A 57,671-nucleotide genomic window follows, 5' to 3' on the forward strand; every position below is an offset into this window, starting at 1 on the left:
CAATTGCTTTTTTAATCATCAGCTTCTCCACTATTGTGAATTTAAGTGTACTATACCTTATACCAATCAGTATAAACATTTAGTCACTCAGCGAGAGTTTAGCGGTACTGAGGTAAGGTCCTTAAATGCTCCTGCATTAATGACATTCACCACATCCATGTGGCTTGCAACGAGTGAAGAGCATAGTTGTTCTACGGTTAAGCTCGTTAACTCAGCATCAGAACCGCTAAAACTCGCCATTGTGGCGCGTTTTTGGCTACCTACTTCTGCGTTGAATAATTTCGCAAGGGAACAACCATTGTTTCAATTATTCGCCTTGAATTAGTTTGCCAAAAGCGCGCTGAGTTGATCAAATTCTTATACTGATTGGTATTACATCACCAAATAACGCCCAATCCTACAAGTAAAACTATGATTAAAGGGTCCCAAGGCGTTAAATAATAAGAGTGAACCGATATGATACAAGCTCTATGTAAAATGCTGCTGACCGCAATAGGTTGGCAGGTAGAAGGCGCCATGCCAAAACAAGACAAGTACCTAGCGATAGTAGGACCACACACCAGCAATTGGGACTTTATCATCGGCGTGATAGCCCGTGGTGCCATTGGCGAGAAGATTAATTTCTTAGGTAAGCACCAGCTATTTATTGCCCCTTGGGGTTGGTTTTTTCGCGCCATTGGTGGCACACCGGTAGACAGGCGCAAAAGTAATAATCTCGTCGATGCTGTAGCGAAACTGTTTTCCAGCAACGCCCAGTTCAAACTCGCGTTGGCCCCAGAAGGAACCCGTAGCCCAGTCACTCGCTGGAAAACCGGCTTTTACCACATCGCCAGCCAAGCACAGGTGCCCATTGTGACCGTAGGCTTAGATTTTGGCCGCAAAGCCGTGGTTATTGCTCCCGCGATGACTGTGAGCGGCGACATTGAACACGATATGGCCGCGATTCTCGGCTTTTTCCGCACGATCAAAGGCCGCCACCCTAAAAATATTCCGGATTATTCCGCCTCTGACCCTAAGTGATCGCGACTCGATCAGCATATAAAGTCGCTGATGCTTGGGGCTTTAACAGCTAACCATGCATCCTGGGCCGTATACAGTTTGCTAAATCCGCCATCACTGGTTATAGTCCGCGTCACCACTCATTTTGTATACAATCCATATGAGCATTGAGACTTGGCTACTTTATCTGATGGCAATTCTATTAATTGCCATCTCTCCTGGCACCATCGCGGTATTATCCATGAGCCATGGTATTCACTTTGGTAAAGTTCGCAGCCTAGCCACCGCCTTTGGCAGTGTTAGCTCTGCTTTGTTGTTAATGTTTGCTTCTGCCGCTGGCTTAGGGGCATTGCTAAGCGCATCGGAGTATGGCTTTACCATCCTTAAATACTGTGGCGCGGCATATCTGCTTTACCTCGGTATTCGCCTGCTATTAACCAAAGCTAGCGGTCACGGCTTAGACTTACAGCATATTAAGGGGAAAGGGTCTGCCAAACAGATGTTTAAAGAAGCATTTTTGGTTGGGATCAGTAACCCCAAAGATCTGCTTTTTTTTGGCGCTTTATTCCCACAATTTATTGATATGACCGCCCCGCAAGGACCACAACTCGCGATATTGGCCGTCACTTGGGCAGTAGTCGATTTTAGTTTTGTGATGCTATACGCCAGTATGGCAAATGTATTGGCGCCTAGCCTAAAGACCAGTAATAAACTGCATTGGTTTGATCGTGCCAGCGGCGGAGTATTTATTGGCCTGGCAGCCATTTTGATCAGCAAGCAAAATTAATAAACCAGCCCGATGGGTTCACCACACCGGGCTGTTGCTACAAAAATACGTTAACCTTGCTGCAAGCTACGTAAATCAGCGCCACTCGGCGCTTGGAAGGCTTTTAAATTAAACTCTGGCAATATCGCGAAAATATGGTCGAAGATATCTGCTTGAATGTCTTCATAAACCGCCCAGCGAGTGTCATTGGTGAAAATATAAATCTCTATTGGCACCCCTTCTTTGCTCGACTCTAGCTGCCTGACCAGCAACGTCATCTCTTGATGTATTTGTGGGTGCTGCTTGAGGTACGCCAACATGTACGCACGAAACGTCCCAATATTGGTGAGCTTACGCCGATTTACCGGCGACTCCGCATCAATGACAGCGGCATTGTGCTGGTCTAGCTCCGACTGCTTCTGCGACAGGTAGCTCTTGAGGTGATTAATCTTACCTAAGCGCTGCTGATCTTCTTCAGTTAAAAAGCCTACCGTATCAATATCAATTACCACTGAACGTTTAATTCGTCTGCCGCCAGACTCAGACATACCACGCCAGTTCTTAAACGCATCAGACACTAAAGCATAAGCTGGGATCATGGTGATGGTTTTATCCCAGTTTTGCACTTTCACTGTGGTAAGTGACACTTCCTCAACCGAGCCATCAGCACCGTACTTGTCCATCTGAATCCAGTCACCTGGACTAACCATGCGATTGGCAGCAAGTTGAATGCCGGCGACAAAGCCCAAAATGGTATCGCGAAACACCAACATCACTAAACCGGTTGCCACCCCTAAACCACTGAGGAAGATTAACGGAGATTGATTGGCCAGTACCGAGATAGAGATAATAATGGCAACGAAAAATAGGAACAGTTTAAACAGCTGCACAAAGCTCTTGATTGGCAAGCGGCGACTAACCAAATTGACATCGGCTATCTCGTTAACGGCATCAAAGGCACTGAAAATAGCCCTTACAAGCAAGATCACTATGGTCACGCTCAATAAGCGGCTAGTTAAACTGCTTAGCAGATGGTATTCGGCCAGCGCCATCGGCACTAACAAGCTGAGCACCAATGCAGGGACGACATAGGCTAACTTTTCCAGCACTCGATAGCGCATGAAAATATCATCCCAAGAAACCCGAGAGCGCTGAATGACCACATTCATCGCCCGTACGACACCACGGCGAACAAACATGTAGGCCAATAATGCCAAGACTAAGCTGGCCAATAACATGATAGAAGTTGAAGCGCCGTCACTTGGCACACTATTAATGCCCCATTGCGATAGCCAGTCGCTCAGCTGAAGTCGTATCTCTTGATCTAAGGGTTGCTTTTCCATGTTGATTTTCCGTTGCCCACTAGCGATAAAATCCATTGCGTAAAAAATGACACCTACCTCAACCAGTCTACACCCGACCAACCAAAATGCTACAATTAATACACAAGTCTTTATTTTAAAATGAATTTTAGCACTTAAATTTGACTGGTAGAATCAGATTTACCACAATCGTTCGACTCGTTCAAATTGGGGGAATAGAGTAATGATTCGTACACTAATTGGCCTGAGTGCCATCGCCTGTTCGCTGCCAGCTTTGGCAAACACCTATACTGATGATGAAGATGTGCTTAAACGTAAGCCCATCATGAGCGTCAGTGTCGACTATGTGCCCGCAGCAAACAACATGTACGGCGTTACATTCGCCCCTTATCATTATGACCCTGACTACAGCAACTGGGGTTATTATATTGGTTATGCCCGCAGCAAAGATGAAGATCTGGTCGTTGAAGAACCTGGCGAAGCATACAGCCGAGAAACCCTATGGCGTTTTGGCCTGAGCTATACCTTGGTCGACAATTTCAGTGTGTATGGCGGTGCCACTGCGTACATTTATGAATTGCACTCAACTAACAATATCACGCCTTTGTGTACCGACTGTAAACCAGTATGGGAAAAAGAGGATGATAAGACCTGGGGTGCCGAAGTGGGCTTTCGCTACATGATGGATATGGGTCTGATGATCGGCGCGGGGTATAATTCCGCCACAGAATCGGCAGTGATTAGCGTCGGTTTTGCCATGTAATACCGCCAATAAAAAAGGGCCTGACGGCCCTTTTTTGTTGCTTTAAGCAATCCACTTACAAGCTAGGTAACATGCCTGCTGGTAAATACACATTGTAGCTTGCGGTGAGCAACAACTCAGTAGCCGCTTCAATGTCTGGCCCAAAGAAACGATCTTTATCATAGTAAGCTACGCGCTCACGTAACTCAGCTTTAGCATGTGCGATTGCGGTAGCTGGTTGCAACGGCGCACGAAAATCTAAGCCCTGTGCCGCGGCTAATAACTCAACGGCCAACACGCCACGGGTGTTTTCTGACATATCTCGTAAACGGCGCGCTGCAAATGTTGCCATCGACACATGGTCTTCTTGGTTAGCCGATGTAGGTAAACTATCTACTGACGCAGGGTGGGCATAGGTTTTGTTCTCTGATGCTAGCGCTGCTGCAGTCACCTGAGCAATCATAAAGCCTGAGTTAACCCCACCATTTTCAACCAAAAATGGCGGCAATTTAGATAAATTAGAGTCGATCAATAGCGCGATACGACGCTCGGCAATAGAACCTAACTCAGCAATCGCGATTGCCAGATTATCTGCGGCCATCGCAACAGGCTCAGCGTGGAAGTTGCCGCCCGAAATAATATCGCCGGTATCTTGGAATACTAACGGGTTATCGGTTACACCATTGGCTTCGGTTTCAAGTACTTCTGCAGCATGGCGGATTTGAGTTAAACACGCCCCTAAAACCTGTGGCTGACAACGCAATGAGTATGGGTCTTGCACCTTCTCACAATTAACATGATCTAAGCTAATCTCTGATTCTTCAGCCAATAAATGACGGAATATCGCAGCCGAATCTATTTGGCCTTTTTGACCACGGGCAGCATGAATACGTGGATCAAATGGGCTGCGACTGCCCATGGCAGCTTCAACACTCATGGCGCCAATAACAGAACTCGCGGCGAATAGATCTTCTGCGTTAAATAGGCCTTCAAGTGCCAGCGCCGTTGATGCTTGGGTGCCGTTAAGCAGAGCCAAACCTTCTTTGGCGGCCAGTTCAATAGGCTTAAGTCCGGCAATGGCTAAACCTTCAGCCGCGGTAATAATCTCACCTTTATGGCTCATCTCACCTTCACCAAGCAGTGGTAAGCACATATGCGACAGCGGCGCTAAATCGCCTGATGCCCCAACAGATCCTTTCTCTGGCACACAAGGATAAACTTCGGCATTAACCAAGGCGATGAGGAAGTTAATGACTTCGAGGCGAATGCCAGAGAATCCACGGCTTAATGAATTGATTTTTAATACCATCATTAGACGCACGGTGGCATCTTGCATATACATGCCTGTACCAGCCGCGTGGGAAAGTACAATGGAGCGCTGCAATAATTGCAGGTCATCTGCGGCGATCTTAGTGTTTGCCAGCAAACCAAAACCGGTATTGATACCGTACACTGTGCGGCCTTCATCAAGCACTTGCTGCACTAAACCCGCACTGGTATTGATATCACCAATGGCACTTTGAGCCAACTCAAGGCTAACTTTACCACGGCTAATATCACGGATTTGTTTCAGGGTTAAGCTACCTGGGGTTAATACTAAATGGCTCATGATTACTTCTCCTCATTTAGCATTGGCAGATCTAGCCCCTGCTCTTTGGCACAATTTTTGGCAATATCATAGCCTGCATCAGCATGACGCATAACGCCTGTCGCAGGGTCATTCCACAATACGCGACCTAAGCGCGCTGCGGCGTCATCGGTACCATCGGCAACAATCACAACACCAGAGTGCTGACTAAAGCCCATACCAACACCACCACCGTGATGCAGTGATACCCATGTCGCACCGCTTGCGGTGTTAAGTAGCGCATTCATCAGTGGCCAATCTGATACGGCATCTGAGCCATCTAACATCGACTCTGTTTCGCGGTTAGGGCTGGCTACTGAGCCTGAATCTAAATGGTCGCGGCCGATAACAACTGGGGCTGAAAGCTCGCCATTCTTAACCATTTCGTTAAAGGCTAACGCCAAACGCGCACGATCTTTTAGTCCTACCCAGCAAATACGAGAAGGCAAACCTTGGAATGCGATACGCTCACGCGCCATATCCAACCAGTTGTGCAGGTGCGGGTTATCAGGAATAAGCTCTTTAACTTTGGCATCGGTCTTATAAATATCTTCTGGGTCACCAGAAAGCGCCGCCCAGCGGAACGGACCAATACCTTCACAGAATAACGGACGTACATAAGCTGGCACAAAACCAGGGAAGTCGAATGCGTTTTCAACCCCCTCTTCAAATGCCATCTGACGAATGTTGTTACCATAGTCGGTGGTGGCTGCGCCAGCCGCTTGCAGCGCTAACATCGCCTTCACCTGCACGGCCATCGACTGCTTAGCCGCTTTAACAACGGCAGCTTCATCAGTTTTACGCATCTCGATAGCTTGCGCTAACGTCCAGCCTTGTGGCAGGTAACCGTCGAGTGGATCGTGCGCGGATGTTTGGTCAGTCACCACATCGGGGGTGATGCCGCGTTCAACGAGCTCGGCAAACACGTCTGCGGCGTTGGCAAGTAGACCAACCGAGACCGGCTTACCGCTGTTGTTAGCTTCATCAATCATCGCCAAAGCTTCATCAAGGCTGGTTGCCTTTTTGTCTACATAGCGGGTGCGAAGACGGAAATCGATACGGGTTTCATCCACTTCACAAGTGAGCACTGAATATCCTGCCATTGTCCCGGCAAGTGGCTGCGCGCCGCCCATACCACCAAGGCCACCGGTAAGAATCCACTTACCACTGGTATCACCATTAAAGTGCTGCTTGGCCATGGCAACAAAGGTCTCGTAGGTACCTTGAACAATGCCTTGCGAGCCGATGTAGATCCAAGAACCTGCTGTCATCTGGCCATACATGGCCAAGCCTTTCTTATCTAACTCATTAAAGTGTTCCCAGTTAGCCCAATGTGGCACTAGGTTTGAGTTAGCAATGATAACTCGTGGGGCATTGTTGTGAGTCTTAAACACGCCCACCGGCTTGCCCGACTGCACTAGCAAGGTTTCGTCATCTTCAAGACGTTGTAGCACTTCCACGATTTTGTCATAACACTGCCAATCACGGGCTGCACGGCCAATACCGCCATACACCACTAGATCTTCAGGTCGCTCAGCCACATCTGGGTGTAAGTTGTTCATCAACATACGCATTGGTGCTTCTGTTAACCAACTTTTACAACTCAGCTTACTGCCAGTTGGCGCGATAATGCGACGACTAGGATCGTGTCTGTTATCCATTGGAACTACCTCGTTCAATTTGTTTTTATTTGATTATTGTTTATTGCTGTCTTGCTTGTGTTTACGTGCTGTTTCGGGCCAATTAACTGAAGGTCAAATGGCCACCTAATCTAAAGCGACTGCCAGGGTGTATTAAGCGTGCAAAGCTGACGACACCTTGGCGAGACCAAGTACGGCGACTAATTTGCAAACAGGGTTCACCGGCCGGGATACCCAGCAAATCGAGCTGTTGCTTCACCGCAAGTTTGGCTTCAATGGTGTGCTTCGCTTCGGTTAGCGGCGCCACCATAGATAAATATTCATGGGGAGTTTGTTGGGTAAAATCCTGGGCTAGATAATCGGGTACTAAGGCTGGGTTAACGAAACGCCCTTCTAACTGCAACGGCACCCCTTGCTCGCAATGTACCAATAACGAATGATAAACCTCTGCACCTTCTTCAAGGCCTAAGGCAATGGCAATGGCTCCAGTGGCCTGTGTTGATATCAGCTGCACTTGTTCAACGCTATAGCCGTGGCCTCGATCTTTAATTTCATCGGCAATGTTGCGAATCGCCATCATTGATGACTGGCTTTTTAACCCCGCCACAAAGGTGCCTAACCCTTGCGAGCGCTCCAGCACCCCAGATTCAGTTAATTCGGTGAGTCCGCGCCGAGCAGTCATCCGGCTACAATTGAACTGTTCAGCTAACTGATTTTCCGATGGCACCCGCGTGTTCTCTGCCCAAGCGCCAGACTCGACCTGAGTTAAGATATATTGCTTAATTGCTGCAAATTTTGGCGTCGCCATCGGTGTTCCCTTTTTAAGCTACTGTCCCAACCCCGCATAACAACCGGTGAACAGCAGTGATTTACCCTGATCAAAAACTTGGCTACAATCCTAGCTTGTATATACAAGTAAATACAAGCTAGCGATGTATTTATTTTCGATGCTAGTATTCAATGTCGCCAAAAATAATGAATAAGAGAGTGCACCATGTCGTGGGATCAGGTCTGGATTGATATCAATATCGCTACAATGTCACCATCAATATCAACGCCTTATGGCGCTATTACCGATGGGGCCATTGCTGTAAAAGACGGTAAAATAGCCTGGATTGGTGCGCGGACTGAATTGCCAGAGTTTGACGTACTCGCGACCCCAATCTACAAAGGCAAAGGTGGCTGGGTTACACCAGGTCTCATTGATGCTCATACTCACTTAGTATTTGCAGGCAACCGAGCTAACGAATTTGAATTACGTTTACAAGGTGCCAGCTATGAAGAGATTGCTCGCAGCGGTGGCGGTATCATTTCAACAGTTAAAGCCTGTCGCGAAGCCAGTGAAGCAGAGCTGTTTGAGCTCGGACGCCAACGCCTCAACGCTTTAGCCAAAGAAGGCGTCACTACGGTAGAGATCAAATCTGGCTACGGGCTCGATATTGAAACTGAATTAAAAATATTGCGCGTTGCCCGCGAATTAGGAAAACATCACCATGTCGACGTGAAAACCACCTTTTTGGGGGCCCATGCGATTCCCCCTGAGTTCAGTGGTGATAGCGATGCCTATGTTGACCTAGTGATCAATGAGATGTTGCCCAAAGTTGTCGCGGAAAATCTCGCCGATGCGGTGGATGTGTTTTGCGAAAATATCGCCTTTAATCTGGCGCAAACAGAACGTGTACTTCAGGCGGCGAAAAAGGCAGGACTGACGATAAAACTCCATGCTGAGCAGCTCTCGAACATGGGCGGTTCAGCCATGGCGGCAAAACTCGGCGCTAAATCCGTGGATCACATTGAATACCTCGATGAAGCCGATGTAAAAGCACTGAGTGAAAGCGGAACCTGTGCCACCTTACTACCTGGGGCGTTCTACTTTTTACGCGAAACCCAACACCCACCAATCGACCTACTGCGCCAATACCAAGTGCCAATGGTGGTGGCCAGCGACTACAACCCAGGTTCATCGCCATTGTGTTCTAGTCTATTGATGCTCAATATGGCCTGTACCTTGCTGCGCTTAACGCCAGAGGAAGCCCTAGCCGGTATGACACGTAATGCCGCCAAAGCACTGGATATTGAGCAACAGGTAGGCATATTAGCAGTCGGTATGCACGCTGATTTTTGCCTGTGGAATATTAGTACCCCTGCACAGCTAGCCTACACCTACGGCGTAAATGCCTGTGTCGACGTCGTTAAGAACGGTCAATTAGTGCATCAGTAATACCGACAAAAACTATATCAGGCTAGAAGTCACCTAGCTTGATATGGTTTTCATACAGAAATCTAATTAAAGAACTATTTAATAAGTAATCAAAAATAATGACATTACTCATACCTTCTTCCTATTAAAGTTATCTTTACGAATATTTAAAACCCAATTTAATTCATAATCCTCATACCATTGACGGACCAACCTTTATTTTATACTTTCAAATAGCTAATTATTTATATTTAGCATTAACATATAGATAATCACATTAAGGACATTCATAAGAATGTAGATAAGGAATATCATGAATAAGAAATTAACTTTAGCTTTAGTTGGTATTGGTATGAGTATTGGTATGGCAACAACAGCCAACGCATTGCCTGGTGATCGTTTTTGTCAAATAGCGAAAAACAACGCTAACTATTATTGTAATGCTACTGACAACATGGAGCTTTGTCGTTATTGGGCTAAAGAGGCTCAACGCTGTGGTCCACTAGAGATCTAGTTAATGTAAAAGCCAGCGAGTTATACTCTCTGGCTTTTTATACTGGATTAAATACATTTTTTCATGGTTAAATTAATATAATTAGGCGTTTATTAAGGTAATCGTTCCCCATTAGTATGACATCGGCTTTGCGGTATCAAAGCCTAAGCCACTAATTTGTGGGATGCGCCATACTTGCCGCTCAGTATCGAGACTGCCACCAAGCTGCTCAAACACAACGCGATCAACAATTCCAACGCCTTTGGCTGCCATGTCAGCAAAATTATCTATACCATTATTATCAAATCCGCCGCGGGTACGATGAATATTAAACTGGTCGGCAAACTGACGATCAAAAGCCGCTTCTATGCCTTGCTTACCAATGACGAAGCCCAACAAACCGCCCCAAGTCGCAGCCGGGTTATCAGAATCCCAACCCGCTAAACTGGCAATTTTGATGGTTTCCACAATATCCGCTTCGCCATAGAATAAACTCACCAGACTCGCAGCAAAGTTAATCCCAGAAGCAAAGCAGCCATTACAATAACGTTGCTGCGCAGTAATATCGTAACCATCTTCCTGGTTTAGTTGATATTTAACATATAACTCATCACGCACGGTTTCCCAGCGCGCACCAGTTAGGTAACGGCTTTTGACAAAGTCATACATTTTCGCTGCATAAGATGAATTGGGTAATCGCTGCCGCGCCTGATCGGCAATGGCAAAAAGCTGTGGCTTTATCGACTTTGCAGGATCAATACCTGCCGCCAGCGCGTGCATAATGACATAAAACTCCGCTGCCCAAGCGGCATTTTCTCGCGCTGTAGTTCGGATCGGTAAATAGGCCATGTTCAACGCAACATCTGGGCGAGTGGGCGCAAACAGACCAAAAATTTCAGTGGTGAGTTGCGCATCAATCATCTCAAATTCTGGATTGTTAGCCGGATCACTCGTCGCCGGGGGTAAAAGGTCATGCTCGGCCATCAAATCATACGCACGCTGATTAGACACCCATAAGTAATTCTGCGCTTTACCAGCATCATCAACACCAAAGGGTGACTGCGATTCTGAGTAAATGTGGGTTAACCAACCGTCGCGGATCTGCTCTGCCGTTAATATCGAGGTTTGGTGCTTATCAAGCAAGTGCTGATAAATATATTCTATGTCGGTGTCATCATCTGAACCCCACACCTCGCCAGGGTCTTTAAACACAAAATCAATGGTAGCCGATAAATCACTCGGGACCCCTTGGCCCCAAATACTAGGCTGATCGGCTTTGCCCCAATCTTCTCGGGTATAAAACACACCATGGGGCCCGGCACCGCCAATCTTATCCATCTCGGTAACCAGCCCAGTCCAATTGGCAATACTCTGCCCTAACCAAAAGCCATAAAGCTTATCTTTGTAGTCACGGCGTGAAATCTCTACGGCGACTAGTGAAGAGACAACTTGGCTGTCGGTCACTTTGCTACTAGAGCTGCACGCCAATAATAACGACGCCAACAGTACCACTGCGCATACGGTTAAATTGATTGCAGATGGCAATGACCTAGCAATCATCTGTTAACGGTAGATAGAAAGGACCATCGGTGGTATTGGGTAACACAGCATATAGAAGTAGGCAGTTGCCGCTAAAAGGACGATCTTTGGGGATAATCAGAGTGATAAAGCCAAAAAAATCTATCACTCCCCAGTCTGCCGTAAACGGATCGGTTACCGCGCTAATCGACTCAAGTGACATATCCAATGCATTGGCTAAGTTGCTACTCTCTGCAGAAACATAACCCATAGTGGTATTGATTGTGGTGTCATTGCTGATAATAGAGCCATTATTGAGCTGGTGCTGATTTTTAATCACCGCCTTTGAATACACTAACGAGTTAGCCGAGCGCAGTGCCCCTTCAAGGGCTTCCATATTCGCCTTCACGGCGTCACTTTTTAAGTTAATAAACTTAGGCGCGGCGACCACAGCTAGAATGCCTAGCACAATGATAACCACCACCAACTCGATCAATGTAAAGCCGGTATGATTGCGCTGACTGATCATAAACTTGCTCCACTACTTAGCAATAACAGTAACTTGTGTAGATTACCTAATCTATCCTGATACTAGGCTAGACAAGTGTCAAGTCCGCTTATTTAAGTACTCAATCAAGCTAGATTCTGACGGTTTAGTAAACCGCTATAATCTCCACCAACTTGACGTTACCAGCAATATCGACTCTCACCTGTTCATCAAGATATTTGCCCAATAGTGCCGCTCCTAGTGGTGAGGCAGGAGTAATGAGCATCACTTCATCAATGGCTAAGTCGGCTTCAATCTGCCGACAATCAAAAGCCACTTTGATACCGCCAGCACAAGGGGAAATAAACAATGCCTGCAACTGCTGCTGAGTATCTTCGATAAAGACTAACGCCCCCACAGCGATGGCATCGGCCTGTTGAAAATACCTGACAGGCAAGGCATTGATTGCGTCAATGTTCTGCGCCAACTGAGCCACGCGTTGGGTTTGCCCATGGGCCAAATAGGAAGCTTCAAGGCCAAAGGTTTCATACTTGCTGCGCGCGACACTCTCACTGTGGGTCGCTGTCGCATGAGCTTGATTAGCCGCAACTTTAGCTGTGCGGTGCAACTGGGTTAGCGCATGAATAATCTGCCGGATAAGCAGCGGCTTGACTTGTTTCACTCACTTAACCCAGTGTGGAGTTTTGAACGTTGGCCTAAATTAGCGACCCCATAAACAACTAACATAGCCAAAGAAGAACTGATGGCCGAAATTGATTGGGCCGCAGTAAACAAAGTAGAAAAATCAAATGAAGGCGGGATCACCCAGAGTGAGATATAGGCCAAAGGCAGCTGCATCAGTACCGCACTAAACCAGTTATTCGGGTAGCGTTTAAATAGCTTGCTATACAACAGCAGTACTAGCGCGGCCAATAACAGCGCAGCCGTTAAGTCGTGCAATATCAAAATGATATTTTCTAAACTATTAGCATGAAAATCACTGATATTGCTCAGGTAAGCCAGCATATATTCGGCCGTGACACCAAAAATAATCAGGCTCAACTGAGCCAACAGCAATCCGCACACCAAAGCGGGAATATAACGCAATAATTGACGCAACAGCAGCCACCCTTTAATCCTTGCTCAATTAGCGCATACTATTACGGATACCCCCGTTATCGCAAACCTAGCTGGGCGATGCCACAATATGGCTAGTCATCACCGCGCTGTAATTGACTAAATTGTTCAATGCTGTCGGTGTAGTGCTTTATCCAAAAAGGATGTTGGGTGTTATCGAGTGCTAGCTGCTGATGCTTAATTGCCATATCATACTGTTTTAACTCGCCATAGGCTGCGGCAATCGCATCATGGGCGGTCGCCGACTGTGGCGATTGCTTAACGGCAAATAGATAAGTCTGCAGCCCCTGTTGCGGATCTTGCTCTGTTTGCAACTGCGCCAGCTTGATTAACGAGCTAACAGGTGAGACCTCAAAGCCATATTTTTGGGTAGAGAGCTGTTGGTAATAATCAACAATTGCTTGCGCGCCTTGCATGGCGATCCCAGAGGTTGGCGCTAACGGAGTATGATAATCATCAAACAGTAACTCAATACCATAAGCTGTTGCTAACACGGGTTGGGTCATGTAATAAGTGCCGTCAAAGCGTTTAATGCGATAATCAAGCCTATCGGTTGCGTGGGTTTTGAGTATCGCTTCCATCTGAGCAAATGACGCTAGCTGACCTTGTTCATATCCACTATCACTGGTGCTCATCAACAGAAACCGAGATTTACCTTTCATTGCCGCCAGCTTTCTAGGTGCATCTTGCAGCACATAAGCAAAGTCTTGGCTCAGTACTGGGCTAGCAATAAAGTAGGCATTAAACAGTTCGGGGCGATTAATCAGCATATATAGGCCCAAGCCCGCATTGCCGGTAAAGCCGCTGAAAATGTTAAAACCGTTGCTGCGATACTTATTGTTAATGGCAGGCAACAATTGCTGCTGCATAAAATCGAGTAACTGTGTGTCACCCTCTACTTCAATGGCCGCCTTTTTCATATTGCCAAGGACTTCATTACCATCAGGTGCGGTAACAATAATAGTTTCTAGCCAAGGCCAACCACTATTGTGGCTCATCCAATCGTGCATACCCGCCAAATAGGCATGACTGCGGGGGTGAAAATCAAACAACACCACATACTGCTTGCTGGGCTGTTGCTGATAACTGCTTGGGAGTGTCACGTTAAAGCTGATGCTCGACTGACTCTGTTTCAGCTTAACTGTCAGGGTATCTTGCTGTGCCCCGTCAGCTATCGCCATTGCATCGGTCGTCACCAGCAGTAGAAGAAGCGCATAACACATTGATAGTAAGTTGTTTTTAAGCAAAATAAATATCCATTTAGTTTTGTTACTCCATAACCTAGCAGTATTTATTGGTGCTTAATAGATCAGTTTTCGTCTTCACTGCTGCACTTGCCGGTCAAATTCGGTAAATTTAATACAATTTGAGCAGCAAATAAGCTAGCCAAAGTGTTCATTTCGGCATAGGATCGTGGCTAAGCAGAGAGTGCATTGACCTAATTTGATAGTGGAGAACACCAATACCATGGGTATCAGAGCCATCGTTGTAGATACAGCAGGTACAACAACCGATCTTAATTTTATTAAAGAGACTTTGTTTCCCTACTCGGCTAACGCTCTCAGTGAGTTTTTAGCAGCTAATCAGTCTAACGTGCTAGTTGATAACTGCATTTGCGATGTCAGAGATATCGCCCTTGAGCCAGACGCGAGTTTGGAGCGAGTGGTTGAAATTCTTCAGCAATGGATCGCAGAAGACCGTAAAGCCACACCACTGAAGACCTTACAAGGGCTGATCTGGAAGCAAGGCTACGCTAAAGGCGAGTTTACCGGCCATATTTACCCTGACTTTATCGATGCTATCGACGCAATCAAAAGCCAAAATGTGCGTTTATATAGCTTTTCTTCTGGCTCAGCAGAAGCGCAGCAATTGCTATTTAGTCACAGTGATGCCGGTGATCTGACCCCTAAATTTGATGGCCACTTTGATACTCGTACCGGTAACAAGCTATTTAAACAAGCTTATTGCAATATCATCAACACTATCAGCTTAGCGCCTAAGCAGGTGCTATTTATTTCAGATGTTGTTGAAGAACTCAAAGCGGCACAAGAAGCCGGTATGCGTACCCTGCAAATGGTGCGCGATGACAAGCAGCGCACCGCAGAACATCCACAAATTACCAGTTTTGCTGAACTAAGCCTTAGCTAGCAAGTAGTCAATAATAAACAAGGGCCATCACGGCCCTTGTTTGTATTAAAGCCCGCACTTAAGTCTCAGCTAATTAGTCGTAAATTGACCTGCTTTCATGGCTGGGAATGCTGGAGACACGCAAGGTTTAACCTCAAATCGGAAACCATCGCCGGCATCACGGTCAGTAAATATCTCTAATATTTCATAGTCATTGAGCTCGACCACTTTCGACTCTTCCGCTTTCTCACAACGTGACTTACTGTCGGCCTCTAAATTATACGCAAATTGCGCGACCATTTTACGCACGAACTTTTGATACTTTTCACGAGTATTGTCCTGTTGCTCTATCAGTTCAAGCCGCTGTTCGTCAGTCGTCGTTGGCTCGCTGACTTGAACAACACCATTAGTCAGCTCTTCTATCAATGAAGGGTCGCTAGATTCTGCATCCACATCTTGTAGTGAATTTCCAGCCTGCCGTTGTGCTTTAACGTCTTCTTGCGCTTCTGCAAGTAATTGGGCTGCTTGCTGTAACGCTGCATCCCCTGGAGCGAGTTGCTCAGTCAGATCAATGCCGATGTTGATATCGCTTACTTGACCATTGATGGTGTTCTCGACATTGGTACCAATGTCATCTTCATTGATCTCAGGAACGATATATAACACCAAATAAAATAACAACGTCGAGGCCAGTACTAGCCTAACCAACAAAGTGGTTTTACGAAAATGCTCATTTTGAGTCAATCGTGGCAAGGTGATACCTAATGGCTTAAGCATCAAGATCAATATCAAGTAAAACGGCACCACTAATTGAATAGCCAATATGGCAAGGGCGGTAATTAACACAAACCAAGCAGGGATATATAACAATAACGCCATGTTATGGGTATAACTAAGGTGGCTAGCTGGCACACCGGCGACATCATTAACAATACCGGCGGCCCAACCTAAAGCAAAGTTGGCCACAATGGCGTAAAACAATAACAGTACCGCCTTACCAGCTAAGCTGTGCCATATGCGTTCGAAAACCGGCCAGAATTCGATACTTAAACCCAACACAGTTAGAATGGCCACCCATGTAAAGGTGTCAGTGCCCACCACGAATACAAACGCCAAAAAATACAGCTTTTGTGCCACAGTCAATTTATCTAAAAAGGCACCTATCGCATTTTTAAACCAATACCAGGTAGAGCTAAACGGGTTAGGTAATGCTTTTATCGTGCTGCCAAAACGACGGTAAAGATCAGACATATTTGAAAATTCCATTTCTTATTGTTTTTTGCCACAGGGCCATAATAGAGCTTTTGCAACATAAACCCAACAAAGCTTGTTGCTGGCGCTAGCACCTGTTACGCTGGAATAAAATTCAAACAGGCGTTTACATCTATGCGAGACTTCAAACAACAATACCCCATCCATACTGCCATTAACGTTGCGTGGGGGGAGATGGACGCACTACAACACGTTAATAATGTTGTGTATTTTCGTTATTTTGAAACCGCCAGAATCGATTTTTTCAATCAAATAGGCTTACTGGCTGATTTAAAAGTCACCCAAGTCGGGCCGGTAATTAGCGAGAATCAGGCGCGCTATAAGCGCCCGGTAACTTTTCCCGATACACTGCTAGTGGGGGTATCAATTAGTGATATCAAAGCAGATCGATTTTTAATGCACTACCATGTTTATAGTCAAAGCCAACAAGCGGTCACCACCATTGGCAGCTCTCTGGTGGTTATGTTTAACTTTAAAACAGGTCAAAAAGCGGTGTTAGATGGCCAGCTGCTTGAGGCACTACATAAATATTCCCAAGACGATTAATAGCGAGGAGTCGTTATGCATTCATTGACCATAGTCCATCAAGAACCACAACAGCAATTTGTCGCTGGTATCCCTGAAAACCAGGCTCGTCTGCAATATGAAGTGAACGGCCAAAACATCAATTTTCATCACACATTTGTCCCCGACAGCATGCGCGGCCAAGGCGTTGCCCAGCAACTCGTAGAACGAGGGCTCGAATGGGCAAACAGCCAAAACTACGTTATTAGTGCAAGCTGCAGTTATGTGCAGAAATTTTTATGATGCTGGACCAGTCAGTGCCTGTAGCTGAGCTTTAACTTCAGCACCAATTGCTTGGCTGCGATTTTGCTGGTAATCATAGTGAACTAAAGTGGTTTGCGCCTCTGCGGTTTTCACTTGATTTTGCCAGCTCTGCTGGGTCACCTCAAAGCTACTATTGCCGACACGGCTAATCCAGGTTTTAACTTCTACCGGTGCGCCGTAGTGGGTTGGCGAGGTGAAAGCAATGGTAAATCCGGCCACAATCAAGTTCCATTGGCTCAAATCTAGCTGCGGGTTAAAGATTTCAAATACTGGCTCTCTTGCCGCCTCAAACCACACTGGGATCACAGTATTATTGATATGGCCTAAGCCGTCGGTTTCGTTAAATCGTGGTTGGATGGTTAACTGGAATAAAGATTCTGACACTTGATTGTCCTTATTGTCGGTCGGAAACGTTTTCGATAGCAAATCATACCACTGCCCAGCAGATTACTATCGACTAAATATAAAAAAATGGTGGCCATAAAAAAAGGGATGCAATGCATCCCCCTTTCACTGTTATGCCCTAGCGATACATGGCACTAATTTCGCTGGCATACTTATGATAAATCATTTTGCGGCGCAGCTTCATGGTGGGCGTGATCAACCCCGCTTCCATAGAAAATGCTTCGGGTAGTAAAGTGAATTTTTTAATTTTTTCAAAACCCGCAAGCTCACTTTGCAGCGTTTTAAGTCGTTGTTCGAAATGCTCAATCACATGACTGTGGCGCAACAACTCTAACGGAGACTCATATTTCAGGCCTTTTTCTTCTGCCCAAGCTTCTAGCGACTCATAGGCAGGTACAATTAAAGCGGTCACATAGTTCTTGGCATCAGCCACGATGGCAACCTGCTCAATGAACGGACAACACCCTACAGTGCCTTCAACCCGTTGCGGCGCGATATACTTACCATTAGAAGTTTTCATCAGCTCTTTAATGCGATCGGTAATAAACAAGTTGCCCTGCTCATCTAAACGGCCTGCATCACCGGTTTTCAACCAACCATTTTCAAACGTAGCTGCCGTCTCTTCCGGGCGATTGAAGTAACCACGCATGACGGTATCACCGCGGACTAAAATCTCATCATCTTTACCAATTTTCACTTCAACTTCAGGCAAGGTTTTACCATTCGAGCCCGGCACTCTGTTTTCTAATGTGTTGCAGGTGACAGTGGCGCAGGTTTCTGTCATGCCAAAACCACATAAAACCGGCACATCAATGCTTTGGAAAAATGCACTCACAGAGGGATCAAGTGCTGCACCGCCACAAGGCATAAACTTCAAACGGCCGCCCAAAACTTGTTTCAACTTACTAAAAACCAGTTTATCGGCTAGCTTCCACTGCAAATTAAGCCAGGCTGAACCTTGCTGACGTCCTTGCTGTACTTCCGATTGGCGATGACCCACATTCAAGGCCCAAGCAAATAGTTTCTGCCTTGCCGCCGGTGCTTTAGACACTTTTTCCTGTACAGCGCTATACACCTTCTCCAAGAAGCGTGGCACGACACAAAGTGTATGTGGACGTACTTTTACGATAGCCTCTTTGGCTTCCATCGGGTTTTGCAAGTACACATTATGGCCACCGCGACACAAGACATAAAAGCTCCAGCCACGCTCAAAAACATGACTAAGTGGCAAGAACGCAAGCGACACATCACCGGGGGTGAATGGTAAAAAGTTATCGTGCTGGCGTACAACCGATGCAATATTACGATAATCGAGCATCACCCCTTTAGGATCGCCCGTGGTACCAGAGGTATAAATAAGGGTTAACAGATCATCTAAATTGGCTGCATCCAGTCGAGTTTGTAATTCAAAATGCAAGTCCGCAGCAAACTCTCGGGCAATTAACTCATCAAAATGGCAGTGGTTTTCGTTGTCCTGCAACGTTACTTGGCGGTCAAAGACCACAATCTGGGCTAAACTCGGGCAGTCTTTAGTTAACTCACATGCCATATCATAATGCTGCTGTTCACCAACAAAAATCACCTTAGCTTCAGCATCATTAACAATATACTTAGCCTGCTCAGGAGTACTGGTTGGGTATATGGGTACAACAACAGTGCGAGCCTTAAGCGCACCAATATCAGCACAGGTCCACTGCGGCATATTGTTAGCTAACAACGCCACACGGTCTTGGCTTTTTACACCAAAATGCAATAGCGCCAACGCCACTTTAGTGCTGATACTATCAAACTGGGTCCAGCTCACTTGATACCAAGGAGCTTGCATTTCGAATCCTTCGAGCGCGATGGCATCACCAAGAGATTGGCTTTGCTGTTTAATAAGATGGATTAGGTGGTATTGCTCGAGTGACATGGGTTTAGGCCTTATTTAGCGTACAGGTGTACCTGTTTTTTTAGTATTTTAACTTTAACATACACTAAAAATAAGAGCTTTTGCTCAAATTCTGTTAACTACCGCACAGATTTTCAACTTTTGTGCTGTTATAACAAATCGCCTGACCAAAGTTTTTTCTTTCCAATCCATAGTGTTAAGCATGCTAGCAACACTAAAGCTACATCAATAAAAATCCAGGGAGAAAAGTGCTGCTCAGCCGACATCTGTGACATGGAATAGGGTAAATAACCGGAAATCCACCAGAGGCAATCGGCAATCATGCTGCAGAATTAAGCTTTACATCTTACCGGCTACATCACTATTTAAGACATTACAATTGATTGCGCTTCTTATCCGCATCCGCCTCTACTGCGAGTTCTGCTGCAAGCTCTGCCAATGCTTCCTTTTGGTCAGCAACAGCATCAAATTGATACTGCACAAAAGCTTGATAGTACTTATTATTTAACGCATAGAAAGTAAGTAGACCAAATACAATACCAATAAGATAAATTGGCAGCAGTTTCGATTGAGCATCCATAAATAGCACTGATGGTAAAAACACGCTAAAAAGAACAATCATATAGTAATTGAATGCGGTAGCCGCAAAAAAAGATCCTCGGGTCACCGCGAAATTAAAACCGCAAAAGACCAATATTGTCCCAAAAAAATAGCCAAGTTGAGGCTCAATGGAAAGTTTCGTATATGTCGCAAGAATTACGTAGTTAAGTGTAGTAATCGAAAAAATCATCAACATTGTTGAAGATAGAAAGGCAACAATGGCTTTTAAGGGGGGCAGGAGGCCAACAATATCATCATCGCTTCTTGGAATATTGCTCGGTTTCATTAGTCATTGACCTCTTCGTACACGCCGATAGCCAAGGCTTTCACAGTACCGGTTAGTGCACTACCAGAAAAACTCAAAGATGCACCAACCGCATCTTTGAGTTGTAAACGAAATGCATGGGTTATCTGGGTGCCAGTATACTTTTTAATCAGCCCCTTTCTGCTCAACGATTTAATCATCCGGCCAGAAGCACCAGGCAAATTTAATCTGGCTATTTCATTATTTAGTCGCCTTTTCTCTGGTCGAGATAAGCCTTTTAAAATCTGCAAAGTGCTCTTAGATGTGCCCACTTGCATCATTTTAATCGTCTTTATCATAGAGGCCGATGCGGCACCCGCTCCAGCTAAAGAGATAAGATCAAGTGCCCTTGTCGCTTGTCGATACCACTCATTTGAATCTAGCAAATCATTAAACTGAGGCTTTGAATACTCATTGAATGTACGTATCCCACCATTTGCACACTGCAAAGCACTTGCTGAAGCGGCACCTACCGCTAGATAAGTCACCACACTACTAGTTCCACCCGTTAACGGAATCGCTGCACCACTGCCTAATATGACAGTCCAGCCAATAAAAGCTGCACCACAACTCAATATGGTGCCAGCAACTTCCGATACGAGTTTTGACTCTCGGATATTACCTTGACTCCCCCGCAAGTGGGACGCAAAGGCTGCTTGATTCATCGCTTTAGGCGGTTCCCGAAGCACTATTTTGACAGGGTCAATACGGCATACTGGCTCAAAGGGGCGTAATTCAACAATATTGAACTGACCATCAATATAAACAACACCCGCACCTGTGAGACCGGAGATAGCATCGATATTATCAAAGAGCGTTTTTGTGTCTAATTGTGATTGTATTCGCTGACTCAGTTGCTCATCAAAAAACGCTCGCGTACTTGAGTTGAATGTTGGCCGTCCATTTGCCATTGCTATTGTCATGGTTCCTTCCATGTTGTGAACACAAGGATGTTATTGTACTCAACAAAAATGAATTAACCATTGCCGCAAAGTATTACAAACAACCGAAGAACATCGCTTAGCACTATTTTTCAGCGCACTGCCAATGGGTTATTCACCAACAGAAACTACAACGAATTCAGCTTATAACAAATCGCCTGACCAAAGTTTTTTCTTTCCAATCCATAGTGTTAAGCATGCTGGCAACACTAAAGCTACATCAATAAAAATCCAGGGAGAAAAGTGCTGCTCAGCCGACATCTGTGACATGGAATAAGATAAATAGGCCGAATAAACCACCACCACCGCCATGGCGAGCGAAATATGTAGCACCCGATGTGATAAACAACCTAAGCCCAGCAGCAAAGCGCTGCCAACAAAAGTCGTGATCACCAAGTGAAGCCACATTAATAAGGTAATATCACTATTAAACGCCGCCACGATTGCGGCTGTCACGGCCATTAGCGCTACAATAATACCAATCAGTCGATTTTGACCACGAATAAACAGCTCGATCATTCCCTGTTTGCCATCAAAACCTGGTAATAAATAGAGTGTTTCTACCCCGCGCCAACGCTGAATACGACACCAATGCACCATGGCGCACAACACACATATAAACTGCGAAAACAAAAATAACACAGGCATCTGACTGCCCATTGCCGCCGCGATAGCCGCGCCAACAATCGTCATGACCGGCAATAGCAGTAAGGCCATCACCAATAGCGGACCGACAAAGTAGCTCAAGGGATGCAAAAACGATTCAAGTCGATTGAGCAACTTGCCACTGCCTAGATTCGGCAGCCAAAACCAGCCCATTTCTAAGCCATTTTGATACACACTTCTGGCGTCCGCATGCCACGTAGCTGCCGACAGCTGCCGGTATAACAGTATACTTGCTGTCATGAGTACCACTGCGAGCAAACCGTTATATTGCTGTAAGTGACTGGCTAAATCCGGTAGAAAAGGCAAACTGATAAACAACACAAAAGACATATGAAAAGTGGCCGGTCTTTTGCGGGTTACACTAATAAAAGCTAACCCCAGTAGAGTCGCCAATAGAAACTCCGTTATATAGTTTTCTATCTGCCAAAACTGGGCTATTACCATCGCCAAACAGCTAGATATCAACATGATGAAACCGGACTGCACGAGTAAATTTTTATGGTAGTCGGGAACCAAGTTAGCCCATTCGGTAGCATCGAGTCGCATTAACTGCCATGCCACCGCAGTGGCACTTGAGACCTGCATCATGGATAGCATGATGCTGAAATCATTAATTTTGTCGGGTGCTAGCAAAGGTGCTACCACAATCATGACTAACGCCATTAGCGCCACACCTAAAAAGCTGGCACTACCCACATCAAAAAACCAGAATCGCATCATGCCTTTCAATGGCGCCAAACTATTCATCGGTGTAACTCCATGAACAGCTGCTCTAAGCTGACCGATTCGCTACTTTGTACTGCGGCATCATCATTGAAGCTCCGCAGGTAATTGTCCACCAACACGCTGTCTCCGCAGCGGTTCAGTACATTAAAAGAGTCCGGCAACGCGTGCCCGGAGGCCAGTTTGAGTAATTTAACTTGCTCCCGAATGCTATCCATCTCCTTAAATAGGACTAACTTGCCGGCTTTGATCAACGCCAAGTGACTGGCGACTCGCTCTAAATCTGATGTGATATGCGATGAAAATAACACGGCTGAACCGGAATCTAGCGCCAAATCAAATAGATCAGCCATAAAGCGGCGTCTGGCAATGGGGTCAAGGCTGGCAACAGGCTCATCAAGGATCAATAATTTGGGGCGATAAGCCATCGCCATGATCAGTGCTAGCGATTGTCGTTGACCCACAGATAGACGTTGGACCTGCTTGGTCCCATCCAGCTCAAAACGCTGCAGCCAATCTTGTTCTAATGCGATATCCCACTGCGGATAAAAAGAGCTATGCAAACTCAGCGCTTTTTCAACGGTAAAGCCTTCATAGCCAAACGGTTGCTGTGGCACATAACCCAGTTGTGACTTAGTGGCAGAGGCAATATTGGCCACCGACTCACCCATCACTTCAACGCAGCCTTGGTCAATCTGTAAAATACCCAATGCACAACGCATCAAGGTGGACTTGCCCGCGCCATTTTGCCCCAGCAATCCCACAACCATCCCCGAGTGAAGTTCAATAGAGAGATTATCAATAGCCGTGGTATCACCGAACTGTTTGACTACACTCTTAAAGGCTAAAATTGGTTCCACATTCATCTCCATTGCCTGACCTACCAATAGTAATTTGGGTTACTTCCAGTGTTTTGTTAACGCATCTTGTAGCTGTTCAATTGATACACCCAGCTGTTTAGCTTGGGCGATTAATGCTTGCAGTTGAGGTGTAAGTAGCTCAGTGCTATCGCTGTCGACGTCTGTTTGCCGTTCTGCCACGCGTGTCGGCTGCCCACGGCGGCGCTCAAGCCAGCCTTGTTCTACCAGCATTTGAATCGCGCGGGAAACTGTCATCGGGTTGACGGCAAGGTGCTCGGCAATCTGCCTAACAGAAGGCAATACCTGCGCCGTTTGCCATTGGCCGCCCACAATCAAACGAATAATCTGTTCGTTTAATTGGCGATAAATGGGTTCGCCACTACTGGGGTTGACATTTAGTTGTTCTAACATTAGCCTTTAATTACTGTATTAATACATTGATACACCGATACACTATTTAAATTACCACAGATACAAGAAATTTCAACAAAGGAATAAGTATCATGTTTGATGGAACACTCGACCCAACACGGCAGACAACGAGCCTACAACCCAAATATCGACTGGCACTAAAAACCATTTTGCCAGCTGTACTTGCCCTAAGTAGCTATAGCTTCCCCATTGCAGCTATGGCCAATACAGAAGTACCGCAACCAGAAGCCCAGCACGCTTGTTACGTAACAGGCTTGTCAGAACAGGTTCGCTGCGGCTCGATATTGGTACCAGAGAATCATCAACAACCTGAAGGCAAGCAGATCGCCATTCATTACACTGTGTTGCCAGCGATTAAATCAAACTTTGGTGCAGAGGCATTTTTGGCGATAGCAGGCGGCCCCGGCCAATCTGCCATTGATAACGCCGCTTACTTTGACAAAGTTTTTAGTAAGGTACGCCAATACCGCGACATTTTACTAATCGATCAGCGTGGAACTGGCCGTTCTAACCCTCTTAATTGTGAAGGTGAAGGCTTTGAAGCCGGTTTGGCACTCAATGATGAAAGCATTGATATTGCCGCAACCACACAGCACTGTTTAGATGAGCAAACCGCAGACATCACTCAATACGGCAGTGAAAGTGCACTTAAAGATTTTGAGGCTGTCCGTCAGCATTTGGGTTATAGCAAGCTTCATCTTTATGGTATTTCTTACGGTAGCCGTATGGCGCAATTGTATATGCGCCACTATCCACAGGTGCTAGAAACCGTGACCCTGGACGGTGTGGTCCCGATGCAACAAAGTGTGGTCGCCATTGGTGACGCCATTGAGCGAGCAACACAAATACTGCTTGATGAATGCCAAACAACGCCACTTTGCCAGCAGTCCTTCCCTACACTAGCCGCAGACTTTGCCAAAGTAGACAGTCGCTTGGCCGAAGCCGCTATTACCACCACGACGCGTCACCCGCTTACTGGTGAAGCAAGTGAACTGCTTCTCACCCGTTCTAAATTCATGGGTGCAATAAGAATGGCTATGTATGGCGCTAACATTCGCGCACTTCTGCCCTATGCCATTAACCAAGCTGCACAAGACAACTTCCAGCCCATTCTAGGCTTGTATGCACTCAACATGGATGGCATCGGCTTAGCTATGGGTATGCACTCTTCTGTCGTCTGTGGCGAAGATTGGCCAAGGCTTGATGATGCGATGCGTCAGCAATTACAAAGCAACTACTTTGGCGAGCAGATGTTAATCGGCTTTGATGAGTCTTGCCCAATTTGGAATATGCCGGCAGTCAGTGAAGATTTTAGCGATGCCATCGCGAGTGACATCCCGACCTTACTTCTGTCAGGAGAAAATGACCCTGCCACGCCACCAAGCTGGGCAGAACTGGCCATGGAGAAGATGACCAACGCAACTCACCTAATAGCTCCCTACGCTACCCATGGTGTCGCACATCAATCTTGCGCCAACAACCTAATAGCAGACTTGGTAAACAGTAGAGATGTAGCACAACTCGATAGCGAGTGCTTAAGCCGCGATGTCAGCCGTAACTTTTACCTTAATGCCAGCACAGTCGAGACAACCACCGCCGCCAACGATGCCCAAGGAGCGAGCAATGATTAAAGTAGCCAACCTATCTAAACGCATTGGTGATGTACAAGCACTCAATGACTTAAGTTTTAGTGCTCAAGATGGCCAAATAACCGGATTGCTCGGTCCTAATGGCGCGGGAAAAACGACCTGCCTACGTACGGTTTTTGGATTACTGAAACCCGATGCTGGCCATGCCGAAATAGACGGTATTGATGTGGCGAAATCCCCCATAGAAGCCAAGCAGCAACTGGGTTTATTTCCGGATCCATTTGGCCTATATGAGCGCCTCACGCCAAGGGAATATATTCGCTACTTTGCTGAACTCAACGGTTTAAGTGGCAAGCAAGCCAAACAGGCGGCTGCAAAAGTCTTAGATAAGCTGCACATGAACGATATTGCTGACCGTAAATGCAAAGGGTTTTCACAGGGTCAAAGAATGAAAACCGCCTTGGCTCAAGCCATTGTGCATGAACCCACTAATATCATACTCGACGAGCCGACTCGCGGCTTAGATGTGATGAGTACCCGCGTACTACGTGATATTTTGCGCGACTTAAAGCAGCAAGGTCATTGTGTGCTGTTCTCCAGCCATGTGATGCAAGAAGTGGCAGCACTGTGTGATCAGGTCATTGTTATGGCAGACGGCAAAGTCGTTGCGGTCGGTAGCCCTGACGAACTCTGTCAGCAAACAGGCAAAGCATCGCTAGAAGATGCCTTTATTCAATTAATCGGCACAGACGAGGGAATCGCGGCATGATAGCGCAAATACGTACCATGTTAAAAAAGGAATTAACCGACGCAGCACGTGATAAGCGCTCAGTCATGGCCGGGCTTTATTATGCGATAGGTGCGCCATTAATGATGTGCGGCATGTTTATGTTGCTGATAAGCCAAGTTACCAGTCCAGATGCCCTCAATATCAACATTGAGCACTCAGAGCGGGCCCCAGACTTAGTCAAGTTTTTAGCCAGTAATGATATTACGTCTATTGATGATAGCAGCCGCAAAGATATCGTACTGAGCATTAGCGAAGACTATGCCAGCAATATGGCGAAAGGTTTGCCAGCTGAGCTCACGCTTAGCGCAGATAACTCTGACGAAAAGTTACAATCATCGATTCGCCGCTTAGAGAAAAGCTTACAGCTATACAGCGCCGAAATGGGCAGCTTGCGCCTGATTGCTCGCGGCATTGACCCTAAAGTTGTACAGCCTATCAAAGTTAATGTGGAAGATCAGGCAACCGCTGATTCTAAAGGTGGCATGATTCTGGGCGTGGCGACCTTCATGATGATATATGCCGTATTCATTTCAGGCATGAACTTAGCCATCGACACTTCAGCGGGCGAACGTGAACGTAACTCGTTAGCACTGCTGCTGAGTCACCCGGTGACCACACGACAAATTGTGTGGGCTAAAATGGCCGCCGTCACTGTCTTCGCCATGTTAGGTCTACTGCTGACCTTAGTGATCTCCAAAATTGCTTATGGTTTTGTGCCGTGGCAGGAGCTGGGCTTTAGCGTCAACTTAACCCCTGAGTTTATTGCATTGATGCTGATTGTGAGCTTACCCATCGCGCTAATGGCGGCAGCACTACAACTGTTTGTATCGTTTATGGCCAAATCATTTAAAGAGGCACAATCCTATCTCACCATCGTGCTCGTCGTGCCTATGATGCTGTCGCTCGCAGCGAGCTATAACATCGCCCCAGATACGATGCAATGGCTACCCGTTTCAGGGCAGATGCAGGCGCTAATTGCGTTCATCAAAGGCAAGGAGATCCCTATGTTGCAACTGTTATTGTCATCGGCATCTACGCTAGCCATCGCCTTTGCACTGACATTTGGAATGGAAAAATCCCTTAAAAGCGAAAAAATTGTTTTCGGCTTATAAATTACGCCGCCCCATAACACTAAGTGTATGGGGCCAACTATCACAACAAAGGACAATCAAAAATGGAATATTTATCAACTCTGTTCGCCAGCGAAAACTACGCGTTTATCGCCATGGTCGGTGCCATAGCAATCACATTATGGTTCTTACCCGCAGTGCTGGCGCTGTTTTTTAATCGCAAACACTTCAAACTCATTTTACTGGCTTGTATTCCTGCGGGATTATCATTTATCGCTTGGGGAGCTGTACTAATCTGGGCGGTGACAGGCAAAGTCGCAGAGAAATACGCCAAGCCCAAAAGTGCTTAAGTGGCAATATCAAATCGACACAATAAGGAGTTCGACATGGATAAACAAACACTCGTAATGATCATCATGCTGGCATTTATTGTTAGTGCGACTTTTAGTGAAGTCTTCAAATATTACCTGAGGACAAAGCGGGTTTCTCACGGCGATATTAAAAACAGCGAAATCGATCTGCTGCAACAACAAAACCGTCAACTACAGGAGCGAGTTGCCGTATTAGAGAAAATCGTCACTGAACCTAGTTACGATCTCAAGCAACGGATCAACGCACTATAAATTCAATACCACTCGGTTTCCAAACCCAGTTAGCAGCAGGTATGAGTATTAAATTTTTGCCGATAAGCGCGTGGCGTTAAACTCGTCAATTGGATAAACAGCTTACGAAATGAGCTGACATCTTCATAGCCCACGCGCTCGACAATTTGCTCAATGGCCAATTCAGTCGTTTCAAGCAACCGCTTGGCTTCATCCACCCGCAGTCGCTGCATATAACTGGCGGGGGTTTCGTTAACCGCCTTTTTAAAGCGCCTAATCAAGGTGCGCTTGCCAACGGCAAACTTATTGGCAATATCATCCAATAACCAATTTTGATTCAGATGCTGCTGCATCCAGTGTTGGATCTGCTTAATCAGCTCATCTTGGTGCTGCTCAGGATTAATCGCCATGGTCATAAATGGCTGCTGTGAGCAACGGTTAGGATCAATAAGTAAGATTTTGGCCATCTGTTGAGCGAGCTGTTCGCCCGCTAAAATACTCACCAAATGCAGGGCTAAACTCAAGTTCGAGGTAGTCGCGCCTGCGGTATGAATATGACCATCGGACACCACTAAAGTATCCATGCACAAATTCACATCTTTAAAGTTACGTTCAAACATCTCATTTAGCCACCAAACCGTTGTGGCCCGCCGGTTAGCCAGTAACCCTGATGCGGCTAACATTAATGTGCCAGAACAATATGCAGCCAAAGGCTTTTCGGTGGCAGAGAACAAACGCAATGGTGCAAATAGCGGTTCAAAATCATTTAAATAACTTTGGAATTCGGTTCGATTGGTCACAAATGATGATGCCAAGATCACCGCATCGGCAGCGGTTATCTCTTCAGGGGTTGCCAACGCTTTGGCTGGAATTTGAAAGCCTTGATTAGTGGTTACCGGCTGGCCATCATGGCTTATCACATGGCAATGGAACAGATCTTCAGTGACTTCAGGATCAACCCGCTTCAGGTAGCTATTACAAAAGCTAAACACATCTAGAAAGCCGACTATTCCACCAGCAACCACATTACCGGCCGCTAAAATATACACTTTTTTCACTGGCTGCCCCACAATGTCACTATTGACTTTATATTTGTCAATAATGACACTTATTTTAATAATGTCTAGTTTTTATACTGTGGTTATCACCTTGAAGTACTTTGTAAGGACACATACTATGAACAAGAGTCACACCCATATCAGCCTAAGTTTGATTTATCTTGTTGCCAGTTGGAGCTTACTACTGTGGTTACATTTCAGCACCGAACCCAATATCTTTGCCCATCTGGTCGCCATTCCAAGTCTATTGCTGTTTACCGGATTCAGTGCTTATCAAATCGTCAAAAAAGGCCTCTAAACTTGGTAGCGACACACCCTGCTGTTTTAGGGGAATACAACATTTAACTTAGGGTGACGCCAATACAGCCCTCAAACAAAAAAACCAGCCGAAGCTGGTTTTTTCTAGTGAAATTAACTGATTCAATCGTTAACTATTTGGCCTTAGGTCTAAAAGGCTTAATGACAGACTCATCACACTCTAAAAATGGGCCGTCCATCAAATCAATACAGTAGGGAATCGCTGGGAATACCGCATCTAAACATTCACGAATCGATTTAGGCTTGCCGGGTAAATTAACAATCAGTGAATCACCACGTAGGCCAGCAGTTTGTCGAGACAAGATAGCCGTCGGTACAAACTTTAATGACTCGGCGCGCATAAGCTCACCAAACCCTGGCATCATACGATCGCACACTGCCTCAGTTGCTTCTGGAGTCACATCGCGCTTAGCCGGTCCTGTGCCACCGGTTGTCACAATCAGGCTGCAGTTTTGGTTGTCAGCCATATCAATTAAAGTAGCCGAAATGACATCTTGTTCATCAGGGATAACTTGATAAACCGGTTCCCATTCCGACGTCAGGTACTCGTTTAGTACATCAATAATCGCTTTACCTGAAATGTCTTCGTATACGCCTGCGCTCGCTCTATCACTGACAGTAACGATACCGATTTTCGCTTTGCTCATGTCGTTATATCCTTTCAAACTTGCTGTTGTTGCACTAATGCCGGTCAATCTAGCATAAAGCGCCGGCATTTGGTTTGATAAATACCAAAGTTAAAGCTAAATTCGCCAGCTAGCGGCTATTAGCCGCCACCTAGCTTATTGAGTAAGCCACCGAGCTCTTTATCCGCTCGTTGCTTCAATTCCTGCTTAGCGCGCTCTTTTAACTGCTTTTCAGCTTCTTTCTTGGCTTGTTTAATCATGTTATCCAACATTGATTGCACAATGGCAGCTCCCACCTGATCGGCAGGCAGACCGTGCGGAAAGCCAACAGCATCAGCCATAAAGGTGGGTAAGGTGACCTGATAGCTTTGCTGGCCAACCGCCGTTAAGTCGACCGTCAAACTCACGCCCTCAACTTTCACTTGTTTAACTGCAATCAACGCTTCTTTACCAGATGATTCAGAGGGGCTAGGTGGCTCAGATTGGTTGGCGGGCTCTGCTTGTTTAGTACTGCTCGGTGATGACTGTAACTGCTGTGCCAAATTGTTTTTCAGCGCCTGCAGGTTATTGCTGCCGTCGGCGGCCAGCTCAAACCTAACACTAGGGCCAGAAATTAACACTTGGTTGATGAGCACTTCTTGGGTACTAAAGTTGCTGGTTTCAATATCCAATTTGATTTGTTGAAATGCCAGTGCCGCATTATCACTAAAGCCCTTAGGATTTTGCACTGCAAAGCCCTCAAGAGCACCAAAGCCCTTAAGCATTTGTAAATCAACGCTCGCCAATGTCACCGGTGTTTGCAGCAAGCGCGTGCCCTGCTTCTCCACCTGTGTTTGGACTATCCCATTAAGATTATTCAGTACCCAATAAACAACCACGCCCAATAACAACAATAAGGCGATTAGAACGGCGACAATGGCTTTTTTCACGGTGAGACTCCATTTGCAGGCAAGAATGCTGACGTACTTGTCAGTGTGCTAATGAAGTGTGCCTGAGCCCTGCAATAAAAGCTATGTGCAGCAGAGGATATCGCTATAATTTACCGAGAGACTTCGCCAATATGGCTTAAAATAGGGCCGCAGGTAAGTGGCCGCTGCTAATTGACTAGCATGAGTACAATTAGCAGCGATACGAGGTTAGTTAAAGGTGATAGAGATAAAGTAGCCCAGTACCGTAGCGGTGACGACGCCAATAAAGCCCGGCACCAAGAAGCTGTGGTTGAGCACATACTTACCTATACGTGTGGTACCACTGCGGTCAAAACTGATAGCCGCAAGATCGCTCGGGTAGAATGGGAAGAAGAAGTAGGCATAACAAGCCGGTAGTACACCAATCAACACCGCGGGTGGAATTCCCAAAGAGAAGCCCAGCGGAAGCATAATGGTTAATACCGCTGCCTGACTTTTTAAGAATACCGACACCACAAACATCGCAATAGCAAACGTCCACGGGTAAACCGCAACGATGTCACTGACAGATTCTACCAAGTAAGATTTATGATGACCGATAATGGTGTCACTCATCCAGGCAATACCAAAAATGATAATTACCGCTGTCATACCGGCTGTAAACACATTACTAGTGGCAATTTTCTTCGGTGAGATATTGGTTGCCAGCAAGATGATGCCACCCACAGACAACATCATAAACTGAATAGCCACCGACATTTTCACGCCTTCGGGTAGCAGTTGTTTACTGAATAACGCGATGATAATCACTGACAGAATACCGAGTAAGAAAACCGTCAGACCTTTTTTGGCAGTTGAATCAGTTTCTTCTTTGTCGCCGCTGTTGGACTCTGGATCCAGCAAAGCAGCTTTAAACTCAGGGTCCTGTAGTCGTGCTTGGAACTCAGGATCTTTGTCCAAATCTTTACCGCGTTTAAGGCTCCAAGTACACGCAACCAACACACCTATTAGGGTTGATGGGATGGTCACCATCAAGACATCAATCAAACCGATATCAAGCTGGTTATCGACTGCCGTGGCAATGACCACCGCTGCGGCGGCGGCAATCGGGCTAGCCGTGACCCCCATTTGCGACGCCACTGTGGCAATGGCCAGCGGGCGTTCAGGGCGAATGCCCTTTTTATAAGATACGTCGTAAATGACAGGCAGTAATGGATAAACTGAGTGACCCGTTCCCACCAGTACTGTCAGAGAATAAGTACAAAGCGGGCCTAGAAATACAATGTGTTCTGGGTGCTTACGTAATAGCTTTTCGGCAAACTTAACCAGTAGCTTCAGGCCGCCAGTTGCCTCAAGTGTTGCGGATGCGGCCACAACAGCAAGAATAATCAGCATCACACTGATAGGCGGTGTGCCCGGTGCAATACCAAACACAAACGCCAGTACCGAAACCCCCAAGCCCCCTAACAAGCCAAATGCAATTCCGCCATGCCGAATACCGACAAAGATGACGGCTAACAGCAACAACATATGGATATAAAACATTGTTCACCACCCTTTTTATTATTAGTACGTTGCAGATATACCATATACAGGGGAAATAATAGTGACGACTATCAAGCATTTAATAAGGGATAGAAACTAGTGTTTAAAACTGTGACCCCAAGTGCATTAACGCTTAGTGTCACAGTTTCGTTCTTGATATCAAACAGTCAACGCAGTAGACATACTGACTAAGCAGTCACGCAATGCGCATCGGGGACATAGGTGGGGTAATCGGTATAACCTTGCTCGCCGCCACCATACAAACTTAAACGTGCGTCGGCATCAAATTCCGTGAGTGGCCAGCCATGTTGAAAACGTGCCACTAAATCGGGATTGGTCACGGAAGGGGTACCAAATGCCACTAAATCAACATAGCCGGCATCCAGTAATGCTTGTGCCGATGCGTTAGTCAGCTTACCCGCCACCATGATCTTATTGGGGTACACCTGCCGCACTCGTTGACGAAAGCTGTCTGGTACTGGCACATAGGTGCCTATATTTTCTGAAAAATGCACATAGGCCAATTGCATTGGCAGCATTTTATCCAAGGCGTTGACAATCAAATCGGCAATCTCAGTATCAATTTGGCTTGAGCCCTCTTTAACGTGAGGTGACACTCTCACAGCCACTTTGTCAGCACCAATTTCATCTACCACAGCTTGCAGGGTTTCCAATAAAAAGCGCATACGATTATCTTGGCTACCGCCATATCGGTCCTGGCGTACATTACTGCTACTTCGCATAAAGGTATCGAATAGATAACCGTGTGCAGCATGCAGTTCGACACCATCAAAGCCAGCCTTCATCGCATTGCGAGCAGCCTGTACAAAGTCTGCCTGTGTTTGTGCAATGTCAGCCAAGGTCATTGCCCTTGGTGCTTCGGTTTCGATCATACCAAAACCGCCTTCAGGCAATGGCCCATAAACTTGATCGGGCTCCTTTATCGCAGACGCTGCAACTGGCTGCTCTCCTGCAATAATGCTGTGGCTACGACGCCCAACATGCCATAACTGAATAAAAATCTTGCCGCCTTTGGCATGCACAGCATCGGTCACTTTTCTCCAGCCATCAATGTGCGCCTGCGTATAGATCCCAGGGGTAAGCGAATAACCGCGTGCCACTGCTGAAACGGGTGCGCCTTCGGTAATGATAAGTCCTGCCGAAGCACGCTGCGCATAATAGCGCGCCATCATCTCATTAGGCACATCTCCAGGCTGATCAGTACGAGAGCGAGTCATCGGCGCCATAACAATACGGTTTTGAAGCTGGCTTGCGCCTAGGTTTATCGCAGAAAAAATATCGGTCATGATTATTGCCTCATCAATTTATGTCGCCATCATAGCAAGCTATTGACGAGATATTGAGCGCGATAACAACAAATCATTTTTGTGAAAAATGCAATAATAAGGCCGATTACAGTGTTAAACGTGTCTCGATAAAATCAATAAACACACTGACCCTTTTGGCCACAGTAGAGCTTTTGTAATACACGGCGTTGACCTGCTCTCTCCCTGTTTGGGTCAGTTTTTGCGATTCGAATAGGGCCACCAGCTCACCACTGGCAATATGCCGCTTGACCATAAAGCCCGATAAACACCCAATCCCGTTACCGGCAAGCACAAGCTGGCTGACCGTTTCGCCACTGCTGCAGGAAATACAGGGACTAATAGGCTCCATACCCGCTAGCGGCCAGCGATTTAATATGGCTGCACCACTAAAACCAATGAGCTGATGGTTTGCCAACTCAGCCGCGGTTTGCGGTACACCCTGACGCGCAAGGTATGTGGGCGATGCAACAATATAAAGCAAGCTTTGACCCAGCGCCCTAGCGTGCATGGTGGAATCTGCCAACTGGCCTATACGAATAGCGACATCGGTGCGCTGCTCGATGAGATCGACAAACCCTTCGCTGCTACTGAGTACCAACTCAATATCAGGATAACATTGACGAAACTCGGTGATTAGCGGCACCAATTGATGCAATACAAACGGGCTGGCAGCATCCACACGCAGTCGCCCTTGAGGTTTAACCTGGCTAAGCTCATCTTCCGCCTGTTGGATAGCACTCAGCCCAACTCGTATCCGCGCCACAAATTGGCGACCCTCTTCTGTTAATTCAAGGCGTCGAGTGGTGCGGTTAAGTAAAGTCACATTAAGCTGCTGTTCAATACGACTGACCGACCTCGATACCTTAGCCACCTGAATATCCAGCGCTTTGGCGGCAGCAGAAAAGCCTCCGGCATCGACAACGGCCAGTAAAATATCTAAATCATCCGATCGAGTTTGCATGCAGGCGCCTAATCACAACACTAATTATTGCAATAATAGCAACAATTGATGAGTGGCGTAGTAATCAATTTAACGGTAAAGCTGGCCATAGTTGTCAACATGACGCTCCCATAAAGGCGGCGTACCTATGTATTCGACCACGGCGTTGACGAACTCTTTTACCAACAGGGTTTGTTTACGGTGGGGATAAATAGCGTAAATAGCCCGATCGAGATTAGACAGTACATGGTCGGTCAGCAGCGGTACTAGCCCGAGCTCATCGGCACTTTGGTACAGGTTAGACAAATCTAACATGGTGTAGCCCATGCCATCACTGACCGCACTAACCAATGCGCTAACATCGCTCATTTTCAAATTACCGCGCATGCGATAGTTCTTAAACACCTCACCGTGTGGTTGCTCGCTAATGCGTAATAAATCTAAACTAAAATCGCTATTGCTGTACACCACCGCCGGCAACTGCGCGAGCTCATCAGGGGTTTGCGGCAGCCCATACTTTTCAATGAACCCTTGTGAGGCAACAATGGCGAAGTGGGTATCAGCAATTTTTTTAGCAATCAGATTGGAGTCGGCTAACTTGCCCATCCGAAACGCCAGATCAAAATGATCGCCAATGATATCTGCTTTTTTATCGTCGAGGATTAAACTAATCTTCACTTGCGGATAGCGCTGCATAAACTGAGTAATAATCGGCTGTAGATACAACTGGCCAAAGTACACTGGCGAGGTGATCCGCAGTATGCCTTTAGGTTGGGACTGATAGGAGTCGGCAATGCTATTAATCTGATCTAAAGTATCAACTAAGATGTGCGCCTGAGCGAGTATCTCTTCACCTGCTGGCGTTAGGGCAAAAGAGCGCGTCGAACGATTCAGCAATTGGACGCCTAACTTGGCTTCAAGCAGCTTTATCTTTTTTGACAGTGCAGAGTTGTCCATATTGTGCAGCGCAGCCGCTTTAGTAAATGAGCCTTGCTGCACCACATCAATGAAAAGGGCCAATTGTTTGGTTATGGACACGGGCTACTCCTTGCTGCAATCGCTTCACTGTCTTAGTTATTAGCTTACCTGAGACAAGGAGTAACACCAACACACTCACCACCCAACAACCTTATTAGGGCTTAGATGGTAACGCCAATTGCTGCTGCACCATCCGCCAAGGTACCCATTTAAAATTTTGATGCTCATCGGGTAAACGGTTGCGCCCATCTTGCACGACCAACATGCCTTCAGACCATACACCTGCCCCCACCGCGCTAGAGGTCACCGCCAGTCCATCGGTTTCAGCACTACCATCATGACCCTGCTGGCCGTTCACACCAATACGAAAGCGTCCAACAAAGTCAAACGGTGGCTGGGCATCATAAAGCACATAGCTATCATTACCTTGGCTCGATACCACTAAATAGCTGTGATTTTGGGTTTGGTGGTAAATATCTAGTCCTTCAATATCTGCCACTAGCGGCCCACCAGCAGCGAGAATCATCTCGCCTTGTGGCTGTGAACCACTAAGATCAAACAGCCATATACCCGCATTTTCTTCGCCAACAAACAGCCGCTGGGTTTGATCATCCGCCACACAACCTTCTGGTTGCGTAGGCACCTTAAACTGTTGTACTTGTTGGGCTTTCAGGTGGTGTTTGTCCCATGTCAGTGCTAACTGGCTTATCGCGCCCGATTTATCATTAGCAAATGCGTACAAGCTGCCTTCATCGGGTTGATACAAGCACAATCCATAAATGTCAGTTAGGCTGGTTGCCTGCTCCACCAGCTGAGTTAGATGACCTTGCGGGTCAATTTCAAAAATACTCAGGCTATTGCGGTCTCGATTACTAGCAACCGCAATATCACGGTATTGGCCGCCTAATTTAACCCGCTGGCGAATATCAACATTATTGACACGCCCCGCAGCTAGCTGCTGCACCTGCTGACCCTGCATATCAAAGCTCAATAGTCCCCAGCGTTTGTTGGTACCCAATATGCGACTTTGACTCGGGTTGGTTGGATGTACCCAAATGGCGGGGTCATCCATGGTATCACCAGCGCGGTCTGCTATCGCGCTTTCAACTTGGGTTGGGATTTCACCAATCACGTCCTTCAATGACTTTGGCTCGGGCGAGAAGGCCCATTGCGCTTGATAATAACGCTTGTCAGCATCAACGAGATAGGTAACTTGGCTACCATCAATAGCGAAACTCTCTACCTCATCATGGTCCAACTTGGGGGTAAACAATCGCTTGCCTGAGAGGTTAAATATTTGCCCTGTACTATCACTTAACAGTACTTTGCCGCCAAACTGGCTAATGTCGGTAAAGGCATTATCGTTTTGTTGCAATACCAGTTTTCCCTCGGCGGGACTATTTGGCGCCGCCGGGTATTGCCAAACACCGTGTTGATTTTCAACTACGTATAACTGCTCAGTATTGCTATCTACAGTACACGTTAACGCACCCATCGCCACCGATAAACTGCGTAGTAACTGCGGCTGCCATTGCTGGTTGCTCATGAGTAACCACTGCTCAGCTTGGCCCTCTTCATTGCCAATCCATGCATATAAGTTGTTGTCGGCAGCCCTTGGTTGTAAACAGAGCCAATCTATCTGGATCTGCCGCTTAGGCAACAGCGCCAAACGTTGCATGTTATTGATATCAAGCTTGATCCCTTGTACTTGGTCTACTTGCATATCGTAGGTCAATGCAATATCTCCCCAAGTGTCGAGGTACTCAAACTGGCCCGGCACTAGCTGCTTAAGCTCGTTATCGACTAACGTCAGACCAGACTTTTCACTGACGAACAACCAATGGTCACGCCACTTTGCGGCTTGGCTGCCAGCCACAGGGCCCACCGGTATTGAGGCTTGGCTAACCGCACTAGCAGCCATGGTCTCACCACTATAAAAACCGCTCAGCCAAAGGCTGTTTGCACTTAAAATGAGTAAGCTATTTTTTATGTATTTATTTATTGTTTTCATAACTTGGCCTTACATATTGATGTACTGAATGCCTAACTGAAAAGTACGGCCGTACTCCTCATATTGGGCGTTGTAGCGCGACTGGCCGGTATAGACGTAGTAAGGCTCATCGGTAAGGTTTATTCCTTTAAAATAAACTGTGAAATTTTCAGTGATATAGCCTTTGGCCACAAAGTCCCATTGCGTATGCGCATCTTGGTAGATATCGAAATTAGCGTCATCGAGCTCGCTCACTTCTATTAAGTATTCGGACTTATAGGCAGCAGATAAACGTACACTGACATAACTATTTTCATAGCCAAATGACGCATTGGCAGTAAGTTCAGACTGGCTCGGCAGCGGGATATCACGGCTTTGCTTACCGTCATCTTGCCAAGAGATAGTGGCTGAGGAATCACTTACGGTGAAATTACTGGTAAAAATCAGCCCGCGCCAACCTTCCGGCATAAAACCAAACTCTTGTACGTAGGTCAGCTCAACCCCGGTGATGTTGGCATCATCACCATTGGTAAAGGTATTGGCTTTATCAAAATCTTGATATTGGCCATAACCTCCTAGGTCGGCTTCATAGATAAAATTGCTAATATCTTTATAGAAACCACTAGCAGATATCACACCTAAGCCGCCCATATAGTGCTCAATGCTTAAGTCCCAGTTCATTGACTCTAACGCTTCAAGATCGGGGTTACCAAAACTGGCTTCTAACTCATCATCGTCCACTTCTATCAGATAACCCGGTGCTAGCTGACCAAAAGTTGGTCGGACAATCGTGTTACTCCACGACGCTCTAAGTACGGTGTTGTCACTGTATTTGTAGTTAAGATGTACCCCAGGCAACCAATGCTGGTAATCTCTGTCGGTTTCGCTGGCAAAAAACTCATCTTGGCTCTCATCAAAACCAAAACCTTTGGTGTGCAGGTCGGTATGTTCAAATCGTACCCCCGCCAACAGCCGTAACTGATCGATATCGATATGCCCCATCAAGTATGCAGCACTGATGTCTTCATCAATATCAAAGTCATTAATGGTTGATTCAATCTCATCTTTGGCAGACTCTGCGTCCATACCATTAACCAATGCCCAAACGGGCGCCGCATCAATCGATGGGCCAAAGCGCCCTAGATTGTAATCGGGTTCTGGGCCGGCATAAGCACTCATTAGCAGCTCATCATCGGCAATGCCTTGCTCAGAGAAATCTTCGTAAATCCAAATATCTTCACGATTCTCTTTACTACGACCTGTGTACTTGCCACCAAACTTCACTTCAATAGGCAGCTCGTCTATCAGCCAGCGTTTACTCAAATCAAATTGAGCTGAAATCATCGTATCTACAGCGCTCGACTCGGCGATTTCAACTTTATCTATTTCATATTGATCAGCGCGATAGAAGGCTTCGCTAGCCGTCACTTTAGGGATTTGAGTATCATCAACGGCTACATCACTAAATTCACCGTTAAAATCTGCACCACCAATATGACGTGGCTTATCTGCAGTCGCCCGACTCCAACTGGTTTGATAATCGACCGTCCATTTGTCAAAGCGTGATTGACCGCCAAACACTAAAGAGCCTATGGCCTGATCTTCACTTCTGGCCTTTAAAGAGCGGGTTGCTTCTACATCGCCGCTGCCACCGACTTCAACACCATCTTCCCAAGCAATTTCATTGCCGTTCCGGGTTTCTGTATCATCAAATTGACTATAAAGCGTACGTAAATACATATCGTTGTTGTCATTGGGGCGAAAATCAAAATTCACTCCTAACCCAATGCGCTCGCGATTGATTTGATAGTCTCGTTGTTCCGCCTCTTCTAGCAATACAGGCTCATCAAATGCCCATTTACCACCAGTTTCTACGTTGTCTGAGCCGAAATCGCGGTTGTACCAACTCGCTGCAACAGCCACACCAAATCGGTCATCAAAAATATCACTGTAACTGGCAGCAAGTTTTGGGTTGGTGTTATCGGTAAGCTCATCGTAAGAGCCTTCAGCACTGACATTAAAATAGCTATCATCGCGGTCAAATGCGGATAAACTTTTTACCTCAATGGCCCCACCTAACGAGTCGGCATCCATATCTGGGGTTAAGGTCTTAGACACTTCTACTGATTGCAGTAAATCTGCCGGTACCACATCCAAGGCCACTGCACGGCGGTCACTTTCAGGCGATGGTAATCTAGTACCGTTCATTGATACTGCATTGTAATCTGGCGCCATACCACGAATACGCACAAACCGGCCTTCACCTTGGTCACGCTCTATCGACAGTCCGGGCACTCGCTGTAATGCTTCACTGATATTGGTGTCTGGAAAGTTACCTAAGGCGTCCGCACTTAACACGCTAACAAGGTTATCGGCGGCGCGTTGGCGATTAAGTGATTTGCTTAGGGCGCCGCGCTGACCAACCACTTGAATGTGCTCTAGTCCGGCCCCCTGCAATAGGATCTGACTATTGGTCACGCCATCTTGCCCCACGCTGATTTGCTCTCTGTAGGTCTGCCCACCCAAATAGCTCGCCACTAGGGTATATTCACCCGCCGCCACTTTAGGGAAAAAGAAGCGCCCGTCACGATTAGACTCTAGCTTGAGGTTTAGCTCTTCAATACTGACCAAGGCACCTTGCAATGGCAGTTGCGTATTGCTGTCCTTAACCGCTCCTTCGATACGACCAGCCCATGCCGCAGAAGGCATACACAGGCTGGAGGCCAGCAAAGCGATATAAAGAGGAGAAAGCGAACTCTTTAACGTCATGATTTTACATCCTATTGGTTGTTAGCTCTGATGGGCGGCAAAGCTAGGCCAAGGATGTGACAATGATGTGACGCCATCGCAGCGCCGATGTGAAATCCGCACTCAAAAGGCATAATTGTCAAGCTGTTGAGCTCATTTGACTGGGTTTACGCAGCTAAATTGCGAGGGCTGACACATAAAGCAAACAATACCCAGTCGGCGACTAAATCATTGTTATTATGAAACAAAACTACGAATCATCGGCAGTTATCTCTAAATAAGAGTTAGCAGCTAGAGGGTTTTTTCAGTAAACCGCTGACAGTTGCCTGAGCTAGTTTGCCCCCCCTAAGCCAACTGAACTCATCACAAAAACGTCATAGAAGCGCGATAACGTAATCGCTATTGTGATTCACACCCAAATACCTATGACCCATAGTTACAAACTCGCGATATCAATACTGCTTAGCTGCGCAGCGCTGCTGAGCTTATGTTTAGTACAAGCGCAACTGAAACCCACTACTGATGTGGATTGGCTAGATATTACTGCTGAAGGTGCGCTGTTATTACTTGGATTAAGCTGGCTAGTATTAGTGTTATCTGCACGCCCAGGGGGGCGCGTCACCCAGCTACTGCTTATCGGTTTGCTAGGATACAGTCTTGGCTGCTACATGGATTTGCTCGACGAGTTCTTTATCAATGATAGCCTACCAAGCTGGTTTAACTTGCTAGAGAAGCTACCAACTCCCATCGGCTTAGTGACATTAACCATAGGCTTGTGGCTATGGCGAGAGGAGCAAACCACAATCAACGAGCAATTGCGCACTCGCGAACAATTTTACCGGCAACATCAGTTGGTGGATCACTTAACCCAACTCTGTGATGCCCGCGCTATGCGCCACCAGCTCAATCAACATTTACGCCGACCACATGCGATTGCATTGATAATGATAGATTTAGATAACTTTAATCAAATCAATCGCCAACAAGGTTTTACCCAAGGTGACCAGTTACTGACTAACGTCGCACAGATGTTAGCAAGCCAATTACGCTCGCAAGACTTGGTATGTCGCTACGCCGGTGACCGCTTTGTCGTGATGTTAACTCACTGCAGCGAAGCCTTTGCCACAGCGATGGCGCAAGAACTGGTGACAGCCATTGCGCCCTTAGGTTGCCAAGCCAGTCAGGCTATTAGCTATACCAGCAGCCAAGATGCTCAACCTTCGAAAAGTGCTGAGCAACTTATCGAACAAGTGAATCAAAACTTAGAACGTGTCAAACGTGCACAGCAATGGCCCAAAGCCGGATGAAACGTGCGGCGATCGCGTACGCTGACGATAAGTGCATCGACAGTCAGCTATTGGTCGCCAACCTCGTCGCCCTGTTTCGCCAACGCGGGCTATCCATGATCACTTTGCTGGCGGGGACAGCCATATTTGAGCAAGACCTCAATCAATCCGGTCATAAAATTAGTGCCGTACAACTCAATAAATTGCTCGATAACGCTATCAAACAATGGCCAAGCGATGATTTGGCTTTCATCCTAGGACAACAATGGCTGCCAGCCCAAAGCGGCCCATTAACGCAAGGCTTATTGTGCTGCAAGCATTTTGGTCAGGCACAACAGTTTTGGCAACGCTATCACTGGTTAACCCAACCATGGCTGCAAATATCTCGCTGGCAAACACCGCAGCAGCAACACCTGCTCATCCAGCAAGATTTAGGCATGCCGCAATTGCAACGCTTTTTCATGGAATTAAGCTTATCGAGTTTAGTTGCTAGCTTTAAGAGCTTGAGCCGATCACGCTGGCACGGTCATTTTTCATTGCCTTATACCGCACCTAGCAATATCGATCAGTATTACAAATACTTAGGAGACTCCATTAAGTTTGAACAACCAATCTGTGTAGTCAGCTTCGACCAAACAATTGACCAACAACCTTTTGAAATGGCCAATCGACAGGGACTTTGGCAGGCTAATCGACAAATAAGACGGTTATACCTAAACAGTGACTTTCGAATCGGCCTGCCTGCTATGGTTCGCAGGTTAATGTTGCAGCAGATCCATAGCAACCAGAGCTTACCTGACATTGCAGCGCAATTATCTTTAAGCCCCGCCACGTTAAAGCGCCGACTTAAAGCATTTAACATCAGTTTCCAGCAACTACAGGATGAAGCTAAGTTACAACACGCTATCTATTTAATTGCCATAAATGGCGACAGTAACCCCCACATCGCCAAACAACTCAAATTTGCTGACAGCAATAATTTCCGCCGTTCATTTAAACGCTGGACTGGAAAGCTACCGAGCAACTTTAAATACTGGCTAACGAGCAAAATATAAAATTCTATTTTCAATCGTCATACAAACTAATGAAATAATAATATTTACCAAATTTAACATAGCGCTATTAAATCTCTGTGCTAAGTTTTAATGCCCTAATAGAAATTGACCATCTCTATTGGTAATTAAGGAGCGATTAATACCATCTGACAAAAAGGAAAACAGATGAAAACACATAATCATGGTCGAATTGGAATAAACAGCAACACATTAAAAACATTGCGAAAAAAAAGGATTGAGTCAAGAAAGGCTAGCCGATGAATGCGCCAAACAGGGATTACAAGTATGCGTGGCATCGATCAAAAGAGCAGAAGCTGGAAAAAACGTACTCTACCGAACCATAGTTAATATTGCACACTTTTTTAATATTACCGTAGATTATTTGCTTGAATCTGCCCCACTGCCACTTTGGCAATTTGCGAGCCAACACCCAAAATTTGTTAAACCCTGTATAGGTCGCGATTGGGAGTGTCATCAGCTTGCACAATTACAAGGATTAGCCCAACATTCCCTCCAAGGGCAGACCGTTTGCGTAACTGCAACGGCGGGCGCCGGCATATCCTGTTTATTAAAATACTATTGTCAACAACATGCCCAACAAGCGACGCTCCAAGCAAGCCAGCAAAGTATCTACATTGAATTTAGCAAAATCAGCACAGACAAAGACCACACCGCCTGCTTTATCTTGCAACTGCTAGCCCTAGCACCAAATACTAGCGATAGAGAGATTCGCGATAACGTTAAATCCTTATCAAAATCCTCTCTGCAGTTTTTAATCTTATTGTGGCTTACAGGCGTAACGCTGACTGAGACTGAACAACACAGTATTGCACAACTCAACCAACCACAACTTGACGATGTAATAGCGCAAGCGACGCAACTTTTACTACACCACTGTTCCGAACAAGCCGCTGCGATAATCATTATTGATGGCCTCCAAAGAGTCGATGAACTTTGCCTAAAGCTGGTAGGTTTTTTCATTCAAGCCGTGTACAGCAAACCCATACTTTGCGTGCTTGGTATCACCGAAGTTGCCGACTTTGTTCACCTGCCGATATGGCTTGAGCATGCCCACCAGATCAGACTTAAACCCTTAATGAATGACCATGCTAAAAAATTGGCAAAAAACCTATTAAGCCAACATGGAGTCTGCCCAATTAAACACGCCAACCAAGCCCAACGGGCGATTGAGCTAGCCAATGGGCACCCCGGTATGTTGGAGCAACTACTCTTAAGTCATAATAAGCTTGAACCACTGCCAGAAAGTATCTTAAAACCAATCTTGTCCAATCTTTATTCACTCACCACCGAGCAAATCACTCTAATAAAATATTTAAGCATACTCGGAATTAAATTCAGCATTGATAATATTGAGTTTTTCTTTAACCAGATAAATATTACCAATCCGCTTAGTCAAATTAACCAATTAATTTACCGAGGTTTAATCAAGCCAACCTCTGGGGAATACTGTTTTAATCACCCTTTAATAAGACGAGTTATTAAGGAGCAAATAAAAGCCCAAGAAAAAGTAGCACTGGAAACTATTTATCAACTATCACTGCAGTAAGTGATCCGTAAGTGATCCGGTTTGAATATAGCAAAGCCGTTAAATTTTCTTCCGCAGTCAATTTAGGTCAACGTTGTGAAGCGATAAATCTCGTTAGCCACAGCATTTTCCTGACTGCAACTGACATCAATTGAACAGGAAGGAAATCACTATGGAAGCACAACTGAGAATCCACAAGCGCAACACATCTTGGGTGGGGGAAAGCCAAGCGCTGACTCAAACTCGTCGAACTTTAAATGCGCTGGCACAAAGCCAACTCCCCGTCCTTATTCAAGGACAAACAGGTACGGGCAAGCGCATTGCCGCCAAAGAGTTGCATGAACTTGGTAAAGGTAAACATAATCCCTTTGTCACCGTATGCTGCAAACGTTGGAATACCAGAGATTTAATCAAGTTAATGGATGAGAGCTGGGAATATGCCCAAGGCGGCACCTTATTTGTACGAAATATCGAAGCAATCAAGGCCAATGACGCAGCACAAATTAAAGATTTTTGGCTGCGCGCAAACCAACAAGATGATGTCAGGTTGATTGCCTCAACCAGTCAAGCAGATAACCTCGATGGTAATACCATTAATATCGACAGTCACTTTCTAAGTTGGTTGCAATACCATTGCTTAACCATCACTTTGCCAACGTTATCGGAGCGCAGTGACGATATCCCAGCACTTATTCACTACTATCAACAACAAGATAGCGCGATGGACACATTGACCTTTACGCCCTGTGCAGCCAAAGTACTTAGCCAATATCATTGGCCAGATAACATTAAACAGCTCAAGCGCTGCCTCGATAAATTAGTGGTACTGGCAAGCACCAAGCAGATAGACAAGCACTGTTTACTGCAGCACTTTCCGTTAATGTTGCAGCCCGATAACGTCACTAAGCCAATCTCATTGTCTATGTTGCAGATAGATAATATGACTGATCGGAACCGCATCGCAGGCAACAATATTTTGCGTCTGGCGCTGCCCCACCAAGCCACTACGAAAATGACAAAATTGCCGCCGAAATCATTGTCACCAACCCTCAATAAGGAGGCTATCTGCGGCCATCACCCTGCACTCGACCGTGCAATACCCTATCTGTTTAACAACTACCGCAAACGGTTAAATATGGAAGATCTCGCCAGTCACGCCTGCGTAAGTCCTTCACACCTATCGTTCTTATTTAAGCGCTATGTTGGTCAATCATTTAAGCAAACTTTATTGAACCTTCGCATCAACGAAGCCATGAAGTTGTTGGTCGATAACCCTGAGCGACAAGTCACTCATGTATGTGATGATGTAGGCTTTTCTGATTTAAGTTTTTTCGTTAGAAAATTTAAAGCCACTGTGGGATTAAGCCCTGGGGTATACCGAGATCAACATCGAGCTTCGAACAACAATGGCTATAAATTCTAGTATCGGCTGCTACTTGTGGCTGCTAGTCGCAGTCTCAAGTAGCACTAATATCTGCCGAGATTTTACCAATCAGCTTCCTAATTGATACCAATCGCAATGGATTTGACCTTTCTATACTGACACCTGCGTTTGAAATTGTCGCTCTAATAGACACTCATATTTCGAACCACACGGATGATATTTAGTGAATCACAATTAATTAAATAAGGGTTTATTATGGCATTTCCAACAGCGGTCAATGACCAAATCACAGATTCAGTTACTCAAGCAAATGTAAAAGTGCTCGGCGACGCGCCAGCCATGTCGATGGGTAACTTATTTCAAGCCACCTCTCAAGCACTAGGTAATGCTGCGCACAACGCGACATCTGCTCAACAGCAAACAGCCATTACTGCACAAGCCGCCACCACAATGGGTGTGACGACCTTGTACTCAATCGATACAGCATCAACTGGGGTAGCCACCAAAGACATTCTTACCCCAAGCAGTAAAGTTGCCGGTCTGGGCTCTTGATTGAACACAGTGTACCGGTTTTACGCCACGCTAATACGAGGAGACAAAGATGGCATTTCCAACAGCGGTAAACAGTCAAATCACCGACTCTGTTACTCAAGCTAACGTTCAAGTTCTTGGCGAGGCACCAGCTGTCGCAATGGGCAACCTTTTTCAAGCAACGGCTCAGGCCCTAGCAAACGCAGCCCATAATGCAACTGCAGCACAACAACAAACTAATGTGACTGCTCAAGCAGTAACAACAATGGGAGTGAATCTGTTGTATTCACTTGATACCGCGTCTACTTCAGTTGCGACTAAAACCATATTGGGATAAACGCGAGCAATCGCTAACTCAATTTGTTCAGTCGCAATTGCAGTGAACAACCTTGTAATCATGGTGGTTACATACTTCAACCAAAAATAGGGAAAATATTATGGCATTTCCAACAGCTGTAAATAGTCAAATCACGGATTCCGTATCACAGGTCAACACTAAGGTGTTAGGTGATGCGCCTGCAGTTGCAACCGGCAACTTCATGATAGCAACCAGTCAAGCGCTATCAAACGCCGCTCACAATGCGACCAGTGGTCAACAAAATAACGGTGTTACAGCCCAAGCAGCATTAACGCAAGGGGTTAACACCCTCTATAGTATTGATACTGCATCTGCGGCTATGGGCACAGCGCGTATTTATCGCTAAGTCACTAAATAACAGCAGTGTTGAGTCCTCACAACTCAACGCTGCTATTTATTATTGTAGCGAGTAACGAGGTTTTTCATGGCAAATAGCAACAGTGCAATTGTCGAGAACAATATCAATGAAGCCTTGCCTTTCTCTGTCGCAGCAAGTGCGGTGACAATGGCAAGCTCTATCGGATTGCTCATGGAAAATGCCGTTTTTAATGAGAAAAACTCACAGGCAATTCAAAATGCCAGCGTATCTCAATGTTGTGTGTTTATTCTCGGTGCTGGTGCAGCAAAAGCCGCCAAAGGTTAGCACCTTATCGTTCACCATCAACAACAAGGATTAGTCATGAGTACAGTTAACGATCAAGTTACCGATGCAGTCACCCAGCTCAATGCATTATTAACCGGTGGCGCCGCGCCGCAGTCATTAAGTATGGTCGATATTGCCGGAGCGGAAACCATGGGCATGTCAATGTTCAACGCCATTACCGCCCAACAAAACGCCCAAACTTCTGCTTCAGCTGCGGCAACAGCAAGCTGCGCCAAAATGCTAAAAACCGAGGTGCCAGCCTTACCAGACAAAGATAAGAAAGATCAATTAGCACTGGCCTTACTGGAAATTGAACTGGCAGAGCACAAAGTGGCAATCAGCTTAGCGGTTAACACCTTGTACCAGCTTTATAAACAAAGCCACCCAACAGTAAAAGCTGCTGATGCGCAAAAAGCCTTTACTAGCGCGCTATCAAAGGCAGAAAAAGCCATTGGCTCAACCGTATCGGATAAGTCACAGATTAACACTGCCGCGGCGGAACTTACGGCGGGATTTAACAAGCTGGCGACGCCTGACAACTCAAGTAATCCGTCACAAACGCCACCCCAATAGGTTATCAACCCGCAACTGTGGTTGAGCAAAAGATAAGGAATAGCATCATGTCAGAGGTAACAACAGTCAATGCCCAGGTGACCAGCACCTTAGAAACGTTGAAAAACACCACTCTGAGTGGCGATATCATCAAACTTTCAGGAGCGGGCAAAGCCTATCAGTCCGTGTCTCAGTCATCGGCCATCGCAGTGCAAGATGCCACCGACAACCTTCGCAACGTCAATACCATGGCAACTACAGCTATGGGGGTGGCCATTTCACAAATGCTCGCAACTGGAGAAGTGGATAAATACAAAAGCATTATTGACGCAGCCAATAGCATGGTAAGTAATAGTACCAACAACTTCACAGCAATTGGTAACGGTGCCAGCCAGTTACTCGGTCAGTTTCCAACCGGTGAATAGCTAACTGGCAAGCTCCACCAGCGACAAACGTAAAGAGGCAGATATGAGCATTACGATAAACCAGGTTGATATTCAGTCGATAGCGCAATTACCCGATAACATTCAGACCTTATTCCAATTAATACCACAAGCGGAAACCTGGTTAGAAACCATGCGCAACAACCCAGAGTATGCATTTAGCTTTAGCTCTGCGGAGGAGTTTATTGAACAGTTGAATATAGGTCTACGCAACTCATCGTTACTGTACTTACCTAAGGTAAATGTCGTCGCTGATATTAAGAAACTATTGGAGCTGAGTAGCAATGACTTACGTGATCTATCCTATTTGGAAAATCAAAGCGCTGATACACCCAAAGCTGCGGCTTCAAGGGCAAATATATTGGCCAGCAATCATCTTATCGACAACCAAGCGTTTGATAAAATCACCCAGTTTTACAAACAGCATAATCTCACAACACATCCACTGACTTGGAGTGCGGCCTTTCATGAACAGATCACCCTGTATGAAACCATTGTCTACAGTGAGCAGGCTTTTTCACAAAACAATAAACAAGCCTCTGAAGCTTGTGAATGGGCGTTGGCAAAAGCACAAAACTTAGCAGAATTTGGCCGTTATTACCTAATATATCTTAGTTGGACTCATGAATTTCAAGGCAAACGTACTGCCAAAAATTTAAGCTTAGACCGCATTATTGACGCGTTAACGCCGACAGTTTTGGATAACTTAGAGTGTCCAGTGGTGACCTTTGAGTTGGATCAAATCAACTTACATCGCGCCATTGAACAGTGGTGTGACTCAGATAAACAAACCTTGGGCTTTACCGATCTATCCTCAGGATTACTGAATATTACCCTCAATATCGACTTGAGCAATGAAAGTGATGTGCGTGAACAAGCACATAGCTATATAAAACAACTACAAAAACAACTTGCTACCAACTTGGCTGCTGACAGCTATGTCAATCAGGCGGGGTTGTGTCGTTACTACCGCTTTGACCTACCTAATAACACAGTACAACTCAATCTCGATGCCAATGGCTGCCTCTGCGTTTATAGCGACAAACCCAATATCTCCAAAGTTGGCAGCAGTGCACTGGTAAAAAGGAGTTAAGCGATGACCACAACAGAAAATGCGAGTCCAAACACATCCCCTTCTATGGGGCAACTTGCTCAAGCAGCTATGCCTGCGGGCACACAACAGATGATAGCGAACATCGACACGATTCTTGCCTCAGCAAAGCAAGTCATCGACCAATCAATCATGCAATCCGAAGCGTTAATTGCCAAATCACAACATCAATTGGACGCTGATGTCAGTGCAAACCCTGCACCGGCTAGCGAAGCAACACCTAGCGCTCCGCTGGCGTCGACACCAACGGCAACAGATACACCTGAACAAGAGGCTTTGCTTAAGGAGCAGCAGCAATACCAACAAACTATGTTGGCACAGCAGCAAAAAACTCAACAAGCGGCACAAGAAGCACAGCAAGCACTTGCAAATAACAGCGCAAAAATGAGTCAGAACTTACTGGCGCAACAACAGGCCTATGAGAGCAACCTCAACCAATATGCAACCAAGCAACTTGAGCAGCTAACGCCAGATGTTGCTAAGGTGGAAACATGATTGCCATCGGTTTTTCTACCACTAAACAAACCCCAGACATTGACGTCAAGCAGGCTGCAGCCTTAAAGCAAATGCAGGCACTGCAAGCTCGACTCACCGAAGGGCCCAAATACCATACACTAACGCAAGCCGACCGGCAGCGGCTGATAAAAGAGGGATATGCTGCCGATCTTGTCGATAATTTGGTCTTTATCACTCAACGTAATGCCGCCAACTTATCAGGGGCAAAGGACCAGCTAATCACAGGTTTCACCTATGCCGCATTTGATCCGGCGCTATATGAAACCGATGAGATAAGTTTACACTTACAACAGATAAATCAAGGCTGCTGTTGTTATTGTGAAAGCTATCTCAGTGCGACAGAGAGTGGCAAAATCAGCCACTTTAGACCAGTACAACTGCTGGATGAAACCGGTATAAGCCCATGTGATATCGTCAATCAGTGTTCGCCTTATTACCACTTAGCTTATCAGCAAGATAATTTAGTCTATTGTTGCCCTGCCTGTGATGAGCAATATAAAGCGGGTCAGTTTCCTATCGTCGGTAAACGTTTCCCAGAAATCGAACTAGAGCACGAACAAGGGTTATTGATTGACCCCTACTATGACGACCCAAGACAGTATGTCCGCTTTAACCCCCAAAACGGGCAAGCCTTCGCCTATGACTTAGTACAATTGTTCTATCAGCACACACAATCACTCGATAAAGATGACATTGCCGAGCTACTGTGGCGCCAACCCAGTGCAATTCCTCTGCAATGCAATGCCGCAGGGCAATCCATTTCACAACAAGAACTAAACCAGCAATTTCAAACCTGGCGCAACCAATACCTCAATAGCGGCGGTGTCAGTAAAGGTCATATCACCATTACAACCTTGGGACTCAATCGCGCTTCACTGGTGTTAGCACGGTTAGCTTCACTCAATCAGCTCAAACTCTCAGCCTCAGTGGCAGATAGCAGCAAACTCAATGATATAGCTATGGATCATAGTCATGCCTATCGCAGTCTCGCAATCGATGCCTTGCATACCTGGCACTATCAACAAACAGATGAAAGCAGCGCAGTAACGTTACCCCCACTGGCAACCGGCCCTGACACCAACACAGCCATTGCTAACAGACCACAGGCATTTAAGTTTCCACAATGGTTTAGGGCGAGTTTGCGCTATTTTGTTACGGAGTCAGAGCTAGATAAGACCCAACAACGCCAACTGGTTTGCCTGTCGAGCAAAGACCGAGTCTATGGTCAGCAACCTAAGGAAAAATGCATTTTCTTACCAATTGATTGGGAAAAAGATACCAGCAATATCATTAAGGTGCGCTCCCATAGAAATATATGGGAAAGCTCTTTTTCAGAGCTGGCACGCTCACGGCCACTTGAGCTCATCAACCTGTTTACTCACAACGAAGTCTGGGTCGAAGGTGCTTTCGAAGCATTGACAACCTAACAATTACCACAACTCAACCAAAGGATATCAACCATGAACCGAGATCAACAATTAGAGCAAGCATCAGAGAAAAAAGTCATTGCTGAAGAAGCGGCTGCCACCAAAGCCGTCGTCGATGCCGATATTGACACCGCAAAAGAATCGACCGGTTACAGCAGCACCTCACCGGAGCAGGCTGAGCAAATTGCCCGCGATGCGGTCATTGCGGCTGATGAAGCGGTCGCGAGGCAAATTAGTGGCAAAGGCTCAATACTCACCCCAGAGGAAGCAGAGCGCCTAGCCACTCAGGCGGTGGTTGATACCGAGTGATATTAATCCCCTTTGTCCACCAGCAACGTCTATCAGCGCTTTATCACTTATGATGCATAAAGCGCTTTTTATTGCACAGAATAAAGCGTAATCACGTGATCCCATGTTCTACCAAGTCATTGGCAACTTTTACCAAGTTAAACAAATTTACCAACCCTATATTGGTCATAAACCAGCATATTTACCAACAGGCTAGCGCAAGTGTTTGCAAGCGAGACCACAAGTCAAAGACACTTAAAATGTTGCTGCTGACCAATGGGTAAATAATCGCTTATTTCCGACAACACAACACGAGAGGATACTATGCTATATCAACATAAACTGCGCTTAAGCACAGCACCGCAATCAAACCAACAATCTAGTATCACACCAAGTATGACTCATGAAGAGATATTGGAGACCCCCTATGCTCAGATAGCCTGTACCAGTGGCAATGTTTCGGTGACTGAACGTTTTGCGTTGCGCCATATCATGCCCGATGATAATAACCCTTACGCCATACTGAGTCCGTTAACTCGCTGGGATAATAATAGTACGGTCATCCATGCTAGCTGTAACGAGGTTGCCGCACGGTTCTCACAAGCCCTTGGCACCCCCCAATGTAAACCCTCAAAATCAGGTAAGACAACCAAATGCGAACTCAGATTCGCGCGAGTCAGTCATACTCAAAATGGCCGGGGTCACGACAGAGAGCCTGCCACAGTAACTGTTTCAGCCCAAAATAACGGTGGTAATTACACATTGAACCACTTAGCAGGTGTTGCCTGGGTTTGAACGCTGTTGTGAGAATCACCCAGTGGCCGCCTAGTCAAGTGTTGTAACCAAAGCGTGCCGCTCGACTCAACAAGCAAAACTCGGTCAAAATACTACCGTTATAAAATAGGTAAACCACAATAATGCCAAGCAATAATGTTAGCATCAGCTCTGCTAAGGCCATGGCGGCGGCCAACAAAGCCGCTAGCGCAGGTAAAGCTTATCAGGCTGTTGCCCAATCTGCCGGTATTACCATTCAAGATGCCACTGACTCACTGCGCAATGTCCAAACCATGAGTAACACAGCGCGCGGTGCGGCCTTGGGGCAGCTGCTTGCTACTGAAGATGTGGCAACCTTTACCGCGGTAACCACCGCCATCGCAACCATGGAAACCGCCTGCATTGCCAACTACACAGCCATTGGAGCGGCAGCCAGTGGTGTATTAACAGGCTTCCCTTCTAGCTAACATCAGCATATTTTTAACGATAAGGAGATCAAATGGCCAACTTTATTATCGGTGGCTGGACCCAAAATATTCACTATCAAGTCCCACCACAATTTGATGTCATTATGTATGGCATGGTCACTAATCTTACTGGCCTAACCACAGGTACAGCGGATGCACCAGGTTGGAGCCCAACAAAAGTAAGTGCGCCCAGAAACAGCCTAGCGACAGTGATGTGGACCTATGGTGGTGGGGGCGCTGCACCGAACAACATGCCAGATTCAGATCAAGGCATAGAGCAGATAGTGCAGTGCACTAAAAACCACTATTGGGATGGTGTTGACTTTGATGATGAAAGTAACATGAATATTGCAATGGTAATCGACACCATGCAGCAACTAACGCCAAAACAAAGCAGCTACACGTTTAGCGCAGGTTGGGATTATAACAACCCTAACAGCTCCACTTTAGGTGCGGCCACTAATCAGGCTGTGAAAAATATCGCTGCAGCCAATTGCACCAACCGTTTTATCTTGATGTGTTACGGCGCACAGATGTGGAGCATGCAAGATATTGAGCAAAATGTACGCCCAGCAATTGAACGTACGTTAGCCAATGGCGTCGCTAGAAAACACATTATTTTAGCGCTCACGCCAGCAGGATTAACCGACGACAACTTAGATTACTTTTTGAACACGGTGAAACACTATGATATTGGCGGATTGTTTATCTGGGAAGTAGATAAACTGCCGGAAAAAGCCCTCGCGTACATATCGGCATCACTCACATCAACCGCTCCAAAATCTGCCTTACCCTGTTAACCCTAAAGCCCATCTTTGATGGGCGCGATACCACAGCCGAATCACACCAACGCAGCTAAAATCTTTAGTAGCAAAGATGCGCAACAAATCGCTAAGGAATCGTAAGTTTTACCAAGTAGATGGTTAACTATTCCAAGTTGGTAAAAGTCACGCTAGTTATAGTTATTCTATCAAGAGCTAGCGCTTTTGATCTGAACATGGAGCCGCACGACGACAGTTAAGTAATACCACAATGTTGATCAAGCTAGCTCTATTCAAGCACTTACAGCATTTAATAGAGGAACATCTTACATGGAAGATTTTAATTTAAGAGCACAAACTGAAGTGGCGACCCGCCACGCAAAAGGCTTTGTGTCTAGCGCAGTGGTTAATCCTATTCTCGCCGACCAATACCAAACAGAAGACTACAGTTTTTGTCTTAGAGAAATAGGCATTTCTTCTAAAGACAGCAAAGAACCCCAACACTTTTTAACCAATTTAGAAGCCTATAGCATTATGCTAGCAGCTGATGAAGGCGGTAGTGGATTATCGCTAATGCCGCTATATAAAATACCACAAACCAAACCTATCAAAGCGACTAGCATTGCCGATGAAGCAAATGCCAACGGCAAAATTATCGTCGCAGAGCTCAACCATGTTGGACTACCTTTAGGGATCACGGTGTGGATAGATATAGAGAGTATTAATGCCTTAAGTGCTCAGCCAGATGATAAGAGCTTTACCGCAGAACAAACTAAGCAGTATCTAAAAGCGTTATGCGATTACGTCCTCGATGCAGGCTATTCCGTAGGTTATTACTATGGCAATACATCAGGTTGTAGCTGTCCATCTGAAGCACCGACATCAGGTAACAATGTTCTACAGTCAATTAGTTGCGCCAATGGGCTAGGTGAAAGTCAGTTCCATAGCATCTCAATTGGAGAAAATAACGATTCCTGCAAAATCCGCTGGGCGTATTATCAATAACCCCCCTATCGTGGCGCAGACATCACACGGTCTTGTACTGTGTGATGGCTTTGTTTCTAACCTACATGGCGATGCCATGCACCACAAAAATGCATAAAAGCCCCTAAGTTGTACCATTTCGATTGCGTTGTTTTGCCAATCTTTATTGTGTATTTAATTTCTATAATTTGCGTTGAAAGTCACCCGTTTGAACAACAGGGCTTTTAACTCATTCACAATCGAAAGAATAAGGAAATTTACAATGGCATTCCCTACAGCAGTCAACGATCAAATCACCGATTCCGTCACCCAAGCTAATGTAAAGGTACTTGGCGATGCACCAGCACTCTCTATGGGTAACTTGTTCCAAGCGACTTCTCAAGCACTCGGTAATGCTGCCCACAATGCGACTTCGGCGCAGCAACAGATGGCAGTAACCGCACAAGCGGCAACCACAATGGGCGTTACTACCCTGTATTCCATCGACACCGCCAGTACTGGCATGGCGACCAAAACCATTCTAGGAGCCTAGTTTCTAGCAGCTTAATCTCTAGCGGCCCAAAGCAGGCTGTCATTATTATGCTAAACATCAAAAAATGCCTGAACACTCGTGTTCAGGCATTACTTTTTCCCCTTTAGATTGACTAAATAAGTTACGAAAAAACGCCAATCAGTCACCTAAGTTAATCCAATTCTTAGCCCAAATAGCTGGCTATATTGATGGCTTCAAGCCACTAACCAAAAGGCAAACAAGGTGAACAATATAAACCCCAAGGCCAATTTCCAACTTGGTCAGCTTTACCATCAAAGCCAAGGCAACCCAGAAATTGTAGTGGCAATTATTGATGGCGCCATTGATGGGCAGCATGCCGATTTTTCCCAAACCAATCTCAAGATGCTAGACGACTCCCAAACAGTAACCTGTGACTCGGCCGATGCTCCTTCATGCCAACACGGCACCTTTATTACCGGTATCTTAGCCGCTAACCGAGACTCGCAAGCACCCGGAATCTGCCCGCAATGTACCTTCCTAGCCCGGCCAATATTTTGTCAAGCCGATGACCTAGCAAGCTGCCCGCCGGTCACACAACAGCAGCTTGCCGATGCGGTCAATCAGTGTATTGATGCTGGTGCAGATATTATCAATATGAGTGTCGGCTTGAGTGGCCAACCCGAGCCCTTATCCGCCGAGCTAAAGCAAGCCTACGACAAAGCAAAACAAAATGACGTGCTACTTGTCGGTGCCAGCGGTAATCAATTCAGCGAAGAGGTGAATAGCATCTTCGCCCACCCTTGGGTTATTGCGGTAAGTGCAGTCGATGCTCAAGGACAAATACTGCCTAGCGCCAATACGGGCCAATGGGTAGCTGAACATGGTTTGCTCGCACCAGGGGATCAAATCACCAGTACCGCTGCGGGCGGTGGCTATAAACAAATGACTGGGACCAGCGCTGCTGCACCTTTTGTTACCGGCGCAGCAGCCCTGTTGTGGAGCTTAAACCCCAGCGTAACTTCACAAACTATCTACGACGCTTTAATGCATCATGGCCCTAAGCAGCAAGCTAACATCCCAAGCGCACTAGATGGCGAGGCGAGCTTAGGACAACTTAACCGTGACTTACCCGCCAACCCTCGAGAACCGCAAATGATGACAACAACACCAATCAACACACCATCTGCATCAAGCCAAGCGAATAAGGCCGGTGATGGCAGCATAGAAGTGCAGCAAATAGACATGCAGCAAGCAAATATACAATCACTCAGCCCGCAATCTTGTGGCTGCCAACAAGCAAACGGCGCCTGTAGTTGCCAAACCGATCAACCCTCGCCCCCACCACTGGCCTATGCTGTTGGTATCTTAACCGTGACTTTTCCCAATCAAGGGGTTCAACAAGCTTTTGACAGCGCCGCACAACAGTTAAAAGTCAGCGAGCTAGATTACTATCAAGTGTTTAGTCACCAAGACAGTCAAACAAGGCAATATCCTTATTTATACCTTGCGGCTCAAGCACAGTGGCAACTAAGCATTGATGGCGCTAACCACTATTTGGTGGTGCCGCGCTCCATCGTTGAATTACAACAATGTATTGCCGCCCTAAAACCGCAGCCAAATACCTTGCAACCCGTTTACTCTACTGTCATAGGCTATATCGGCCCTAACGACAGCCAGAACTCGCTGCCCACTTTAATGTGTGAACAGCTCTTCAGCCAAACCATGGATGAGCTGCACAACATGTTAAAGAGCTATACTGGCGCCAGTTCTGATGCCATTCAAGATGTTATCCGCCAATTGGAGCTCAACCCTAACGCCGGAGACAATGACTTTGCCCGCGCAAAAAACTATTTGGCGTTTCGTTATCCCGATGTTTACCAACATACCCACCAGCTAAAAAACAAGAACAGCTCAAATAATGGCGATGCAAACCAATATTTCCTAGCCGATGTAAATTGCAATTACGCTGACATCGAATCAAATCAAACCCTGGTTGATGTGGTTTTCACTTATCAGGCAAACGATAGTGACCAACAAAAACACTACTATTGTTGTGTCGATGTTTCCGGTTGCTTTCCTTTTATCAGTAGCGCGATTCAACCTTTTATTCCCTACACCTTAGTGTCTTGAATCCACATACGTTATCCGTATAAAAAGGAGTTTAATTATGACAACGACTACACAATCTAATCCCACGGGCACGAGGGATGTCACAGCTAGCATCGCACCGCAAAACTGCGGCGGTGGTGAGCAAACTTTTGTATTTGCTATCGGTCAATTCCGCCCCTACTTCGCTACGCTCGATCTGCAACATGAATTTAATGCTGCATCGCAAACAATAAAGGCAACCAAGGGTGATTACTACGCGGTGTTCTCTCACACGATAAGTGCACCAGGGGAGAGTCAGCTTAGCGTCCACCCCTATGCCTATTTAGCTGAGCAAGCTTGCTGGGTGTTTACTATCAATGATGTCGACAGCTACTTAATGGTTCCCAGCTCTGAAATTGTGCTAAATGCCTTTATTTCAGCTCTTAACCCCTCACTCGCCCCCTCAGCCGTTACGCTGTGTGGCATGTTAGGCC

62 protein-coding genes (1 of these 62 running past the window's edge) are annotated in these 57,671 nt (G+C 46.1%); 35 read left to right on the plus strand and 27 right to left on the minus strand.

Features of this window, described 5'->3' with window-relative positions:
• Positions 1–87: 87 nt before the first annotated feature.
• The gene (locus L865_RS25545) at positions 88–240 is read right to left on the minus strand and encodes a hypothetical protein (RefSeq protein ID WP_157577571.1); all 153 of its coding nucleotides are present in this window, start codon (positions 238–240) and stop codon (positions 88–90) included.
• A gap of 216 nt (positions 241–456) precedes the next feature.
• On the opposite strand from L865_RS25545, the gene L865_RS0113465 reads away from it, so the two are divergent.
• Together L865_RS0113465 and L865_RS0113470 are read left to right on the plus strand one after the other, a co-directional pair.
• Positions 457–1,020, plus strand: coding sequence for a lysophospholipid acyltransferase family protein (locus L865_RS0113465; protein WP_028773723.1), 564 nt, complete (start codon positions 457–459; stop codon positions 1,018–1,020).
• A gap of 139 nt (positions 1,021–1,159) precedes the next feature.
• A complete protein-coding gene (locus L865_RS0113470; protein WP_028773724.1) occupies positions 1,160–1,786 on the plus strand; it encodes a LysE family translocator in 627 nt (208 codons plus the stop codon).
• Positions 1,787–1,836: 50 nt separating this feature from the next.
• On the opposite strand, the gene L865_RS0113475 is transcribed toward L865_RS0113470, so the two are convergent.
• The gene (locus tag L865_RS0113475) at positions 1,837–3,108 is read right to left on the minus strand and encodes a mechanosensitive ion channel family protein (RefSeq protein ID WP_028773725.1); all 1,272 of its coding nucleotides are present in this window, start codon (positions 3,106–3,108) and stop codon (positions 1,837–1,839) included.
• Positions 3,109–3,310: 202 nt separating this feature from the next.
• On the opposite strand from L865_RS0113475, the gene L865_RS0113480 reads away from it, so the two are divergent.
• A complete protein-coding gene (locus L865_RS0113480; RefSeq protein ID WP_028773726.1) occupies positions 3,311–3,850 on the plus strand; it encodes a hypothetical protein in 540 nt (179 codons plus the stop codon).
• A gap of 55 nt (positions 3,851–3,905) precedes the next feature.
• On the opposite strand, the gene hutH is transcribed toward L865_RS0113480, so the two are convergent.
• The 3 genes from hutH to hutC all read right to left on the minus strand — a co-directional run bounded on the left by hutH (position 3,906) and on the right by hutC (position 7,904).
• The gene (hutH, locus tag L865_RS0113485; protein ID WP_028773727.1) at positions 3,906–5,438 is read right to left on the minus strand and encodes a histidine ammonia-lyase; all 1,533 of its coding nucleotides are present in this window, start codon (positions 5,436–5,438) and stop codon (positions 3,906–3,908) included.
• Positions 5,439–5,440: 2 nt separating this feature from the next.
• Positions 5,441–7,117: a urocanate hydratase gene (hutU, locus tag L865_RS0113490; protein WP_028773728.1), complete on the minus strand. Its 1,677-nt coding sequence runs from the start codon at positions 7,115–7,117 to the stop codon at positions 5,441–5,443.
• An 82-nt stretch (positions 7,118–7,199) separates the two neighbouring features.
• Positions 7,200–7,904 carry a histidine utilization transcriptional repressor HutC gene (gene hutC, locus L865_RS0113495; RefSeq protein WP_028773729.1) on the minus strand — a complete coding sequence of 235 codons (705 nt, stop codon included), beginning with the start codon at positions 7,902–7,904 and terminating at the stop codon, positions 7,200–7,202.
• Between the two features lie 186 nt (positions 7,905–8,090).
• On the opposite strand from hutC, the gene hutI reads away from it, so the two are divergent.
• Both hutI and L865_RS0113510 read left to right on the plus strand, forming a co-directional pair.
• The gene (hutI, locus tag L865_RS0113500) at positions 8,091–9,317 is read left to right on the plus strand and encodes an imidazolonepropionase (protein ID WP_028773730.1); all 1,227 of its coding nucleotides are present in this window, start codon (positions 8,091–8,093) and stop codon (positions 9,315–9,317) included.
• Between the two features lie 292 nt (positions 9,318–9,609).
• Complete coding sequence (locus tag L865_RS0113510; protein ID WP_028773731.1) at positions 9,610–9,810, plus strand: hypothetical protein; 201 nt, start codon at positions 9,610–9,612, stop codon at positions 9,808–9,810.
• A gap of 111 nt (positions 9,811–9,921) precedes the next feature.
• Here L865_RS0113510 and L865_RS0113515 read toward each other — a convergent pair whose 3' ends face one another.
• The 5 genes from L865_RS0113515 to L865_RS23790 form a co-directional block, all read right to left on the minus strand.
• Positions 9,922–11,349 carry an ADP-ribosylglycohydrolase family protein gene (locus L865_RS0113515; protein WP_051484605.1) on the minus strand — a complete coding sequence of 476 codons (1,428 nt, stop codon included), beginning with the start codon at positions 11,347–11,349 and terminating at the stop codon, positions 9,922–9,924.
• Positions 11,339–11,836, minus strand: coding sequence for a pilus assembly FimT family protein (locus L865_RS26025; RefSeq protein ID WP_037471157.1), 498 nt, complete (start codon positions 11,834–11,836; stop codon positions 11,339–11,341). Before L865_RS26025 ends, L865_RS0113515 begins: the two co-directional genes overlap by 11 nt.
• Before the next feature lie 124 nt (positions 11,837–11,960).
• The gene (locus L865_RS0113525; RefSeq protein WP_028773734.1) at positions 11,961–12,476 is read right to left on the minus strand and encodes a GreA/GreB family elongation factor; all 516 of its coding nucleotides are present in this window, start codon (positions 12,474–12,476) and stop codon (positions 11,961–11,963) included.
• Positions 12,473–12,913 carry a hypothetical protein gene (locus L865_RS24585; protein WP_051484606.1) on the minus strand — a complete coding sequence of 147 codons (441 nt, stop codon included), beginning with the start codon at positions 12,911–12,913 and terminating at the stop codon, positions 12,473–12,475. The genes L865_RS0113525 and L865_RS24585 overlap by 4 nt, the downstream gene beginning before the upstream one ends.
• A 92-nt stretch (positions 12,914–13,005) precedes the next feature.
• Entirely contained in the window at positions 13,006–14,178 is a 1,173-nt protein-coding gene (locus L865_RS23790; RefSeq protein WP_037471158.1) for an alpha/beta hydrolase-fold protein, read from the minus strand.
• A 220-nt stretch (positions 14,179–14,398) separates the two neighbouring features.
• Here L865_RS23790 and mtnC point away from each other — a divergent pair, with 220 nt between their 5' ends.
• Positions 14,399–15,079 carry an acireductone synthase gene (gene mtnC / locus L865_RS0113540; protein ID WP_028773735.1) on the plus strand — a complete coding sequence of 227 codons (681 nt, stop codon included), beginning with the start codon at positions 14,399–14,401 and terminating at the stop codon, positions 15,077–15,079.
• A 69-nt stretch (positions 15,080–15,148) separates the two neighbouring features.
• On the opposite strand, the gene L865_RS23795 is transcribed toward mtnC, so the two are convergent.
• Positions 15,149–16,309 carry a hypothetical protein gene (locus L865_RS23795; RefSeq protein ID WP_051484607.1) on the minus strand — a complete coding sequence of 387 codons (1,161 nt, stop codon included), beginning with the start codon at positions 16,307–16,309 and terminating at the stop codon, positions 15,149–15,151.
• 135 nt (positions 16,310–16,444) lie between these two features.
• On the opposite strand from L865_RS23795, the gene L865_RS0113550 reads away from it, so the two are divergent.
• Complete coding sequence (locus tag L865_RS0113550) at positions 16,445–16,876, plus strand: acyl-CoA thioesterase (protein WP_028773736.1); 432 nt, start codon at positions 16,445–16,447, stop codon at positions 16,874–16,876.
• 15 nt (positions 16,877–16,891) lie between these two features.
• The gene (locus tag L865_RS0113555) at positions 16,892–17,137 is read left to right on the plus strand and encodes a GNAT family N-acetyltransferase (RefSeq protein ID WP_028773737.1); all 246 of its coding nucleotides are present in this window, start codon (positions 16,892–16,894) and stop codon (positions 17,135–17,137) included.
• On the opposite strand, the gene L865_RS0113560 is transcribed toward L865_RS0113555, so the two are convergent.
• The 7 genes from L865_RS0113560 to L865_RS0113590 form a co-directional block, all read right to left on the minus strand.
• Positions 17,132–17,542, minus strand: coding sequence for an acyl-CoA thioesterase (locus tag L865_RS0113560; RefSeq protein WP_028773738.1), 411 nt, complete (start codon positions 17,540–17,542; stop codon positions 17,132–17,134). The genes L865_RS0113555 and L865_RS0113560 overlap by 6 nt on opposite strands.
• A gap of 139 nt (positions 17,543–17,681) precedes the next feature.
• Positions 17,682–19,475 carry an AMP-dependent synthetase/ligase gene (locus L865_RS0113565; protein ID WP_028773739.1) on the minus strand — a complete coding sequence of 598 codons (1,794 nt, stop codon included), beginning with the start codon at positions 19,473–19,475 and terminating at the stop codon, positions 17,682–17,684.
• 352 nt (positions 19,476–19,827) lie between these two features.
• Positions 19,828–20,340 carry a hypothetical protein gene (locus L865_RS0113570; protein ID WP_028773740.1) on the minus strand — a complete coding sequence of 171 codons (513 nt, stop codon included), beginning with the start codon at positions 20,338–20,340 and terminating at the stop codon, positions 19,828–19,830.
• Positions 20,340–21,281, minus strand: a complete 942-nt coding sequence (ssp4, locus tag L865_RS0113575) for an Ssp4 family T6SS effector (RefSeq protein ID WP_028773741.1) — start codon at positions 21,279–21,281, stop codon at positions 20,340–20,342. The genes L865_RS0113570 and ssp4 overlap by 1 nt, the downstream gene beginning before the upstream one ends.
• 162 nt (positions 21,282–21,443) lie before the next feature.
• Positions 21,444–22,712, minus strand: a complete 1,269-nt coding sequence (locus L865_RS23800; protein ID WP_037471159.1) for a hypothetical protein — start codon at positions 22,710–22,712, stop codon at positions 21,444–21,446.
• Complete coding sequence (locus tag L865_RS0113585) at positions 22,709–23,560, minus strand: ABC transporter ATP-binding protein (protein ID WP_028773742.1); 852 nt, start codon at positions 23,558–23,560, stop codon at positions 22,709–22,711. Before L865_RS0113585 ends, L865_RS23800 begins: the two co-directional genes overlap by 4 nt.
• Before the next feature lie 27 nt (positions 23,561–23,587).
• Positions 23,588–23,959 (minus strand): GntR family transcriptional regulator, encoded by a 372-nt coding sequence (locus L865_RS0113590; protein WP_028773743.1) that lies wholly within the window; start codon positions 23,957–23,959, stop codon positions 23,588–23,590.
• A gap of 92 nt (positions 23,960–24,051) precedes the next feature.
• On the opposite strand from L865_RS0113590, the gene L865_RS23805 reads away from it, so the two are divergent.
• The 5 genes from L865_RS23805 (at position 24,052) to L865_RS0113615 (ending at position 28,052) form a co-directional block, all read left to right on the plus strand.
• Complete coding sequence (locus L865_RS23805; RefSeq protein ID WP_084632541.1) at positions 24,052–25,611, plus strand: alpha/beta hydrolase; 1,560 nt, start codon at positions 24,052–24,054, stop codon at positions 25,609–25,611.
• On the plus strand, positions 25,604–26,338 hold the full coding sequence (locus L865_RS0113600) for an ABC transporter ATP-binding protein (RefSeq protein ID WP_028773744.1): 735 nt from the start codon (positions 25,604–25,606) through the stop codon (positions 26,336–26,338). The genes L865_RS23805 and L865_RS0113600 overlap by 8 nt, the downstream gene beginning before the upstream one ends.
• Positions 26,335–27,471: an ABC transporter permease gene (locus L865_RS0113605; protein WP_157577573.1), complete on the plus strand. Its 1,137-nt coding sequence runs from the start codon at positions 26,335–26,337 to the stop codon at positions 27,469–27,471. The genes L865_RS0113600 and L865_RS0113605 overlap by 4 nt, the downstream gene beginning before the upstream one ends.
• Before the next feature lie 62 nt (positions 27,472–27,533).
• Positions 27,534–27,779, plus strand: a complete 246-nt coding sequence (locus L865_RS0113610) for a superinfection immunity protein (protein WP_028773746.1) — start codon at positions 27,534–27,536, stop codon at positions 27,777–27,779.
• Positions 27,780–27,815: 36 nt separating this feature from the next.
• Positions 27,816–28,052 carry a hypothetical protein gene (locus L865_RS0113615; RefSeq protein ID WP_028773747.1) on the plus strand — a complete coding sequence of 79 codons (237 nt, stop codon included), beginning with the start codon at positions 27,816–27,818 and terminating at the stop codon, positions 28,050–28,052.
• A gap of 29 nt (positions 28,053–28,081) precedes the next feature.
• On the opposite strand, the gene L865_RS0113620 is transcribed toward L865_RS0113615, so the two are convergent.
• Positions 28,082–29,089 (minus strand): GlxA family transcriptional regulator, encoded by a 1,008-nt coding sequence (locus L865_RS0113620; protein ID WP_028773748.1) that lies wholly within the window; start codon positions 29,087–29,089, stop codon positions 28,082–28,084.
• Between the two features lie 118 nt (positions 29,090–29,207).
• Between L865_RS0113620 and L865_RS0113625 the strand changes: the two genes are divergently transcribed.
• On the plus strand, positions 29,208–29,387 hold the full coding sequence (locus L865_RS0113625) for a hypothetical protein (RefSeq protein WP_028773749.1): 180 nt from the start codon (positions 29,208–29,210) through the stop codon (positions 29,385–29,387).
• A gap of 133 nt (positions 29,388–29,520) precedes the next feature.
• Here L865_RS0113625 and mog read toward each other — a convergent pair whose 3' ends face one another.
• From mog to L865_RS0113665, 8 genes are all read right to left on the minus strand, one after another.
• On the minus strand, positions 29,521–30,054 hold the full coding sequence (mog, locus tag L865_RS0113630; protein ID WP_028773750.1) for a molybdopterin adenylyltransferase: 534 nt from the start codon (positions 30,052–30,054) through the stop codon (positions 29,521–29,523).
• Between the two features lie 119 nt (positions 30,055–30,173).
• Complete coding sequence (locus tag L865_RS0113635; protein WP_028773751.1) at positions 30,174–30,962, minus strand: DUF748 domain-containing protein; 789 nt, start codon at positions 30,960–30,962, stop codon at positions 30,174–30,176.
• Between the two features lie 207 nt (positions 30,963–31,169).
• Positions 31,170–32,486 (minus strand): anaerobic C4-dicarboxylate transporter, encoded by a 1,317-nt coding sequence (locus tag L865_RS0113640; RefSeq protein WP_028773752.1) that lies wholly within the window; start codon positions 32,484–32,486, stop codon positions 31,170–31,172.
• A gap of 188 nt (positions 32,487–32,674) precedes the next feature.
• Complete coding sequence (locus L865_RS0113645; protein WP_028773753.1) at positions 32,675–33,793, minus strand: alkene reductase; 1,119 nt, start codon at positions 33,791–33,793, stop codon at positions 32,675–32,677.
• 106 nt (positions 33,794–33,899) lie between these two features.
• Entirely contained in the window at positions 33,900–34,775 is an 876-nt protein-coding gene (locus L865_RS0113650) for a LysR family transcriptional regulator (protein WP_028773754.1), read from the minus strand.
• Positions 34,776–34,844: 69 nt separating this feature from the next.
• Positions 34,845–35,792 (minus strand): LysR family transcriptional regulator, encoded by a 948-nt coding sequence (locus tag L865_RS0113655; RefSeq protein WP_028773755.1) that lies wholly within the window; start codon positions 35,790–35,792, stop codon positions 34,845–34,847.
• A gap of 94 nt (positions 35,793–35,886) precedes the next feature.
• Positions 35,887–37,743 (minus strand): phytase, encoded by a 1,857-nt coding sequence (locus L865_RS0113660; protein WP_051484608.1) that lies wholly within the window; start codon positions 37,741–37,743, stop codon positions 35,887–35,889.
• A gap of 9 nt (positions 37,744–37,752) precedes the next feature.
• Positions 37,753–40,491 (minus strand): TonB-dependent receptor, encoded by a 2,739-nt coding sequence (locus tag L865_RS0113665; RefSeq protein WP_028773757.1) that lies wholly within the window; start codon positions 40,489–40,491, stop codon positions 37,753–37,755.
• A 404-nt stretch (positions 40,492–40,895) separates the two neighbouring features.
• Between L865_RS0113665 and L865_RS23810 the strand changes: the two genes are divergently transcribed.
• The 21 genes from L865_RS23810 to L865_RS23840 all read left to right on the plus strand — a co-directional run.
• Positions 40,896–41,777, plus strand: coding sequence for a GGDEF domain-containing protein (locus L865_RS23810; RefSeq protein ID WP_051484609.1), 882 nt, complete (start codon positions 40,896–40,898; stop codon positions 41,775–41,777).
• Positions 41,759–42,811, plus strand: coding sequence for an AraC family transcriptional regulator (locus tag L865_RS0113675; RefSeq protein ID WP_028773758.1), 1,053 nt, complete (start codon positions 41,759–41,761; stop codon positions 42,809–42,811). Before L865_RS23810 ends, L865_RS0113675 begins: the two co-directional genes overlap by 19 nt.
• Before the next feature lie 289 nt (positions 42,812–43,100).
• Entirely contained in the window at positions 43,101–44,378 is a 1,278-nt protein-coding gene (locus L865_RS0113680) for an ATP-binding protein (RefSeq protein ID WP_028773759.1), read from the plus strand.
• Positions 44,379–44,529: 151 nt separating this feature from the next.
• Positions 44,530–45,780 carry a helix-turn-helix domain-containing protein gene (locus L865_RS0113685; RefSeq protein WP_028773760.1) on the plus strand — a complete coding sequence of 417 codons (1,251 nt, stop codon included), beginning with the start codon at positions 44,530–44,532 and terminating at the stop codon, positions 45,778–45,780.
• Between the two features lie 216 nt (positions 45,781–45,996).
• Positions 45,997–46,293 carry a RebB family R body protein gene (locus tag L865_RS0113690; protein WP_028773761.1) on the plus strand — a complete coding sequence of 99 codons (297 nt, stop codon included), beginning with the start codon at positions 45,997–45,999 and terminating at the stop codon, positions 46,291–46,293.
• Between the two features lie 49 nt (positions 46,294–46,342).
• Positions 46,343–46,609, plus strand: a complete 267-nt coding sequence (locus tag L865_RS0113695; RefSeq protein WP_028773762.1) for a RebB family R body protein — start codon at positions 46,343–46,345, stop codon at positions 46,607–46,609.
• Positions 46,610–46,709: 100 nt separating this feature from the next.
• On the plus strand, positions 46,710–46,976 hold the full coding sequence (locus tag L865_RS0113700; RefSeq protein ID WP_028773763.1) for a RebB family R body protein: 267 nt from the start codon (positions 46,710–46,712) through the stop codon (positions 46,974–46,976).
• Positions 46,977–47,054: 78 nt separating this feature from the next.
• Positions 47,055–47,273: a RebB family R body protein gene (locus L865_RS0113705; RefSeq protein ID WP_051484610.1), complete on the plus strand. Its 219-nt coding sequence runs from the start codon at positions 47,055–47,057 to the stop codon at positions 47,271–47,273.
• A gap of 36 nt (positions 47,274–47,309) precedes the next feature.
• Positions 47,310–47,846: a RebB family R body protein gene (locus L865_RS25895; protein ID WP_084632542.1), complete on the plus strand. Its 537-nt coding sequence runs from the start codon at positions 47,310–47,312 to the stop codon at positions 47,844–47,846.
• Positions 47,847–47,893: 47 nt separating this feature from the next.
• A complete protein-coding gene (locus L865_RS0113715; RefSeq protein WP_028773765.1) occupies positions 47,894–48,250 on the plus strand; it encodes a hypothetical protein in 357 nt (118 codons plus the stop codon).
• Positions 48,251–48,293: 43 nt separating this feature from the next.
• Positions 48,294–49,361 carry a hypothetical protein gene (locus L865_RS23820; RefSeq protein ID WP_051484611.1) on the plus strand — a complete coding sequence of 356 codons (1,068 nt, stop codon included), beginning with the start codon at positions 48,294–48,296 and terminating at the stop codon, positions 49,359–49,361.
• 3 nt (positions 49,362–49,364) lie between these two features.
• Positions 49,365–49,874, plus strand: a complete 510-nt coding sequence (locus tag L865_RS0113725) for a hypothetical protein (RefSeq protein WP_028773766.1) — start codon at positions 49,365–49,367, stop codon at positions 49,872–49,874.
• Positions 49,871–51,322: an HNH endonuclease family protein gene (locus tag L865_RS0113730; RefSeq protein ID WP_037471163.1), complete on the plus strand. Its 1,452-nt coding sequence runs from the start codon at positions 49,871–49,873 to the stop codon at positions 51,320–51,322. Before L865_RS0113725 ends, L865_RS0113730 begins: the two co-directional genes overlap by 4 nt.
• Before the next feature lie 33 nt (positions 51,323–51,355).
• Positions 51,356–51,631: a hypothetical protein gene (locus L865_RS0113735; RefSeq protein ID WP_037471164.1), complete on the plus strand. Its 276-nt coding sequence runs from the start codon at positions 51,356–51,358 to the stop codon at positions 51,629–51,631.
• 303 nt (positions 51,632–51,934) lie between these two features.
• Positions 51,935–52,405, plus strand: a complete 471-nt coding sequence (locus tag L865_RS0113745) for a hypothetical protein (protein ID WP_028773769.1) — start codon at positions 51,935–51,937, stop codon at positions 52,403–52,405.
• Between the two features lie 122 nt (positions 52,406–52,527).
• Entirely contained in the window at positions 52,528–52,851 is a 324-nt protein-coding gene (locus L865_RS23825) for a hypothetical protein (RefSeq protein ID WP_157577577.1), read from the plus strand.
• A 32-nt stretch (positions 52,852–52,883) separates the two neighbouring features.
• Complete coding sequence (locus tag L865_RS0113755; RefSeq protein WP_028773770.1) at positions 52,884–53,651, plus strand: hypothetical protein; 768 nt, start codon at positions 52,884–52,886, stop codon at positions 53,649–53,651.
• Between the two features lie 291 nt (positions 53,652–53,942).
• Complete coding sequence (locus L865_RS0113760) at positions 53,943–54,617, plus strand: glycoside hydrolase domain-containing protein (protein WP_028773771.1); 675 nt, start codon at positions 53,943–53,945, stop codon at positions 54,615–54,617.
• 241 nt (positions 54,618–54,858) lie between these two features.
• Positions 54,859–55,128: a RebB family R body protein gene (locus L865_RS0113765; RefSeq protein ID WP_028773772.1), complete on the plus strand. Its 270-nt coding sequence runs from the start codon at positions 54,859–54,861 to the stop codon at positions 55,126–55,128.
• A gap of 222 nt (positions 55,129–55,350) precedes the next feature.
• A complete protein-coding gene (locus L865_RS24590) occupies positions 55,351–57,219 on the plus strand; it encodes a S8 family serine peptidase (RefSeq protein ID WP_051484613.1) in 1,869 nt (622 codons plus the stop codon).
• A 37-nt stretch (positions 57,220–57,256) separates the two neighbouring features.
• Positions 57,257–57,671 carry the 5' portion of a cyanobactin maturation protease PatG family protein gene (locus L865_RS23840; RefSeq protein ID WP_051484614.1) on the plus strand. Its footprint extends 374 nt past the window's final position, so the window shows 415 of its 789 coding nt (coding positions 1–415); it begins with the start codon at positions 57,257–57,259; its stop codon lies off the right edge, out of view.

It is taken from the genome of Shewanella waksmanii ATCC BAA-643, from assembly GCF_000518805.1.
GTDB lineage: Bacteria > Pseudomonadota > Gammaproteobacteria > Enterobacterales > Shewanellaceae > Shewanella > Shewanella waksmanii.

Coding starts and splice junctions, on each gene's coding strand:
- L865_RS25545 (WP_157577571.1), bottom strand. CDS start 240: ATGGCGAGTTTTAGCGGTTCTGATGCTGAGTTAACGAGCTTAACCGTA.
- L865_RS0113465 (WP_028773723.1), top strand. CDS start 457: ATGATACAAGCTCTATGTAAAATGCTGCTGACCGCAATAGGTTGGCAG.
- L865_RS0113470 (WP_028773724.1), top strand. CDS start 1,160: ATGAGCATTGAGACTTGGCTACTTTATCTGATGGCAATTCTATTAATT.
- L865_RS0113475 (WP_028773725.1), bottom strand. CDS start 3,108: ATGGAAAAGCAACCCTTAGATCAAGAGATACGACTTCAGCTGAGCGAC.
- L865_RS0113480 (WP_028773726.1), top strand. CDS start 3,311: ATGATTCGTACACTAATTGGCCTGAGTGCCATCGCCTGTTCGCTGCCA.
- hutH (WP_028773727.1), bottom strand. CDS start 5,438: ATGAGCCATTTAGTATTAACCCCAGGTAGCTTAACCCTGAAACAAATC.
- hutU (WP_028773728.1), bottom strand. CDS start 7,117: ATGGATAACAGACACGATCCTAGTCGTCGCATTATCGCGCCAACTGGC.
- hutC (WP_028773729.1), bottom strand. CDS start 7,904: ATGGCGACGCCAAAATTTGCAGCAATTAAGCAATATATCTTAACTCAG.
- hutI (WP_028773730.1), top strand. CDS start 8,091: ATGTCGTGGGATCAGGTCTGGATTGATATCAATATCGCTACAATGTCA.
- L865_RS0113510 (WP_028773731.1), top strand. CDS start 9,610: ATGAATAAGAAATTAACTTTAGCTTTAGTTGGTATTGGTATGAGTATT.
- L865_RS0113515 (WP_051484605.1), bottom strand. CDS start 11,349: ATGATTGCTAGGTCATTGCCATCTGCAATCAATTTAACCGTATGCGCA.
- L865_RS26025 (WP_037471157.1), bottom strand. CDS start 11,836: ATGATCAGTCAGCGCAATCATACCGGCTTTACATTGATCGAGTTGGTG.
- mtnC (WP_028773735.1), top strand. CDS start 14,399: ATGGGTATCAGAGCCATCGTTGTAGATACAGCAGGTACAACAACCGAT.
- L865_RS23795 (WP_051484607.1), bottom strand. CDS start 16,309: ATGTCTGATCTTTACCGTCGTTTTGGCAGCACGATAAAAGCATTACCT.
- L865_RS0113550 (WP_028773736.1), top strand. CDS start 16,445: ATGCGAGACTTCAAACAACAATACCCCATCCATACTGCCATTAACGTT.
- L865_RS0113555 (WP_028773737.1), top strand. CDS start 16,892: ATGCATTCATTGACCATAGTCCATCAAGAACCACAACAGCAATTTGTC.
- L865_RS0113565 (WP_028773739.1), bottom strand. CDS start 19,475: ATGTCACTCGAGCAATACCACCTAATCCATCTTATTAAACAGCAAAGC.
- L865_RS0113570 (WP_028773740.1), bottom strand. CDS start 20,340: ATGAAACCGAGCAATATTCCAAGAAGCGATGATGATATTGTTGGCCTC.
- ssp4 (WP_028773741.1), bottom strand. CDS start 21,281: ATGACAATAGCAATGGCAAATGGACGGCCAACATTCAACTCAAGTACG.
- L865_RS23800 (WP_037471159.1), bottom strand. CDS start 22,712: ATGAATAGTTTGGCGCCATTGAAAGGCATGATGCGATTCTGGTTTTTT.
- L865_RS0113585 (WP_028773742.1), bottom strand. CDS start 23,560: ATGGAGATGAATGTGGAACCAATTTTAGCCTTTAAGAGTGTAGTCAAA.
- L865_RS0113590 (WP_028773743.1), bottom strand. CDS start 23,959: ATGTTAGAACAACTAAATGTCAACCCCAGTAGTGGCGAACCCATTTAT.
- L865_RS23805 (WP_084632541.1), top strand. CDS start 24,052: ATGTTTGATGGAACACTCGACCCAACACGGCAGACAACGAGCCTACAA.
- L865_RS0113600 (WP_028773744.1), top strand. CDS start 25,604: ATGATTAAAGTAGCCAACCTATCTAAACGCATTGGTGATGTACAAGCA.
- L865_RS0113605 (WP_157577573.1), top strand. CDS start 26,335: ATGATAGCGCAAATACGTACCATGTTAAAAAAGGAATTAACCGACGCA.
- L865_RS0113610 (WP_028773746.1), top strand. CDS start 27,534: ATGGAATATTTATCAACTCTGTTCGCCAGCGAAAACTACGCGTTTATC.
- L865_RS0113615 (WP_028773747.1), top strand. CDS start 27,816: ATGGATAAACAAACACTCGTAATGATCATCATGCTGGCATTTATTGTT.
- L865_RS0113625 (WP_028773749.1), top strand. CDS start 29,208: ATGAACAAGAGTCACACCCATATCAGCCTAAGTTTGATTTATCTTGTT.
- mog (WP_028773750.1), bottom strand. CDS start 30,054: ATGAGCAAAGCGAAAATCGGTATCGTTACTGTCAGTGATAGAGCGAGC.
- L865_RS0113640 (WP_028773752.1), bottom strand. CDS start 32,486: ATGTTTTATATCCATATGTTGTTGCTGTTAGCCGTCATCTTTGTCGGT.
- L865_RS0113645 (WP_028773753.1), bottom strand. CDS start 33,793: ATGACCGATATTTTTTCTGCGATAAACCTAGGCGCAAGCCAGCTTCAA.
- L865_RS0113650 (WP_028773754.1), bottom strand. CDS start 34,775: ATGCAAACTCGATCGGATGATTTAGATATTTTACTGGCCGTTGTCGAT.
- L865_RS0113660 (WP_051484608.1), bottom strand. CDS start 37,743: ATGAAAACAATAAATAAATACATAAAAAATAGCTTACTCATTTTAAGT.
- L865_RS0113665 (WP_028773757.1), bottom strand. CDS start 40,491: ATGACGTTAAAGAGTTCGCTTTCTCCTCTTTATATCGCTTTGCTGGCC.
- L865_RS23810 (WP_051484609.1), top strand. CDS start 40,896: ATGACCCATAGTTACAAACTCGCGATATCAATACTGCTTAGCTGCGCA.
- L865_RS0113675 (WP_028773758.1), top strand. CDS start 41,759: ATGGCCCAAAGCCGGATGAAACGTGCGGCGATCGCGTACGCTGACGAT.
- L865_RS0113685 (WP_028773760.1), top strand. CDS start 44,530: ATGGAAGCACAACTGAGAATCCACAAGCGCAACACATCTTGGGTGGGG.
- L865_RS0113690 (WP_028773761.1), top strand. CDS start 45,997: ATGGCATTTCCAACAGCGGTCAATGACCAAATCACAGATTCAGTTACT.
- L865_RS0113695 (WP_028773762.1), top strand. CDS start 46,343: ATGGCATTTCCAACAGCGGTAAACAGTCAAATCACCGACTCTGTTACT.
- L865_RS0113700 (WP_028773763.1), top strand. CDS start 46,710: ATGGCATTTCCAACAGCTGTAAATAGTCAAATCACGGATTCCGTATCA.
- L865_RS0113705 (WP_051484610.1), top strand. CDS start 47,055: ATGGCAAATAGCAACAGTGCAATTGTCGAGAACAATATCAATGAAGCC.
- L865_RS25895 (WP_084632542.1), top strand. CDS start 47,310: ATGAGTACAGTTAACGATCAAGTTACCGATGCAGTCACCCAGCTCAAT.
- L865_RS0113715 (WP_028773765.1), top strand. CDS start 47,894: ATGTCAGAGGTAACAACAGTCAATGCCCAGGTGACCAGCACCTTAGAA.
- L865_RS23820 (WP_051484611.1), top strand. CDS start 48,294: ATGAGCATTACGATAAACCAGGTTGATATTCAGTCGATAGCGCAATTA.
- L865_RS0113725 (WP_028773766.1), top strand. CDS start 49,365: ATGACCACAACAGAAAATGCGAGTCCAAACACATCCCCTTCTATGGGG.
- L865_RS0113730 (WP_037471163.1), top strand. CDS start 49,871: ATGATTGCCATCGGTTTTTCTACCACTAAACAAACCCCAGACATTGAC.
- L865_RS0113735 (WP_037471164.1), top strand. CDS start 51,356: ATGAACCGAGATCAACAATTAGAGCAAGCATCAGAGAAAAAAGTCATT.
- L865_RS0113745 (WP_028773769.1), top strand. CDS start 51,935: ATGCTATATCAACATAAACTGCGCTTAAGCACAGCACCGCAATCAAAC.
- L865_RS23825 (WP_157577577.1), top strand. CDS start 52,528: ATGCCAAGCAATAATGTTAGCATCAGCTCTGCTAAGGCCATGGCGGCG.
- L865_RS0113755 (WP_028773770.1), top strand. CDS start 52,884: ATGGCCAACTTTATTATCGGTGGCTGGACCCAAAATATTCACTATCAA.
- L865_RS0113760 (WP_028773771.1), top strand. CDS start 53,943: ATGGAAGATTTTAATTTAAGAGCACAAACTGAAGTGGCGACCCGCCAC.
- L865_RS0113765 (WP_028773772.1), top strand. CDS start 54,859: ATGGCATTCCCTACAGCAGTCAACGATCAAATCACCGATTCCGTCACC.